At 46.7% G+C, this 48,374-nt stretch carries 43 protein-coding genes, 1 tRNA gene and 1 other RNA gene; 15 read left to right on the top strand and 30 right to left on the bottom strand.

Features of this window, described 5'->3' with window-relative positions; all coding sequences use genetic code 11:
* Positions 1-272: 272 nt before the first annotated feature.
* The 6 genes from PSI17_RS06950 to xerD all read right to left on the bottom strand — a co-directional run bounded on the left by PSI17_RS06950 (position 273) and on the right by xerD (position 6,727).
* Positions 273-346, bottom strand: a tRNA-Gly gene (locus PSI17_RS06950).
* Positions 347-516: 170 nt separating this feature from the next.
* The gene (gene lysS, locus PSI17_RS06955) at positions 517-2,031 is read right to left on the bottom strand and encodes a lysine--tRNA ligase (protein WP_273551280.1); all 1,515 of its coding nucleotides are present in this window, start codon (positions 2,029-2,031) and stop codon (positions 517-519) included.
* 9 nt (positions 2,032-2,040) lie between these two features.
* Positions 2,041-3,139, bottom strand: a protein-coding gene (prfB, locus tag PSI17_RS06960; protein ID WP_273551281.1) for a peptide chain release factor 2 whose coding sequence is annotated in 2 segments (ribosomal slippage) — positions 2,041-3,063 and positions 3,065-3,139 — 1,098 coding nt in all. Because the reading frame shifts where the segments join, the coding sequence is not laid out codon by codon here.
* A 158-nt stretch (positions 3,140-3,297) separates the two neighbouring features.
* Positions 3,298-5,031 carry a single-stranded-DNA-specific exonuclease RecJ gene (gene recJ / locus PSI17_RS06965; protein WP_273551282.1) on the bottom strand — a complete coding sequence of 578 codons (1,734 nt, stop codon included), beginning with the start codon at positions 5,029-5,031 and terminating at the stop codon, positions 3,298-3,300.
* 83 nt (positions 5,032-5,114) lie between these two features.
* The gene (dsbC, locus tag PSI17_RS06970; protein WP_273551283.1) at positions 5,115-5,816 is read right to left on the bottom strand and encodes a bifunctional protein-disulfide isomerase/oxidoreductase DsbC; all 702 of its coding nucleotides are present in this window, start codon (positions 5,814-5,816) and stop codon (positions 5,115-5,117) included.
* 32 nt (positions 5,817-5,848) lie between these two features.
* On the bottom strand, positions 5,849-6,727 hold the full coding sequence (xerD, locus tag PSI17_RS06975) for a site-specific tyrosine recombinase XerD (protein ID WP_443256012.1): 879 nt from the start codon (positions 6,725-6,727) through the stop codon (positions 5,849-5,851).
* A 178-nt stretch (positions 6,728-6,905) separates the two neighbouring features.
* Between xerD and fldB the strand changes: the two genes are divergently transcribed.
* Positions 6,906-7,424 (top strand): flavodoxin FldB, encoded by a 519-nt coding sequence (gene fldB / locus PSI17_RS06980; protein ID WP_273551321.1) that lies wholly within the window; start codon positions 6,906-6,908, stop codon positions 7,422-7,424.
* Between the two features lie 20 nt (positions 7,425-7,444).
* Here fldB and PSI17_RS06985 read toward each other — a convergent pair whose 3' ends face one another.
* Genes PSI17_RS06985 through PSI17_RS06995 form a run of 3 tightly spaced genes read right to left on the bottom strand, consistent with a single transcriptional unit; the run spans position 7,445 to position 8,304 of the window.
* Positions 7,445-7,885: a protein YgfX gene (locus PSI17_RS06985; protein WP_273551285.1), complete on the bottom strand. Its 441-nt coding sequence runs from the start codon at positions 7,883-7,885 to the stop codon at positions 7,445-7,447.
* The gene (sdhE, locus tag PSI17_RS06990; RefSeq protein WP_273551286.1) at positions 7,866-8,132 is read right to left on the bottom strand and encodes an FAD assembly factor SdhE; all 267 of its coding nucleotides are present in this window, start codon (positions 8,130-8,132) and stop codon (positions 7,866-7,868) included. The genes PSI17_RS06985 and sdhE overlap by 20 nt, the downstream gene beginning before the upstream one ends.
* 37 nt (positions 8,133-8,169) lie before the next feature.
* Positions 8,170-8,304, bottom strand: coding sequence for a hypothetical protein (locus PSI17_RS06995; RefSeq protein ID WP_273551287.1), 135 nt, complete (start codon positions 8,302-8,304; stop codon positions 8,170-8,172).
* A gap of 78 nt (positions 8,305-8,382) precedes the next feature.
* On the opposite strand from PSI17_RS06995, the gene ygfZ reads away from it, so the two are divergent.
* Both ygfZ and PSI17_RS07005 read left to right on the top strand, forming a co-directional pair.
* Complete coding sequence (ygfZ, locus tag PSI17_RS07000; protein ID WP_273551288.1) at positions 8,383-9,384, top strand: tRNA-modifying protein YgfZ; 1,002 nt, start codon at positions 8,383-8,385, stop codon at positions 9,382-9,384.
* A 16-nt stretch (positions 9,385-9,400) separates the two neighbouring features.
* Positions 9,401-10,006 (top strand): HD domain-containing protein, encoded by a 606-nt coding sequence (locus tag PSI17_RS07005; protein WP_273551289.1) that lies wholly within the window; start codon positions 9,401-9,403, stop codon positions 10,004-10,006.
* A gap of 11 nt (positions 10,007-10,017) precedes the next feature.
* Here PSI17_RS07005 and PSI17_RS07010 read toward each other — a convergent pair whose 3' ends face one another.
* Positions 10,018-10,581 carry a YagU family protein gene (locus PSI17_RS07010; RefSeq protein WP_273551290.1) on the bottom strand — a complete coding sequence of 188 codons (564 nt, stop codon included), beginning with the start codon at positions 10,579-10,581 and terminating at the stop codon, positions 10,018-10,020.
* A gap of 236 nt (positions 10,582-10,817) precedes the next feature.
* Between PSI17_RS07010 and yiaK the strand changes: the two genes are divergently transcribed.
* From yiaK to PSI17_RS07045, 7 genes are read left to right on the top strand one after another with little or no spacing between them, the layout of a single operon-like run.
* Positions 10,818-11,816, top strand: a complete 999-nt coding sequence (yiaK, locus tag PSI17_RS07015) for a 3-dehydro-L-gulonate 2-dehydrogenase (RefSeq protein ID WP_273551291.1) — start codon at positions 10,818-10,820, stop codon at positions 11,814-11,816.
* 42 nt (positions 11,817-11,858) lie between these two features.
* On the top strand, positions 11,859-13,385 hold the full coding sequence (locus PSI17_RS07020; protein WP_273551292.1) for an FGGY-family carbohydrate kinase: 1,527 nt from the start codon (positions 11,859-11,861) through the stop codon (positions 13,383-13,385).
* On the top strand, positions 13,382-14,032 hold the full coding sequence (gene ulaD / locus PSI17_RS07025) for a 3-keto-L-gulonate-6-phosphate decarboxylase UlaD (protein WP_273551293.1): 651 nt from the start codon (positions 13,382-13,384) through the stop codon (positions 14,030-14,032). The genes PSI17_RS07020 and ulaD overlap by 4 nt, the downstream gene beginning before the upstream one ends.
* A 4-nt stretch (positions 14,033-14,036) precedes the next feature.
* Entirely contained in the window at positions 14,037-14,897 is an 861-nt protein-coding gene (locus PSI17_RS07030; protein ID WP_273551294.1) for an L-ribulose-5-phosphate 3-epimerase, read from the top strand.
* Entirely contained in the window at positions 14,891-15,589 is a 699-nt protein-coding gene (gene araD / locus PSI17_RS07035) for an L-ribulose-5-phosphate 4-epimerase (protein WP_273551295.1), read from the top strand. Before PSI17_RS07030 ends, araD begins: the two co-directional genes overlap by 7 nt.
* Positions 15,590-15,592: 3 nt before the next feature.
* Complete coding sequence (locus tag PSI17_RS07040; RefSeq protein ID WP_273551296.1) at positions 15,593-16,990, top strand: glycoside-pentoside-hexuronide (GPH):cation symporter; 1,398 nt, start codon at positions 15,593-15,595, stop codon at positions 16,988-16,990.
* An 11-nt stretch (positions 16,991-17,001) separates the two neighbouring features.
* The gene (locus PSI17_RS07045; RefSeq protein ID WP_273551297.1) at positions 17,002-17,856 is read left to right on the top strand and encodes an SMP-30/gluconolactonase/LRE family protein; all 855 of its coding nucleotides are present in this window, start codon (positions 17,002-17,004) and stop codon (positions 17,854-17,856) included.
* A gap of 66 nt (positions 17,857-17,922) precedes the next feature.
* Here PSI17_RS07045 and gcvP read toward each other — a convergent pair whose 3' ends face one another.
* The 7 genes from gcvP to PSI17_RS07080 form a co-directional block, all read right to left on the bottom strand.
* Positions 17,923-20,799, bottom strand: coding sequence for an aminomethyl-transferring glycine dehydrogenase (gene gcvP, locus PSI17_RS07050; protein ID WP_273551298.1), 2,877 nt, complete (start codon positions 20,797-20,799; stop codon positions 17,923-17,925).
* An 85-nt stretch (positions 20,800-20,884) separates the two neighbouring features.
* Positions 20,885-21,277 (bottom strand): glycine cleavage system protein GcvH, encoded by a 393-nt coding sequence (gene gcvH, locus PSI17_RS07055; protein WP_273551299.1) that lies wholly within the window; start codon positions 21,275-21,277, stop codon positions 20,885-20,887.
* Positions 21,278-21,294: 17 nt separating this feature from the next.
* On the bottom strand, positions 21,295-22,395 hold the full coding sequence (gcvT, locus tag PSI17_RS07060) for a glycine cleavage system aminomethyltransferase GcvT (protein ID WP_273551300.1): 1,101 nt from the start codon (positions 22,393-22,395) through the stop codon (positions 21,295-21,297).
* A gap of 372 nt (positions 22,396-22,767) precedes the next feature.
* Complete coding sequence (gene ubiI, locus PSI17_RS07065; RefSeq protein ID WP_273551301.1) at positions 22,768-24,000, bottom strand: FAD-dependent 2-octaprenylphenol hydroxylase; 1,233 nt, start codon at positions 23,998-24,000, stop codon at positions 22,768-22,770.
* 13 nt (positions 24,001-24,013) lie between these two features.
* Positions 24,014-25,213: a 2-octaprenyl-6-methoxyphenyl hydroxylase gene (gene ubiH, locus PSI17_RS07070; protein ID WP_273551302.1), complete on the bottom strand. Its 1,200-nt coding sequence runs from the start codon at positions 25,211-25,213 to the stop codon at positions 24,014-24,016.
* A 39-nt stretch (positions 25,214-25,252) separates the two neighbouring features.
* Positions 25,253-26,569, bottom strand: coding sequence for a Xaa-Pro aminopeptidase (gene pepP / locus PSI17_RS07075; protein WP_273551303.1), 1,317 nt, complete (start codon positions 26,567-26,569; stop codon positions 25,253-25,255).
* A 47-nt stretch (positions 26,570-26,616) separates the two neighbouring features.
* Entirely contained in the window at positions 26,617-27,204 is a 588-nt protein-coding gene (locus PSI17_RS07080) for a YecA/YgfB family protein (RefSeq protein ID WP_273551304.1), read from the bottom strand.
* Between the two features lie 262 nt (positions 27,205-27,466).
* Between PSI17_RS07080 and zapA the strand changes: the two genes are divergently transcribed.
* From zapA to PSI17_RS07095, 3 genes are all read left to right on the top strand, one after another.
* A complete protein-coding gene (zapA, locus tag PSI17_RS07085; protein ID WP_273551305.1) occupies positions 27,467-27,772 on the top strand; it encodes a cell division protein ZapA in 306 nt (101 codons plus the stop codon).
* A 147-nt stretch (positions 27,773-27,919) separates the two neighbouring features.
* A non-coding RNA gene (ssrS, locus tag PSI17_RS07090) (6S RNA) lies at positions 27,920-28,103 on the top strand.
* Positions 28,104-28,155: 52 nt separating this feature from the next.
* Positions 28,156-28,752, top strand: a complete 597-nt coding sequence (locus PSI17_RS07095; RefSeq protein ID WP_273551306.1) for a 5-formyltetrahydrofolate cyclo-ligase — start codon at positions 28,156-28,158, stop codon at positions 28,750-28,752.
* A gap of 58 nt (positions 28,753-28,810) precedes the next feature.
* Here PSI17_RS07095 and serA read toward each other — a convergent pair whose 3' ends face one another.
* Both serA and rpiA read right to left on the bottom strand, forming a co-directional pair.
* Entirely contained in the window at positions 28,811-30,052 is a 1,242-nt protein-coding gene (serA, locus tag PSI17_RS07100; protein ID WP_273551307.1) for a phosphoglycerate dehydrogenase, read from the bottom strand.
* Between the two features lie 271 nt (positions 30,053-30,323).
* A complete protein-coding gene (rpiA, locus tag PSI17_RS07105; protein ID WP_273551308.1) occupies positions 30,324-30,983 on the bottom strand; it encodes a ribose-5-phosphate isomerase RpiA in 660 nt (219 codons plus the stop codon).
* A 235-nt stretch (positions 30,984-31,218) separates the two neighbouring features.
* Between rpiA and PSI17_RS07110 the strand changes: the two genes are divergently transcribed.
* Positions 31,219-32,115 (top strand): LysR family transcriptional regulator ArgP, encoded by an 897-nt coding sequence (locus tag PSI17_RS07110; RefSeq protein ID WP_273551309.1) that lies wholly within the window; start codon positions 31,219-31,221, stop codon positions 32,113-32,115.
* 6 nt (positions 32,116-32,121) lie between these two features.
* Here the strand turns inward: PSI17_RS07110 and PSI17_RS07115 are convergent, their stop codons facing one another.
* The 5 genes from PSI17_RS07115 to acnB form a co-directional block, all read right to left on the bottom strand.
* The gene (locus tag PSI17_RS07115; RefSeq protein ID WP_273551310.1) at positions 32,122-32,856 is read right to left on the bottom strand and encodes an oxidative stress defense protein; all 735 of its coding nucleotides are present in this window, start codon (positions 32,854-32,856) and stop codon (positions 32,122-32,124) included.
* A 109-nt stretch (positions 32,857-32,965) separates the two neighbouring features.
* Positions 32,966-33,589, bottom strand: coding sequence for an arginine exporter ArgO (gene argO / locus PSI17_RS07120; RefSeq protein WP_273551311.1), 624 nt, complete (start codon positions 33,587-33,589; stop codon positions 32,966-32,968).
* A gap of 203 nt (positions 33,590-33,792) precedes the next feature.
* Complete coding sequence (gene mscS / locus PSI17_RS07125; RefSeq protein WP_273551312.1) at positions 33,793-34,665, bottom strand: small-conductance mechanosensitive channel MscS; 873 nt, start codon at positions 34,663-34,665, stop codon at positions 33,793-33,795.
* Positions 34,666-34,740: 75 nt separating this feature from the next.
* Positions 34,741-35,112, bottom strand: coding sequence for a YacL family protein (locus PSI17_RS07130; RefSeq protein ID WP_273551313.1), 372 nt, complete (start codon positions 35,110-35,112; stop codon positions 34,741-34,743).
* Positions 35,113-35,356: 244 nt separating this feature from the next.
* Positions 35,357-37,954: a bifunctional aconitate hydratase 2/2-methylisocitrate dehydratase gene (gene acnB / locus PSI17_RS07135; RefSeq protein ID WP_273551314.1), complete on the bottom strand. Its 2,598-nt coding sequence runs from the start codon at positions 37,952-37,954 to the stop codon at positions 35,357-35,359.
* 337 nt (positions 37,955-38,291) lie between these two features.
* Here acnB and PSI17_RS07140 point away from each other — a divergent pair, with 337 nt between their 5' ends.
* Positions 38,292-38,933: a GNAT family N-acetyltransferase gene (locus PSI17_RS07140; protein WP_273551315.1), complete on the top strand. Its 642-nt coding sequence runs from the start codon at positions 38,292-38,294 to the stop codon at positions 38,931-38,933.
* A 99-nt stretch (positions 38,934-39,032) separates the two neighbouring features.
* Here the strand turns inward: PSI17_RS07140 and lpdA are convergent, their stop codons facing one another.
* From lpdA to ampD, 6 genes are all read right to left on the bottom strand, one after another.
* Entirely contained in the window at positions 39,033-40,460 is a 1,428-nt protein-coding gene (lpdA, locus tag PSI17_RS07145; protein ID WP_273551316.1) for a dihydrolipoyl dehydrogenase, read from the bottom strand.
* Positions 40,461-40,663: 203 nt separating this feature from the next.
* Entirely contained in the window at positions 40,664-42,238 is a 1,575-nt protein-coding gene (aceF, locus tag PSI17_RS07150) for a pyruvate dehydrogenase complex dihydrolipoyllysine-residue acetyltransferase (RefSeq protein WP_273551317.1), read from the bottom strand.
* A 13-nt stretch (positions 42,239-42,251) separates the two neighbouring features.
* Positions 42,252-44,915 carry a pyruvate dehydrogenase (acetyl-transferring), homodimeric type gene (gene aceE / locus PSI17_RS07155; RefSeq protein ID WP_273551318.1) on the bottom strand — a complete coding sequence of 888 codons (2,664 nt, stop codon included), beginning with the start codon at positions 44,913-44,915 and terminating at the stop codon, positions 42,252-42,254.
* Between the two features lie 241 nt (positions 44,916-45,156).
* A complete protein-coding gene (pdhR, locus tag PSI17_RS07160; RefSeq protein ID WP_273551319.1) occupies positions 45,157-45,921 on the bottom strand; it encodes a pyruvate dehydrogenase complex transcriptional repressor PdhR in 765 nt (254 codons plus the stop codon).
* 1,036 nt (positions 45,922-46,957) lie between these two features.
* A complete protein-coding gene (gene ampE, locus PSI17_RS07165; protein ID WP_273551320.1) occupies positions 46,958-47,812 on the bottom strand; it encodes a beta-lactamase regulator AmpE in 855 nt (284 codons plus the stop codon).
* Positions 47,809-48,360 (bottom strand): 1,6-anhydro-N-acetylmuramyl-L-alanine amidase AmpD, encoded by a 552-nt coding sequence (gene ampD / locus PSI17_RS07170; RefSeq protein WP_273551322.1) that lies wholly within the window; start codon positions 48,358-48,360, stop codon positions 47,809-47,811. Before ampD ends, ampE begins: the two co-directional genes overlap by 4 nt.
* Positions 48,361-48,374: the final 14 nt, after the last annotated feature.

Here is a 48,374-nt window from a genome sequence, read left to right on the forward strand (position 1 = left end):
TCAATTAACAAAGATAACCCGTTGCCATCCGCCAACGTATAGGCTTTTTCCTTTGCTTTAGCTCGCTTGATCACTAAGTCTGTCAGCTTCATAACCCACCAATATTGATTCAGCTATAGAAGAAAATGCATAGGGAATTCTATACAAAAAACTATACAACAAATTGCATAGATTTAGAAAGACGACACCAGACTTAGAGATAATGAAATACTGATAACTATTTTATTTAACTGGATTTAGTGGACTTTTATTGACTTCAAGAGAGGTTAATCTGGAGCGAGTGAAGGGAATCGAACCCTCGTATAGAGCTTGGGAAGCTCTCGTTCTGCCATTGAACTACACTCGCATCAACGAAGTGATGCTGTCAAATATATACCTGTTACTGAATCTCATCAAGTAGTATATCGTCAGCATTTGTCTATATTTCAATCTGTTGTTTAAGTCTTTTTAATGAATATAAAAAAACGTCCTGTCCGGTTAACCGGGCAGGACGTTTCAGGGGTTAATCAAAAATGATTATTTATGCGGACGCATCGCCGGGAACAGGATAACGTCACGGATGGTATGGCTGTCAGTGAATAACATCACCATACGGTCGATACCAATCCCTAAACCTGCTGTTGGCGGCAAGCCGTGCTCCAACGCAGTGATGTAATCTTCATCGTAGAACATCGCTTCATCATCGCCTTGATCTTTCTGGCGAACCTGCTCGGCAAAACGCTCAGCCTGATCTTCCGCGTCGTTCAGCTCCGAGAAGCCGTTACCAATTTCACGACCGCCGATAAAGAATTCAAAACGATCGGTAATGAATGGATTATCATCGTTACGGCGTGCCAGCGGAGAAACTTCTGCCGGATATTCCGTAATAAATGTCGGTTGAATCAGGTGGCTTTCTGCGGTTTCTTCAAAGATTTCACACTGGACGCGACCCAAACCCCAGCCTTTTTCAACATCAATGCCCAAGGTTTTCGCGATAGCAACCGCTTTATCCATATCATCCAGATCGGCCATGTTGGTTTCCGGACGGTATTTGCAGATCGCTTCTTTCATGGTCAGCTTGGCAAAAGGTTTACCAAAATCGAACGCTTGTTCGCCATATTTCACCAAGGTTGTACCCAAGACTTCTTGTGTCAAAGTACGGAACAAATCTTCGATCAGTACGATCAGATCTTGGTAATCCGCATAAGCCATGTAGAGTTCCATCATGGTGAACTCTGGGTTGTGGCGCGGAGATACACCTTCGTTACGGAAGTTGCGGTTGATTTCGAAAACACGCTCAAAACCACCGACGACCAAACGCTTCAGGTACAGTTCCGGCGCAATACGCAGGTACATGTCGATATCCAGCGCATTATGGTGCGTGATAAATGGACGCGCACTTGCACCACCGGGGATCGCCTGCATCATTGGCGTTTCGACTTCCATGAAGTCTTTTTTAATCATGAAGCTGCGTAATGCCGACATCACACGGGAACGGATCTGGAATGCCTTGCGTGATTCATCATTCGAGATCAGATCCAGATAACGCTGACGATAGCGAGTCTCCTGATCCGCCAAACCGTGGAATTTATCCGGCAGTGGACGCAATGCTTTGGTCAGCAGATGCAGTTCAGTACAGTGGATGGAGAGTTCACCCGTTTGAGTTTTAAACAGATTACCGCGTGCGCCTAAAATGTCACCCAAATCCCATTTCTTGAACTGAGTGTTATAAATGCCTTCCGGCAGGTCGTCACGGGAAACGTAGATCTGAATGCGGCCACCCATGTCTTGCAAGGTTGCAAAAGATGCCTTACCCATGATGCGGCGTGTCATCATGCGACCGGCAACACTTACTTCGATGTCCAGCGCTTCCAGTTCTTCCTTAGTCTTGTCATCGTATTTTGCGTGCAGATCTTCGGAAATGTTTTCGCGACGGAAATCATTGGGGAAAGCAATGCCGTTGCTGCGCAGGGCAGACAGTTTTTCACGGCGGGTTTTCAGTTCGTTATTTAAATCAGGAGCCTGTTCAGCCCCTTGCTGTTGTTGCGACATTTTAGTTCCTCATAGGCCAGCTTTCAGGCTTGCTTCAATGAATTTGTCCAAATCCCCATCCAGCACAGATTGGGTATTGCGGGTTTCTACACCGGTACGCAAATCCTTAATGCGGGAATCATCCAAAACGTAAGAACGGATCTGACTGCCCCAACCGATGTCTGATTTGTTCTCTTCCATTGCTTGCTTATCAGCATTCTTCTTCTGCATTTCCAGTTCGTACAGTTTTGCTTTCAACTGCTTCATCGCCTGGTCTTTGTTTTTATGCTGAGAACGGTCTGTCTGACATTGGGTGACAACTCCCGTCGGTACGTGGGTAATACGCACTGCCGATTCGGTTTTGTTAACGTGCTGACCACCCGCACCAGAGGCACGGTATACATCAATGCGTAAATCAGCCGGGTTGATTTCGATATCAATATCATCATCCACTTCTGGATAGATAAAGGCCGAGCTGAATGATGTATGACGGCGACCACCTGAATCAAAAGGGCTTTTACGGACTAAGCGATGGACGCCCGTTTCGGTACGCAACCAACCGTAAGCATATTCACCAATGATTTTGATAGTGGCAGATTTCAAACCGGCAACTTCACCATCCGACTCTTCAATGATTTCAGTCTTAAAGCCCCTGGATTCAGCCCAACGCAGGTACATGCGCATCAGCATGCTGGCCCAATCCTGTGCCTCAGTCCCCCCCGATCCCGCCTGAAGATCCAGATAACAGTTTGCGCTGTCATATTCGCCAGAGAACATGCGACGGAATTCAAGTTGGCCGAGTTTTTCTTCTAACTGTTCCAATTCAGCGACGGCTTCATTGAAGGTTTCTTCGTCATCAGCTTCAACGGCCAATTCCAGCAGGCCGTTCACATCTTCCAATCCCTGAGAGAGCTGCTCAATGGTTTCTACGATGATTTCAAGTGATGAACGCTCTTTACCCAACGCCTGCGCCCGTTCCGGTTCATTCCAGACATCAGGCTGTTCGAGTTCAGCATTGACTTCTTCTAAGCGTTCTTTCTTGGCATCATAGTCAAAGATACCCCCTCAGAACGGCTGTCCGTTCAGACAGGTCCTGAATGTGATTTTTTACCGGATTAATTTCAAACATATTTTGTGTCTTATACGTTGTGTATTATGAATAAACGATGGTCGCATGGATATTTTCGAACCGTGCATTGTAACGGATCTGGCAAAGGGTTTACACCCTTCGTCTTTTAAATTACGGCCTTGCTGTTAGCTGAGTGTAAACCTTCAATTTGAGTGCATTCAATACGGCCAAATATGCTGGATCAAAAGCTGGAGATCACGATTACCACGAAATTCGTTTATATCCAGCTTATAGGCCAATTCTACCGTTTTGATACTGTTATCCGGCCAGCGGCTGACATCAATGTTAAATGCGATGCCATCTAATATCGGCCCGCCATTTAATGGCTCAAGCATGACTTTCAGGTGCTTTTCACCCACGATGCGCTGTTGCAATAGCTTGAATTTGCCGTCAAAAACCGGCTCCGCAAATGCCTGCCCCCACGGGCCGCCATCACGCAGAATTTCCGCTACTTCCAGTGATAATTCGCCCAATGCTAATTCACCGTCGCTCCAAACGACGCCTTCAAGTTGGGCAATATCCATCCAGTCAGCGACCAGCTCGGAAAAATAGCGCTGAAAGAGGTCAAATTTGTCTTGTTCAAGCGACAATCCCGCTGCCATCGCATGCCCGCCAAACTTCAACATCAGCCCCGGATGCAGGGTATCAAGGCGCTCAAGGGCATCGCGCATATGCAGGCCATTGACGGAACGCCCTGAACCTTTCAACGTCCCCTCCCCCGCCGGAGCAAAAGCAATGACCGGACGGTGAAAACGTTCTTTAATGCGTGAAGCCAAAATCCCCACAACCCCCTGATGCCATTCAGGATGGTAAATGGCCAGCCCGTAAGGGAGCTGAGTATGGGTTCGCTCAATGTTATCGCAAATCTGCAAGGCTTCTTGCTGCATGCCCTGTTCGATTTCCCGGCGAGTTTGGTTCAGGCCATCCAACTCACAAGCGATTTGACGAGCCTGTATCATGTCATCGGCCAATAATAACGCCACCCCAACCGACATATCATCCAGACGGCCAGCGGCATTTAATCGTGGCCCCAATGCAAACCCCAAATCACTGGCAGCCAATTTTGTCGGTTCCCGCTTGGACACTTCGAGCAAAGCGCGTATTCCCGCACAGCAACGTCCTGCCCGAATGCGGTTTAGTCCTTGATAGACCAGAATACGGTTGTTGGTATCGAGGGGAACCACATCTGCCACGGTTCCCAGTGCCACTAAGTCCAGCAGTTCCGCCAGATTCGGTAATGGAATGCCTTGTTGGTCAAACCATGCCAATTGACGCAATTCTGCCCTGAGTGCGGACATCAGGTAAAAGGCGACACCCACCCCAGCCAATGCCTTAGAAGGAAAGGCGCAGTCAACTAAATTGGGATTGATAATGGCGTCCGCGGCTGGCAGTGTTTCAGCCGGTAAATGGTGATCCGTGACGATCACCTTGATACCGTGTTGATGGGCGGCGGCCACACCATCATGGGATGAGATCCCATTATCCACGGTGATAATCAGATCCGCGCCTTTTTTGACAATTTCATCCACCACCTGAACGCTCAATCCATAACCATCTTCAAAACGGTTTGGAACAAGGTAATCAAGGTTGCGATATCCCATCGCACGCAAGGCGCGAATGCTCAATGCGGTACTGGTTGCGCCATCCGCATCGAAATCGCCGACAATCACGATGCGCCAATGTTCCTGTAATGCCGTGACCAGCAAGGCAATGGCTTGCTCAATTCCATTGAGGGATTGGTAATTAAGCAACCCCTTTGCACCCCGTTCCAGCTCATCAGCTTGACGGATACCGCGCATGGCGTATAAGCGGCGCAATAATGGATGGATATTGTTGGGAAGATGGCCAGAATCCGCCGCCGGCCGGCGGCGGAGTTGTATTTCTCTATTCACAGTTTCTTATTCACTGGTTTTTTTATTAACTGATTTTTATTTACTCACTGTATGCACTTAATGGAATACATTAGCGATTTCGATTATTCGCCATGTTGTTCCAACGTAGCCAGTAAATCCTTCGGTGACAAGTAACCACCCAGCACGCTGCCGTCTTTCAGAACAATCGCCGGGGTGCCTTGAACACCAAACTGCAAGCCCAGATTGTATTGTTTCGCAATATCCGTCTTACACGCTTTGATTGGAGAGACTTTTTCACCTTTGAAAACAGCGTTCAGTGATTTATTCGGTGTCGCACTGCACCAAATGGACTGCATATCTTTGGCGGATTGGTGTTGCAAGCCATGACGAGGAAACGCCAGATAACGAACCGTGATCCCCAGATCGTTGTATTCCTGCATACTCTCATGCAATTTGCGGCAATAACCACAGGTAATATCCGTAAACACCGTCACAACGTGTTTTTCTTTTGGCGCTTTGTAAGTAATCATTTGATTTTTCAAAGCCTCCAGTTTTTTAACCAGCACCTGATTGCTGACATTTTTCGGCACGTTGCCGCTAATATCATAAAGTGGTCCCTGTAACAGATATTTACCATCATCAGACAGGTAAACAACACCATGTTCGGTTAAAACCGCATTCACACCAGACAGTTGTGATGGCGTGATACTTTCTGCCTTAAGTCCCATTTTAGACAGCGAGTTATTGATGGCACTCTCATCAGCAAAGGCATTGCTGATAACAGTACTCAACAGTAATGAAAGGCAAAACGCAATCTTGTTCATTATTCGTTCCTTATTTTCATCTGACCCGGTCGCTAGCCACGGGGATGATGTTGTTGATGCAGCACTTTGAGGCGTTCGGTTGCTACATGAGTGTAAATCTGCGTTGTGGAGAGATCACTATGGCCCAGCAACATCTGCACAACACGTAAGTCCGCGCCATGATTAAGTAAATGTGTTGCAAAAGCATGACGTAAAACATGGGGTGACAAGCGCTCAGCATCAATGCCTGCCAACACGGCATAGTGCTTGATCCGATGCCAGAACGTCTGGCGTGTCATCTGTTTTCCCCGCTTGCTGGGGAAAAATACATCAGATACAGCACCATTCAATAACCACGGACGCCCATGTTCCAGATATTTCTCCAGCCAATAAACGGCTTCTTCTCCCAAAGGAACCAATCTTTCCTTATTGCCCTTACCCACTATTCTGACCACGCCCTGACGTAAGCTCACATCGGATAAGGTCAGGCCAACCAGTTCTGAAACCCGCAATCCACAAGCATACAGCACTTCTAGCATGGCCTTATCCCGCAGTTCAATGGGTTGGTCAACCAAAGGCACGTTGAGCAAATCTTCAACTTTCTGTTCGCTTAAATCCTTGGGTAAACGTTTGGGCAGTTTAGGTGCAGATAATAGTGCGGTTGGATCATCTTCCCGCATTCTTTCACGATATAGGTACTGAAACAACCGCCGCATTGCACTCAGCAGCCGGGCTGAACTACTGGCTTTATAACCGCCATCGACTCGTTCAGCCAAAAATGCTTGTAACTCTATCGACGGTACTGAAAGTAAATCATGACCATGATGCACCAGCCAATTGTTCAAGGCTTGTAAATCCAGCCGATAAGAAGCCAAGGTATTCTCGGCCAGATTTTTTTCCAGCCAGATGGTATCGAGAAATTGCTCTATCAGGGGATTAGCGGGTGAATGCGGTTCCGATAAATGGTTATCTGATAGGTTGTGTTTTCTTGGCACAAGCCCTCCTTATCTGTCTGCTTATCTGCGCCTTCCGATCGGCTATTATGCCTGAAAAAGAAATTATTCTGTTACAATACCGCCCCTGATATTCGAAATTCCCTGATAACTAATGATGAAAATTGGTCTTTTTTACGGTTCCAGCACATGCTATACAGAAATGGTAGCAGAAAAAATACGCGATATACTCGGTGAAGATCTGATCGACCTGCATGATGTCAAGGATTGCGATCCTCGCTTGATGGAAGAATATTCTGTCCTGATCCTCGGTATCCCTACTTGGGATTTTGGGGAATTACAGGAAGATTGGCTGGCGATTTGGGATCAGCTTCCCTCGTTAGATCTGGCAGGAAAAATCGTTGCCATGTATGGCATGGGTGATCAAATCGATTATAGCGAGTGGTTTCTGGACGCATTAGGCATGCTGTATCACCATCTGCGGCCGACAGGTGCACAGTTTATCGGGTTCTGGCCAACAGACGGTTATGAATTTACCAGCCCGAAACCTTTAGCCGAAGACGGCAAACATTTTGTCGGGCTGGCGCTGGATGATGTCAACCAATTCGAGCAAACAGATGAACGTTTGAGCGAATGGTGTATGCAGATATTAGCTGAAATGGAAGCCCTGTTTTAACCGCTGTTTTCGCTGTGATGTTATCTGTTGTTTTTATTGCCAGAATATTGGCGCATCAGTTGATTTAAATGGCGCCACGCTGTGGGCGACATACTGTCTGATGCTATCCATAGTCGGATTGGCGGTTGGTCGCGCCGACTAAAGGCATGGAGCATGACAACCATTCCACAACGATGGAACCACGGTGGTTGGGCAATGCTCCACGCGGCGTTTTGCCAGTGTACTTTGTTGCCTTTGAACAGCACCAATCTTCCCTGACACTGCCGGATATTTTTCTGGCTCCATGCCCAACTGCTGCTGATGATGGCAAACAAGAGAAACCAAAAAAATGGCAACCACAAACAGGCACTGTTAATCGGCCAGGGTGCCAACAAAGCAGCCATTGCGGCACCGCCATGTACGCCCGTGGAAAACAGGCGAGTATGGCGAGATCCCCTTAATTTATTGCTCCACAGGACCACGGGCTTGGTTTCTGCTTTGGATCAATTTCACCATATGGTAAAGCTCCTCATCTTCAGGCCGTCCATGATTCATGAGCCAATTGAAAAGGTCAGGGTCCGGGCACTCCAGCAAGCGAACGAAAATCCGTTTGTCATCATCACCCAATGAATCATATTCATATTCAAAAAATGGCATGATAGAAATATCCAGTTCACGCATTCCACGACGACATGCCCAGTGAATACGTGCTTTATGACCAATATCCATGTTTAAAAAGCCTCTTTATCATTTTTATTCGTGCCAGTTAGGCGGCAACAAGATTATCAACGATTCTGGCCTGTTTTTCATCCTCTGCACAGGGAGAATCACACGTTATATCGACAAGATGCGAAGCGTATCGCAACAGATTAGTCGTGCGTTCATTATCCAGCAATAGCACGAAGAACTCCTTTGCATTAAGCGACTTCTCTTTTACCATTAGCGTTACTTCTTAGATAGCTGACTGGCAGGAGTTGTTATGGCTTACCAAATCCCGTTTTCTGCACAATATCCATCCCCTTCTGCAACACTCCCACTGACTTTAATCTCCCTTGATGATTGGGGAATAGTGACAGTGATTGGCGCTGATGCGGAAAAATACCTGCAAGGTCAGATGACGGCTGATCTTACCTCCTTGAATGATAACCAGCATGTGTTAACTGCCCATTGTGATGCCAAAGGCAAGATGTGGAGCAACTTACGGCTGTTTCAGCGTGGAGAAGGTTTTGCCTATATTGAACGCCGTTCACTATTGGAAACGCAGCTAACCGAATTGAAAAAGTATGCCGTGTTTTCCAAAGTGACATTTGCCAAAGACGAAGAAAATATCTTGCTCGGTGTCGCCGGTACAGGCAGCCGAGAAGCGCTGGCAACACGCTTCCCAACCTTGCCCGACACCGAATCCCCGGTTATCCAGCACGAAACCACCACCCTTCTCCACTTAGCGCTTCCCACTGAACGTTTCCTGTTAGTCACGGACAAAACCACGGCCACTGACTTAGCTGAAACGTTAGTCGAAGAGTTTCAATCGCAGTTGAATGATAGCCAGCAATGGCTGGCGCTGGAGCTTGAAGCGGGGTTTCCGGTGATTGATGCCACCAGCAGTACACAATTTATTCCGCAGGCAACCAACCTTCAGGCCATCGAAAACAGTATCAGCTTTAAGAAAGGTTGTTATACCGGGCAGGAGATGGTGGCCCGCGCCAAGTATCGTGGTGCAAATAAGCGAGCCATGTACTGGCTGGCGGGTAATGCTGCTTCCCTGCCTGCCGCTGGCGATGATTTGGAGTGGCAATTAGGCGATAAATGGCGGCGGACAGGTTCAGTGTTGGCGGCGGTCAAACTGGTTGATGGTTCAATCTGGGTACAAGTTGTGATGAATAATGATATGGAAGCCGGGAGTGTATTCCGTATCCGTGACGATGAAGGCAGCGTTCTGACTATTCAAACATTGCCTTATTCACTAAACGAAGAAAAATAATTATTGGAGTTTATGTATGTCGTTAGCTGTACCTCCTGTTGATTTCGGCCCTTTTACCGATGTCATTGCGTTTATTATGGAGCTGGATAAATTAAAATATGTCCATCGCAAAACGAAGTTATTGAACAATGCGCGCCATGAAAACTCCGCTGAACATAGCTGGCATTTTGCGATTGCCGTGCTTGGCTTTGCGCCTTATGCCGGGGATGTGAACATTAGCCGCGTCGTACAGATGGCGTTGATTCATGACATTGTTGAGATCGATGCGGGTGATGTTATCGTTTTCGATTTGGCTGCCCGTGAAGCCATTCACGAACAAGAGGTTAAAGCGGCTGGCCGTATTTTTGGCTTACTGCCGGAAACACAGGGAGAATACTTTCTGCAACTTTGGCACGAATACGAAGACGCCATCACACCGGAAGCACGTTTTGCGAAAACACTTGATCGAATTATGCCGGTCTTCATGAACCTGCATAATCACGGGCAAAGCTGGGTTGAGAATAACATTCGCTTTGAGCAAGTTTATAATCTGCTCCAATTTGTTGCTGAAAGTTACCCTGAACTGTGGCAGTACCTGCTGCCACAGTTAGAAGCAGCAAAAGAAAAAGGCTGGTTAAGCTAATTCCCCCGCCTTTATCTTCTAAATAAGCTGTCAGGCGTTGTTTCTGACAGCTTGATTTCCTCATTTCTCGTCATTCGGTGACGGATATCATGCCTGAAAACTTCAATGGTCCATATCCAGAGAACACTTCCGACGATTTCAGAGAATATCTCATCAAAAGACAACGCCCAGAGAGGAGACGCCCAGCCATTGATGGGTAAGATGATGCCGTGGCAAACGATGACCACGATCAAAGCGAAAACAGCACCATGCCACAGTTTTACAATCGGAAAAATTTCTGCCAGGAGGGAGTAGAAAATGGCCAGTATGATCGAAAAAAGATGATGAACGCCGGCCACGCCCCAATTGATGAGGTGGCCTGAGTAATGATAGATCATGTCGTTGACTTGACCTCCCCAAGCCTGAAGCATCTCGGCAGGAGGAATGGCACTACCGGCTATTCTGGGCGGCAGGAGGTTTTCACTTCCCCATTTAACCAAACTGGCAATATTTCCACCCAGAAAACCGCCCCAGAAAGCGGTGCCATAATGTCGGGTATTTTTTTTATTAATGGGTAAAATTGAAGATATATTCATCCCGATCACCTCATAATATCGCGAGTGGTTATCTTATTTTCATTAAGATAAATTAACATTTTTAAACCATTTCTAATGTCCCCTCTCTCTTTCACCTTATATACGTATTCTGAGATGAATTGTTTAAGTTCAAATACATACAATTAAATAAATACAATATTGTATCAACCGAAACTATCGCATCGTGTTATTTCAGGTTCTCGTCATCGGTCAAAACTTAAAGTAAGGAAGAAGACGTGCAAGTCACTTTCGAGCAATTAAAAGAACAATTTACCCAAGTCCTGTTAGCGCGGGGCGTTCAGGCTGAAACCGCAAACGCCTGCGCAGAAATGTTTGCCAGCACCACGGAATTTGGCGTGTATTCGCACGGCGTTAACCGTTTCCCCCGATTTATTCAGCAGCTTGATGCAGGGCATATTATTCCCGATGCCAAACCCGTGAAAGTTGCGTCTTTGGGAGCGATTGAACAGTGGGATGCACAACAAGCCATCGGTAATCTGACGGCTAGGCAGATGATGAACAGAGCCACAGAATTGGCGGCAGAATATGGCATTGGTTTGGTCGCATTACGTAATGCTAACCATTGGATGAGAGGGGGAAGCTATGGCTGGCAGGCTGCGGAGAAAGGATTTATCGGGATCTGTTGGACGAATTCCATTGCTGCCGTGCCGCCTTGGGGGGCAAAAGAGTGCCGTATTGGTACAAATCCATTAATCATGGCCGTACCGGGTAATCCCATCACTTTGCTTGATATGTCAATGTCGATGTTTTCTTACGGGAAATTAGAAGTCAATCGATTAGCCCGGCAACAACTCCCTGTCGAGGGGGGCTATGATGATGATGGCAAGTTAACCAGAGATCCCGCAACCATCGAGAGAAACCGCCGGATTTTACCCATGGGATACTGGAAAGGTTCCGGCTTGTCCATCGTGTTGGATCTCATCGCAACCTTGCTTTCAAACGGTTCATCGGTCGCGGAAATTACACAAAATCATGGTGATGAATATGGCGTTTCACAGGTATTTATCGCCATTGAAGTGGATAAGTTGATTGATGGCCCTTCGCGGGAAGAAAAGCTGAAAACCGTCATGGATTTTATTACCTCAGCAGAACGCGCAGATCCCGATACCGCCATTCGGTTACCGGGTCATGAATTGCTGCGCAGGCAAGCAGAAAACCGGCGAAATGGCATGACCATTGACGATCGGGTATGGGAGAAAATTAAAACACTCTGAGAGAAATATCCACGATGGTAGAAAGCATTAAGGTTGCATCCTATGAGCAAACATAACCGTAGTTTCTGTCTGGGCATTGATTGTGGCGGCACTTATCTTAAAGCGGGTTTATATGATGAACGCGGACAAGAGTACAGTATCGAGCGCACGCCCCTGAGAACCATCACGCCTCAGCCGGGATATGCAGAAAGGGATCTCAACGAGTTGTGGCATACGTTAATTGCGACGGTCAGTCATTTATTGAAAAACAGTGGCACCCAAGGTCAGCAGATTAAAGGCGTGGGGATTTCGGCTCAAGGCAAGGGTTTGTTTCTTCTAGATAAAAATAACGCACCGCTGGGTAACGGGTTCCTTTCCTCCGATCGGCGGGCGACAGAAATAGTGAGCCAATGGCAGCAACAAGGGATGTTGGAAAAGTTATATCCCCATACGCGCCAGACGCTTTGGACAGGCCATCCCGTCTCTCTGTTGCGCTGGATCAAAGATAACCAGCCTGAACGCTATGACCGCATTGATGCCCTGATGATGGCGCACGATTATCTCCGCTGGTGCCTTACGGGCGAAAAGGGCTGTGAAGAGAGCAATATCTCTGAATCTAACCTCTATAACATGAATACGGGAGCTTATGATCCTACCCTTTCCACCCTGTTGAATATTAGTGAAATTGACAGCGTTCTTCCCCGCATCGTAGGTTCAACTGAGATTTGTGGAGAAATTACCCCACAAGCCGCCGAATTAACAGGATTGGTTGCAGGCACGCCCGTGGTCGGGGGGCTGTTTGATGTGGTTTCTACCGCACTTTGCGCGGGCCTGCAAGACGAATATACCTTGAATGCCGTGATGGGAACTTGGTCAGTCACCAGTGGTATCACTGATCAACTGCGTACACATGAGCCACACCCTTATATTTATGGACGTTATGCCAATACGGGGCAGTATATTGTTCATGAGGCCAGTCCCACGTCGTCAGGTAATCTCGAATGGTTTTCCACCCTCTGGGGAAAAATGCCGTTTGAAGAAATGAATGCTGCCGTGAACCATCTTCCCAAAGCGTCCAGCGAACTTTTTTTTCTTCCCTTTCTTTATGGCAGCAATGCCGGGCTGGACATGACGGCTGGATTTTATGGTTTACAATCCAGCCATCATCGCGGTCATTTGCTGCAAGCTGTCTATGAAGGCGTTATTTTCAGTCACATGACCCACCTGAAACGCATGTTAGCGCGTTTCACCAAAACTCAAACGATACGGGTCATGGGCAGACCGGCTCACTCCAAAGTCTGGATGCAGATGTTTGCCGATACCAGCAATCTGCCCGTGGAGCTGCCTCAGGTGAAAGAAACCGGTTGTCTGGGCGCCGCATTGGCCGCTTTCGTTGGCACAGGTCACTACAAAGATTTTACGGAAGCCCAACAAAATTTAGATTACCCCCTCTATACCCTTGAGCCGGATCGAGATTCACATCCAGCCTACCTTAATAAAAAAATTAAATATCAGCTACTGATTGAATCACTTCACAACTTTCATTCCCAATGCAAATCACGGGATACACGGGAGGAAAGAGGAATATGAACCGCCCATTACTGCAACTGGCATTGGATCATACCCGTCTGGACTCGGCGTTACGGGATGCTCAGTTATTACGCGACGAGGTTGATATTGTTGAAGCGGGGACGATCCTGTGTCTTTGTGCAGGAAATAACGCCATCCGTCAACTGCGTCGCCATTGTCCGGGCAAAATTATTGTTGCAGATTGGAAAGTCGCTGATGCAGGTGAAATTCTGGCAGCACTGGCTTTTGATGCCGGTGCAGACTGGATGACGGTGATTTGTGCTGCGCCGCTGGCAACCATAGCAAAAGCCCATCATTTGGCAAGCCAGAGAAATGCCGGCATCCAAATTGAATTGTTTGGCAATTGGACATTCTCTGATGCAAAAAATTGGCATTCTGTTGGTGTTCGCCAAGTGACCTATCATCGCGGACGTGATGCACAAGCCAGTGGGCAAATATGGGGTGAAAAAGATATCTCCTGCCTGAAAAAACTCTCCGATATAGGATTCGCGATTTCCATTACCGGTGGCATTGTGCCGGCCGATCTTCCCCAATTTAAAGACATTTCTGTACAGGCTTTTATTGTCGGTCGGGCGTTATCTGGCGCAACCCAACCCAGGCAAGCGGCTCAAGCGTTTCATACTCAACTTACTGAAATCTGGGGGTAGCCTAATGCGTATCCATCCTATGGGTATCTATGAAAAAGCATTGCCAAAAAATCTGACATGGGCAGAACGCTTATGTTTGGCAAAAAGCTGCGGTTTCGATTTTGTTGAAATGTCGGTGGATGAAACAGATGAACGTTTGTCACGATTGGACTGGGATATAAAAACACGCCTTGAACTGGTCAGGAATACGTTGGAAACCGGCATTGGCATTCCTTCCATGTGCTTATCTGCGCATCGGCGTTATCCCTTTGGCAGCCATGATGAAACAGTACGGCAAAGAGCGTATGACATTATGTCAAAGGCTATTCATCTCGCCCGGGATCTTGGGATCAGAACCATCCAACTGGCCGGTTATGACGTTTATTACGAAAAACATGACCAAGCAACGGAACAGCGTTTTGCCGAAGGGATGGCGTGGGCCGTTCAGCAGGCTGCCGGAGCACAGGTCATGTTGGCAATGGAAATTATGGATACTGATTTCATGAACTCCATCACCAAATGGAAAGCGTGGGATGAAATGCTGGCTTCGCCCTGGTTTAGTGTTTATCCCGATATGGGTAATTTAAGTGCCTGGGGAAATGATGTCTCAGCAGAACTCAAGCTTGGCATCAACCGCATCTCGGCCATTCATCTCAAAGATACTTATCCGGTCACCCCCACCCACGCCGGGCAATTCCGTGATGTTCCGTTCGGGCAGGGATGTGTCGATTTTGTCGGCCTATTCAGGACACTTCATGAATTGAACTACCGAGGGACATTCTTGATAGAAATGTGGACAGAAAAAGCCGAAGAACCGGTCTTTGAAATTATACTGGCGCGTCGCTGGATCGAAGCACGTATGCAGGAAGGAGGTTTTGCATGTTAGAACAACTGAAAGCCGATGTGCTGGCTGCAAATCTGGCACTGCCAAAACATCATTTAGTGACATTCACATGGGGAAATGTCAGCGCGATTGATAAATCACGCGGTTTAATGGTGATTAAACCCTCCGGTGTCGAATATGATGACATGCAAATCGATGACATGGTCGTGGTTGATATCGCGAGCGGGATGATTGTGGAAGGAAGTAAAAAACCGTCGTCTGATACGCCAACCCACCTCGTATTGTATCGTCATTTCCGGGAGATCGGGGGGATTGTGCATACCCATTCCCGCCATGCCACTATTTGGGCACAGGCCGGGCGATTTTTGCCGCCTCATGGCACAACACATGCCGATCATTTTTACGGGGCGGTGCCTTGTACCCGATTAATGACCAAACAGGAAATCAATGATGATTACGAATTGCAAACCGGGAACCTCATCGTTCAAACCTTTGCAGAACAACAACTCGACCCCATGAAGATCCCCGCCGTTTTAGTTCATTCCCACGGGCCTTTCACATGGGGAACCAATGCAGCGGACGCGGTACACAATGCAGTGGCACTTGAAGAGTGCGCTTATATGAGTTTGTTCTCCCAACAATTAAATGCTGAAATCACCTTCATCCAACAGGCGTTATTGGATAAACATTATTTACGCAAACATGGCGCTAATGCCTATTATGGTCAGAAATAACCCATGAAAGAAAAAATTTCTATTCTGGAAAAGGTGGGATATGGGTTTGGCGATGCCGGTTGTAATATTGTTGGCGGTGCTGTTTTCCTATTTTTGAATTTTTATTATACCGATATCTATGGCCTCAATGCGACCACCGTTGCGGCTATTTGGCTGGGTGTCAGGGTTATTGAAGCAATATCAGATCCTTTTATTGGTTATATTGCTGACAGGACACATACACGGTGGGGGAAATTCAGGCCCTATATTCTTTTTTTTGCCTTTCCCTATGCTTTATTTTCAGTATTAATGTTTACTGTGCCAAACCTGAATTATACAGGTAAAGCCATTTACGCATTCATCACTTATCTGATGATGTCAGTCACTTATTCATTGGTTAATATCCCCTATTGTTCATTAGGGAGTGTGATTAGCAGCAATAATAGTGAACGCGTTTCCTGTCAAAGTTTCCGGTTTATGGGGGTCGGCATTGCGACGCTGATTCTGACATTATCATTATTACCTTTGGTTAACTTCTTCGGTCATGGCGATAAAGCCAAAGGTTACCATGACGCCATTATTCTGCTGACCTCTGTCGGATTGGTGATGTTTATACTCTGTTTCTCTTTGGTTCGTGAGCGTATACGCCCTGTCACGCCGACAAAAGATTCAATCGTCAAAGATTACCGTGACATCCTGAAAAATGATCAATGGCTTCGTTTATTACTGGTCACCTTTCTCAATGTGTTACCCGGTTTTATCAGAATGGCATCCATCATGTATTTTCTGACATGGGTGATCCATGCCAGTGAAATATTCACCACCCTCTTTTTAAGTGTTGGCGTTATGGGTATGACATTGGGTAGTGCCTTAGCCAAACCACTGAGTGATTATTTTTGTAAATTGAAAATATTTTATTGGGTGAGTTTATTCATGACCGGTCTTTCCTTGCTGATCTATTTTATCCCGGCAGACAGGCATTATTTGATGTTATTTGGATACTTTATTTTAAATGTTGTCCATCAGATTGCCCAGCCAATTAATTGGTCAATCATGGCTGATATTGATGACTATGGTGAATATAAATCAGGCAAGCGTTTAACGGGTATTAATTTTTCCTGTAATTTGCTCGCGCTTAAATTAGGGCTGGCGCTTTCTGGTTCATTAGTCAGTGGTGTATTGGCGTTTGTTGGTTATGATGCACATCAACCATCACAGAATGCTCATGCTCAATTATCAATGGTTATGCTGTTTACTGTTATCCCGGCATTAGGTTATTTGTTAACGGCAATTTCAGTGAAATTACTGAAAGTCGATCGCCGTGCAATGAAAGAGATTTCGTATAGATTAACAAAAAGAAGGGTAAGCTCGGCACAAGTGAGAAATGTAGAACCGGAAAATAATATCATTCCCAGAAAATAATAGGTGTAACGATGAATATACATTTAGAAAAACTTTGTTCTCCGGCTATTTGGGCAGAAGGCCCGGTTTGGCTGCCAAATGAAAATGCAGTGATTTTCAGTGATGTTAAAGGAAATAGGATGTTCCGCTGGTCAGAGGATGAGGGTGTCAGCCTATGGCGGGCATATTCTCATTATGCGAATGGGAATGCGTTAGATAATGAAGGGAGGCTGATTAGCTGTGAACATGGGCGGCGAGGTATTTCCCGGACAGAAAAAAACGGTCACGTCACGATGCTGGTTGATAGAATCGACGGTAAAAGATTCAATTCACCGAATGATGTTGTGGTACGCTCTGACGGGACAATTTGGTTTACTGATCCCCCTTATGGGATCATCAGCGATGAAGAGGGATATAAATCAGAAAGTCAGGTCATTGGTTGCTATGTCTATTGCTACGATCCCAGTGATGACACGATTTCTATCGCCACCATTGATGTCCAACGCCCGAATGGGCTTGCGTTCTCTCCCGATGAAAAATGGCTCTATGTCGCCGACATGTCTATTCTCGATTTCCCTTCGCATGGAAGACACGAGCTTCTCATCTATCCCGTGCAGGGCAAAACTTTAGGGCGTGGTAAACGTTTCGCTACAGTCTCTCCCGGGTTCCCGGACGGATTCTGTATTGATCAATCCCACCATGTTTATTGTAGTTGTGCCGATGGCGTTTTAATTTTTGACCGAGATGGCACAGAAATACATAAAATCCCGCTGCCTGAATGTGTATCCAATTGTACGTTAGGCGGAATTAACGGTGATCAATTGTATATTACGGCAACAACATCGTTATATCGGGCTTCTGTCACCGAGTTTGTGTTGATCAGGTAAAAAAGCAGCATTAGAAACATTTTCTAACGCTGCTGCTTTCGTTGGGTTTCGTTAATTGGCTTATGATTAACGATAATCTCCAATCGGTGCACAAGAGCAATGTAAATTGCGGTCACCGTAAACATCATCAAGGCGTTTCACTGTCGGCCAGTATTTATTGGCTTTGGTTTCCACCGTCGGGAAAACGGCAATTTCACGGCTGTATGCGTGATCCCAGTCAGAAACCAATTCAACCTGAACGTGCGGCGCATTAACCAGTGGGTTATCTTCCAAAGGCCATTCTCCGTTTGCCACTTGGCGGATTTCTTGCCGAATCGCCAGCATGGCGTCAATAAAGCGATCAATTTCAACTTTACTTTCTGATTCCGTTGGCTCAACCATCAAGGTGCCCGCGACCGGGAATGACATGGTTGGCGCATGGAAACCATAGTCAATCAGACGCTTGGCGATATCCATCTCACTGATGCCGAATTCTTCTTTCAAGGGGCGGATATCCAGAATACATTCGTGGGCAACGTACCCATCTCGTCCGGTATAGAGGATTTCATAAGCCCCTTTCAGGCGGGCGGCAATGTAGTTTGCATTCAGGATCGCCACCTGACTGGCTTGTTTCAGCCCTTTTGCCCCCATCATGCGAATATACATCCAGCTAATCGGCAGAATGGATGCACTGCCAAATGGCGCGGCGGATACAGCACCTAATGTCGTGACACCATCCATTTCAACCACGGAATGACCGGGCAAAAAGGGTGCAAGATGTTTTTTCACGCCAATCGGCCCCATGCCCGGGCCGCCGCCGCCATGTGGAATACAGAAGGTTTTGTGCAGGTTCAGGTGCGAAACATCTGCACCAATAAAGCCCGGCGTGGTGATACCCACTTGAGCGTTCATGTTGGCACCATCAAGGTAAACCTGACCACCATGTTGATGAATGACTTCACAAATTTCACGGATGGTTTCTTCATACACTCCGTGAGTGGATGGGTAAGTCACCATGATGCAAGCCAGATCGTCACGGTGTTGTTCCGCTTTTTCACGCAAATCTGCCAGATCGATGTTGCCTTCTTTGTCACAGTTGACGACAACAACGGTCATCCCCGCCATATGGGCAGAAGCCGGATTAGTGCCGTGGGCAGAACTTGGGATCAGGCAAACATGGCGATGTTGTTCACCACGGCTGGCATAATAGCGACGAATGGCCAACAGCCCCGCATACTCCCCTTGTGCACCGGAGTTTGGCTGCATACAAACAGCATCATATCCCGTCAAGAGCACCAACCAATGGGAAAGCTGGCTGATCAGTTGGTGATAACCCTGCGCTTGTTCTGGCGGGCAGAAAGGGTGCATATCGGTAAATTCAGGCCAGGTAATCGGCATGATTTCCGCTGCGGCATTCAGTTTCATGGTACATGAACCCAGCGGGATCATGGCTTGGTTCAGCGCCAGATCTTTACGCTCCAGACTGTGCATATAACGCATCATGTCGGTTTCGCTGTGGTAACGGCGGAAGTTTTCATGGGCCAACATTTCGTCATTACGCAGCATGGAGGCTGGAATAGATTGGCTGCCTGTCGCGGCTTCACGATCCAAGGCAGCAACATCCAGTATTGCCTCCGAACCCGTGATCACTTGGAACAGCGTGATCAAATCATCCCGGCTGGTCTTTTCGCTCAATGACACGCCAACCGCACCAAGAATATCGGTACGCAGGTTAATTTGCGCTTTCGCCGCTCTTGCCAGCACCTGCGCTTTATCTGACACTTCGATGGCCAGCGTATCAAACCAGGTTTGATGACGCAGTGTGATGCCCGCTTGTTGCAGGCCGGCAGCCAGAATATCGGTCAGTCGGTGGATACGGTTAGCAATGCGCTGCAAGCCTTCTGCACCATGATAAACGGCGTACATGCCGGCGATATTCGCCAGCAAGACTTGAGAAGTACAGATATTGGAGTTCGCTTTTTCACGGCGAATATGTTGCTCGCGGGTTTGCATCGCCATGCGCAATGCCCTGTTACCCGCTGCATCTCGGGAAACCCCGATAATACGCCCCGGCATGGAACGCTTGAATTCATCCCGGCAAGCAAAGAAGGCCGCATGGGGGCCGCCATAGCCCATCGGCACACCGAAACGCTGGGCGGAACCAAATACAATGTCAGCCCCTTGTTGACCCGGCGCGGTCAGGATGACCAGTGCCATCAAATCCGCGGCAACACTGACAATGATCTTACGCGCTTTCAGTGTTGCAATCAGGTCGCGGTAATCGTGGACTTCCCCCGTGGTACCGACTTGTTGCAGCAGGACACCAAAGATACCTTCCAGTTCCAGTACTTTTTCTGCTTTATCAACAATGACGTCAAATCCAAAAGTTTCGGCGCGGGTACGCACAACATCCAAAGTCTGTGGATGAATATCATCGGCCACAAAGAAACGTTCAGCCCTTTTCAGTTTGCTGATCCGTTTTGCCATTGCCATGGCTTCTGCGGCTGCCGTTGCTTCATCCAATAGTGAAGCAGAGGCAAGTTCCAATCCCGTCAGGTCAATGGTGACTTGCTGGAAGTTCAGTAAAGCCTCTAACCGGCCTTGGGATACTTCGGGTTGATAAGGGGTATATGCGGTATACCAGCCGGGATTTTCCAGCAAATTACGCAAAATGACGGGGGGAAGTATTGACGGTGAATACCCCATACCGATATACGATTGATAGCGCTGGTTCCGGCTCGCCATCGCTTTCAATTCAGCCAATGCCTGTTGTTCAGTCGCACTTTCACCAATCGCAGGAGGCTCTGATAATGCGATATCACGAGGAACGATTTTATTGGTCAGCTCATCAAGAGAATGTGTACCGACTATTGCCAGCATCTCTGTTTGCTGTTTGGCAGAAGAACCAATGTGACGGCGAATGAATTCACCTTGATTTTCAAGTTGGGTTAGTGTCTGGGTCATTGATGATAATTTCCTGAAACTCGCTATGCCTTTTATGCAAAAAAATGCCCCATTCACAAAGTGATATGGGGCGATTCAAAAGTCATTACTCGTCTTCTTCCAAGAGTGACTGATAGCTTTCGGCATCAAGCAAATGAGTCAGTTCACTCTCATCAGTGATTTTAATCCGGAACAGCCAACCTTCGTTATAGGGCTCACTGTTCACTAATTCGGGAGCGCTTTCCAGCTCAGGGTTGACCGCGATAACGTGACCACTCAATGGGGCGTAAATATCCGAAGCAGCTTTCACTGACTCTACAACGGCACAATCATCACCACTATTGACTTCTGTGCCTATTTCAGGCAAATCAACAAATACCATATCGCCCAATAAGTTCTGGGCATGTTCGGTGATCCCTACGGTGTATTCACCATTGCCTTCCGAACGAACCCACTCATGTGATTCTGTGTATTTTAATTCTGTTGGTACATGACTCATCGTTGTCTTCTCCTTTTTTATTTATCGACAAGTGGTTTACCCATCCGCACAAAGCCCGGTTTAACAACCTGAACGGGCATTTCGCGATTGCGGATCTGGACAACCGCCTGCTCACCAATCCCTTGCGGAACACGCGCAAGGGCTATGCTAAATCCTAAAGTCGGGGAGAATGTTCCACTGGTAATCACGCCAGAACGCATTTCGCCGGCACCATCCGTAAAGCTGACCGTTAAACCACCACGCAATACGCCTTTTTCACGCATCACCAAGCCAACCAATTGTTCAGCTCCGGTTTCGCGTTGTCTCTCCAGTGCCTCACGGCCAATAAACTGGCGATCTTCCGGTTTCCAGGCAACGGTCCATCCCATGTTGGCGGCCAGCGGTGAAATGGTTTCATCCATTTCTTGCCCATAAAGGTTCATGCCCGCTTCAAGACGCAATGTGTCACGCGCCCCTAATCCAGCGGGTTTTACGCCTGCTGCCAGCAACTGTTGCCAGAAATCTGCCGCTTGTTCTTTGGGCAAGGCAATTTCATAACCCGCTTCACCGGTATAACCTGTTGTTGCAATAAACACATTTCCCGACTGAACGCCAAAGAAAGGTTTCATTCCCATGATTGCGTGCTTCTGCTCATCACTGAGCAGTGATTGGACTTTGGCTTGCGCGGTTGGCCCCTGAACAGCAATCAGCGCCAAATCATCACGCACCGTGATCTCAACGTCATATTTCTCAGCATGTTGGTTAATCCATGCCAAGTCTTTCTCACGGGTTGCTGAGTTAACCACCATGCGATAAAAGTGATCAGTGAAGAAATAGACAATCAGGTCATCAATGACACCACCAGAAGCCGTTAACATTCCGGTATACAGCGCCTTGCCTTGTTCGGTGAGTTTGGCAATGTCATTAGCCAGAAGGTAACGGAGAAAATCACGGCAACCTGTCCCGTGTAAATCCACAATCGTCATATGGGAAACGTCGAACATACCGGCATCAGTACGCACGGTATGATGCTCGTCGAGTTGTGAACCATAGTGCAGCGGCATCATCCAGCCATGAAAATCTACCATGCGTGCCCCGCATGCCAGATGTTGATCATATAGTGGGGTGTGTTTTGACATTATTTCCCTCTTTACGTTCTTGACATGAAAACATTCGTGACCTGAAAAAATACGGCGTATTAACCGGCAGATGTTGGATCATGAAGCAAAGAAGCGGTTAATCACGCAAACGATACCTTAGGTATCAGAAGTTATCACTGAAACAGGAAATGAACCATAAAATAAATTAGCTGCATTACCTTGGTAACCCGAAAAGGTGCTCACCGACATGCAGAATTTTTGTCTGATTTATGGCAACCAGCACGCTAATTATTTTTAATAAATGACAAAAAACACTCTTTTTGGATTAAAAAAAGACGAAAGTGTGAAGCAAATCGTCTTAACACACTTTCGTCTGACATGAGAAAAACTAATTCTAAATAACAGGCTGAATTAGATTTTTTCAAGCGAAGCAGTTTGAGAAACCAACCAATCAGGGAGGTCATTAAGTCCCATCGCATGGCGGAGCAATTGCGGTTTCATTCCCGGCAAGTGATCAGCCAGTGTTAATCCAATACCCCGCAATAACTTTTTAGCCCGGTTATTGCCATCAAATAGCTGACGGAAACCCTGCATGCCTGCGAGCATGATCGCAGCACTGTGTTTGCGGCGACGTTCATAACGTCCCAGATAGAGATACTGACCGATATCTTTGCCTTGCTGGTTTAATCGACTCAATTCACCTATCAGTTCTGCCACATCCATCAAACCGAGATTAACCCCCTGACCCGCCAGCGGATGGATAGTGTGTGCCGCATCACCCAATAGTGCCAATCGATGGGCGGCAAAGTTGCGGGCATAACGTCCTGTCAGTGGAATGGTTTGCCGATCACTGATGAGTTCACATTGACCAAGGCGCATATTGAATGTCGCACTCAATTGTCGATTAAACAGCGCCGGTGCCATAGCTTTGCACTGTTGCGCAGATTCAGCCGGCAGTGACCAGACGATCGAACATGAGTGAGCATCCGGCAGTGGCAGGAAAGCCAGTATGCCATCAGCATGGAATACCTGACGCGCAACACCTTCATGAGACTCTTCAGTACGAATGGTGGCGACCAACGCAGAGTGTTCATAATCCCAGAAAGTCAACGGAATATCGGCATGTTGACGCAACCAAGAGTGAGCACCGTCTGCACCCACCACAAGGCGAGATGTGAGCATGGTTCCATCAGATAAGGTAATGAAGGCTTCGTTTTCTCCCCAAGCCACATTTTTGAGCACGGATGGCGTAAAAATCGTCACATCCGGCAGATTTTCCGCACGTCGCCAGAGCGCTTGTCGGATCACCTTGTTTTCGATGATATGACCCAGATGTGCCAGACCATTTTCCGCCGCACTGAACTGAATACGCCCGAAATTATCCTGATCCCAAACCTCCATGCCCTGATAGGCGCAGGCTCGCATCGCGAGAATATCCTGCCAGACACCAAGGTGGGTGAGTAACCGCTCACTGGCAGCATTGATGGCTGAAACCCGCAACGCATATTCATCATTGGCATCAAATGACTTGGTCGGTGGATGCTCTTCTACCATCGCGATGCGCAGACCGCTACCTTGCAAACCACAGGCCAGCGCAAGGCCAACCATCCCGCCCCCTGCGATCACCACATCAAATGATTGCATTTTTTCTTTCCTCTTAATCTGCCAAATCTGCCAACGGTGACTGCGCAACCCAACCTAATGTCTGACGGGCAAACCGATCCCGCAGCGGGGATAATTTTTCCATGGTCATCAAGCCCAAATTACGCCCCATTTTTAACGGTAAGTAGTCATTGGCGAATAACCTGACCAGCCCATCCGTGATCCCAATGGTGGCTTCACGATCTGCCTGACGCTGTTGCTGATATTGTGCCAGCACGCGATAAGCACCAATGTCCTGACCTGAAACAGCCGCGGCTGCAATAACCTGCGCCAACGCCATGACATCACGCATCCCTAAGTTAAAACCCTGCCCGGCAATCGGATGCAGGGTTTGGGAGGCATTACCGACCAAAGCCAGACGATGGCTAATTTGCCTGTCGGCTGTCGATAAAGCCAATGGGTAACTATGCCGTTGACCACTTTCCTGCATTTTCCCCAGACGCCAGCCAAATGCGGTTTGCAGGTGTTGAAGGAATTCACTCTGGCTCCACCCATTAATTTCTGACTGTTTTTCCAGTGGATGACACCACACCAGTGAACTGCGCCCTTCCGACATGGGCAATAGCGCCAATGGGCCATGTTTGGTAAAACGCTCAAATGCCCTGCCTTGAGGATGTTCGGAAGTCAGTACATTGGCAATAATGGCGGTCTGCGCATAAGAGTGTTGCTGGAATGGGATGTTGCACGCTTGGGCTATCGCCGAGTGGCTGCCATCCGCCGCGACCAACAGTTCCCCGGTCAGTTTTTCGCCATTATCCAGCAAAACTTCCACCGAATTTTCCAAACGCGCAACGGAACTCACTCTGGCCGGGCAATAAAGTTTAATATTTGGCGACTGTTTCAATAAATCAAAAAGATGAATCCCGGCATCATGCAACTCAATCACATTGCCCAATGCCGGAATAGCATAATCATCGGCGCGGATGTTGACGAAACCGCTGTTACCACGGTCGCTGACATGGACGTGAGTGATTGGGGTCACACAATGTTGCAGAGCAGGCCAAATACCGATCTGATTCAGGCGTTGGCATGTACCATAAGCCAAGGCAATCGCCCTTGCATCAAAACCAGAGTGTTCCTTGGCCGGTTCTGCCACTTCAATCAAGGAGACTTGCAATTGCCCCCGACTCAGCGAAGCAATAGCCAGAGCCAATGTCGCCCCTGTCATTCCTCCGCCCACAATAATCACGTTCATTATCACTTCCTGATTACTTTTGTCCTTAACCCTGTGTCCTTAACCCTGTTTTGCCTGTGCCATCTGAGCTTCGATCTCATCCGGATCTTTGACGACAAATTCAGTCAGGTTTTCATTTCCGGTTTCCGTTATCACAATGTCATCTTCAATACGGATACCGATACCACGGTATTCCGGCGGGACATCGGCATCGTAGGCAATGTAAAGCCCCGGTTCGACAGTCAGCACCATGCCGGGTTCCAGAATACGATCGCGATCAACACCGTAATGACCGACATCATGTACATCCAGCCCCAACCAGTGGCTCAAACCATGCATGAAAAATTGACGATAAGCATTGGTTTCGATCAATTGTTCGACTTCACCGTGCATAATTCCCAATTTTACCAATCCCGTCACCATGACACGCACAACGTGTCCCGTGACCTCACTGATGCTGGTGCCGGGCCTGTACAATTCAATGGAAAGGTTGTTGGCGTCCAGAACAATGTCATAGATTTCACGCTGAGGGCGTGTAAACTTGCCATTGACCGGAAACGTCCGGGTAATATCGCCGGCATAACCCTCATATTCACACCCCGCATCGATCAACACCAAATCGCCATCTCTCATGCGACACTCATTTTCAGTGTAATGCAGGATACAGGCGTTTTCTCCCGCCCCGACAATGGTGTTATAAGCCGGGTAACGCGCTCCCTGACGAGTGAATTCATGATGAATTTCGGCTTCAAGCTGATATTCAAACATATCAGGATGACAAGCCTGCATGGCTCTGGTATGCGCCTCGGCACTAATTTCTCCGGCTTTGCGGATGATGTCTAATTCAGTTTCTGATTTAAACAGGCGCATTTCATGCAGCCACGGCCGCCAGTCTGCCATGACCGTTGGCGCACGGAGGTTACGACGGCTGTTTTTGCGCAATTTGTCCAAGGCACTAAAGACGATGTTATCCGCGTATTCAAATTCGCCTTGAGCGTGATAAACCACTTCCAAGCCATTCAATAACAAATAGAGTTGTTCATCGAGATCATCAAATGGCAAGGCCCGATCCACCCCCAATTTTTCCAGCGCAGCTTCTTGCCCAAGACGGCGACCAAACCAAATTTCCGCACTCAAATCGCGAACACGATTAAACAACACGCTATGATTGTGGGTTTCATCGCTTTTGATCAGTATCAGAACCGCTTCCGGCTCACTGAACCCGGTCAGGTACAGAAAGTCACTGTGCTGACGGTAAGGATACTCACTATCTGAATTACGTGTCGCAGGCAAAGCTGAAAAAATAATGGCCGCACTGGCCGGAGCCATTTTTGACAATAATGCCTGACGACGGGATAAATATTCTTGTTTGGTCATACCCTCTCCTGCAATTCCATTATTATTAGTTGGGTGAATATCGCCAATCAGTGCAATGTTGGTTTTTCACTTTTTGCACTGTCTGCGGTTTTCGGTGTCGCTAACGCGATATAGCAGAGTTGAACCGCAACACGGACATATTCCAAAACTTCTTCAAGGGCTTGGGAGAGTTCTTCCTGATCTTCGCTTTCATCATAGCCCAACATGCCGATGTCACGTAAATCGGTGATAATTTCTTTAATTTCTGGCTGTTCTGTCAATTTGGGATTGGCTACGCCCAACCCAAGCAGAAAGTGGTTTACCCATCCCGACAACGCATCTGCGCAGGCAAAAACCCCGGCTTCTTCATCAGGGAGCAACAGATTAAACGTGAAAGTATTATCATCCAGCAATTCAAACGTCGTTTCGTACAATTCCCTGAGCGGCAGAGCCAAAACCTGAGAAAATGCCAGGCCATCATTAGCAAGATCATGCACCAACGTCTGCCAACGACTATCATGATGACTGCCATGGTTGCCGCTACAGAGTAATCCACTGATTAAGCCGTGCATTTCTGCTGCTGTCAGTGCAACGGACTGTTGATGCAAAATTTCATCAAATGATTGATAATTAGGTAATGAGTTTTGTATAGACATGTATATTGATCATCGTTGGCGATATAAGTTCATGCTATGCTACCATCAAGGGGAGTCGCTATACCAGACAGCACACCGATATAAGGAGGAGGGCTTTTGGTATTGTACGGTAATGATTGGTGTCGGCCTTGTTTTATACCATAATTTACTTTATGCCCAATCGATTTCAAATTGCAACACAACTAACCAAGCCGCAATTTGAAAGATAAGGGATATATATCAACATCAAGGTATCAGCACAGTAATAAATCAGGAAGGTGTCATGTCTGCACAACCAGTAGATATTCAGATTTTTGGGCGGTCATTACGTGTCAATTGTCCACCAGAGCAGGTTGAAGCTTTGCAAGCTGCTGCTGAGGAACTTGATCAGCGTTTGAATAACCTCAAAGAACGCACCAGAGTCACTAACACTGAGCAGCTGGTTTTTATTGTGGCACTGAATGTCTGTCACGAGTTGGCACAGGAAAAGATGAAAACCCGTGATTATGCTTACAATATGGAACAAAAAATAAAAATGCTCCAGCAGACCATCGAAAAGGCACTGTTAGAGCAAGGTAAAATCACCTGATACTCTACCCGTCAACATAATCTTGTTGATAAATCAGGCAGTAGTCACTATAGATTAATATAAGCAGTTGCTTTCTTCATTTAGTTCCATACAATAGGCTTCATAGCATTGCTTAGAGCCTATTTAGAGGGTTTAAGCAGCAAAAAATTTTCTCTGAGGTGTTCGTCAGCAGGTCAGTCCCCTGAGCCGATATTTCATATCCATAGAATGTGGTGCTCCGTTTCTTGTGAGCAAGCTTGGCCAGACCAAGAAGCCTAATAGCAACGACTCTACGTTCACCTTGAACCAAGGGTTCAAGGGTTACCACCTGCAACGGCATCTTGGAGAACCCCCTTTTTTATCTGTTTTGTATCCTTTTCTGCATTCATTAACAGGCAGGTATCATGCAATCAGATTGTTTCCTTTCTCTCCGCCAAGCCATTAGAAAAAAAAATCGCCAACGACGTCAAAACCTGCCCCCCGAACAACAACGGCAATTTGCCCAGCAAGCCGTTAAACAGGTCATGGTTCACCCTAAAATCCAGCAAGCTGACAACATTGCCCTCTATCTCTCTTTTGATGGGGAATTAGACACTCGTCCGCTAATTCAACAGCTTTGGCAGCAAAATAAACGGGTCTACCTGCCAATATTGCACCCTTTCAGCCGGAATCACCTGCTGTTTCTCCGTTATCACGCCGACACCCCCCTTATTCGTAACCGCTTCAATATAGAAGAACCTCAGTTGGATGTCCGGCAGGTTTTACCGATCGCTGAACTTGATGTCATGTTTATTCCACTGGTTGCTTTCGACTGCACAGGCCAGCGTTTGGGGATGGGAGGCGGTTTCTACGACAGAACTCTCGCAAAATGGCAGCAACAGAATTTTTACCCGATTGGATTGGCTCATCATTTTCAGTTAGTTGAGAAATTACCCAATGCGAGTTGGGATATCCCACTGCCGGAGATCATTACACCAGAAAAAGTCTGGCGATGGATATAAGCCGCTGAATGGATAACCGGGGCCATTTGTCTTTCAATAGCCCCAGGTTTGTTAAATCTTAGTAAAGCAGGCGAGAACGGATCGTGCCCGGCAGGGCTTTCAGTTTCTGCAAGACCAATTCAGCTTGGGCTGAATTTTGCGTCGTAATATCAATCACCACATAACCAATATCGCTGTCAGTCCGCAAATACTGCGCATCAATATTGATCGCTTGTTCTGTGAACACTTGGTTAATGCTGGTTAAGATACCTGGCCGATTTTCATGGATATGCAGTAATCGGTTCGTATCTTTGGCATGAAGAGGGAGCGAGACTTCCGGGAAATTGACCGCTGATAATGTAGAGCCATTGTCAGAATATTTGACCAGTTTACCTGCCACTTCATAACCGATATTTTGCTGGGCTTCTTGTGTCGAACCGCCAATATGAGGGGTCAACAGTACGTTATCAAACTTACTTAATGGAGAGATAAAAGGATCATTGTTGGTTGCGGGTTCATGAGGAAAAACGTCAATCGCTGCGCCAGAAAGGTGCCCTGCTTCCAGTGCTTCGCTAAGTGCCGGCAGATCGATGACAGTACCCCGTGATGCGTTAATCAAAATGGAGCCTGGCTTCATCAACTCTAATTCTGCCACACCAATCATATTTTTCGTTGCAGCCGTTTCAGGAACATGCAGACTGATGACATCACTCATGTTCAACAATTCAGATAAATGATGGACTTGCTGTGCGTTACCCAATGGCAATTTATTTTCAATATCATAGAAATAGACATTCAGGCCAATATTTTCAGCCAAAATGCCAAGTTGTGTGCCAATATGCCCGTAACCGATGATGCCTAATTTTTTCCCACGCGCTTCATAGCAACCTTTTGCCTGTTTATCCCATATCCCATTGTGTGCTTTTGCATTCGCCTCAGGAATACGACGCAACAGCAACAACAGCTCACCCAATACCATTTCAGCGACTGAACGCGTATTGGAAAAAGGCGCATTAAATACCGGGATACCACGCTTTGCAGCGGCCTTCAGGTCAACTTGGTTCGTCCCAATGCAGAAACACCCGACTGCAACTAGCTTTTCCGCTGCGGCGAAAATTTCTTCGGTCAACTGGGTACGGGAACGAATTCCGACAAATCGGGCATCACGAATCGCTTCTTTCAACGCTTCAGGCTCTAATGCCCCTTTGTGATACTCAATATTGCTGTACCCTGCCGCTTTTAAACTGTCTACGGTGTTTTGATGAACGCCTTCCAGTAGCAGAAATTTAATTTTGTCCTTTTCTAAAGATACTTTAACCATTTGCCTGCCCTACTCATTGTTAACTTTCATAACGCCTATTGATTTCACCAAAATAACAAAAAAAACGATAACAGCAATACAATCGATTGCTTATATTACCGAATAAGCAACAGTAAATAAGTTGTTATGCAAAGTAAAATAATTCGTTATGGGGTAGTGGCAGAGTTTTGAGGCTTTTTGGGACGAAAACGTGATATATCTCACTAAATTTTCTTATTTGAACAAATACAAAAATATTTTGAGGGCAGGTTATTCTGCCCTCAATAAGTGATTATTCCGTGAGCGCCTTAACGCCATCCGCTGTACCGACCAGTACCACGTTTGCGCCTCGATTAGCAAAGAGGCCCACGGTGACCACGCCAATGATTCCATTGATTTTATTTTCTAACTCAACGGGATTAACAATAGAGAGGTTGTGAACATCCAGAATATGATTGCCATTATCGGTCACTACGTTTTCACGATAAACCGGTGTTCCTCCCAATTTCACCAGTTCACGCGCCACATAAGCGCGTGCCATTGGGATAACTTCAACGGGCAGGGGGAATTTGCCTAACACATCGACTTGCTTAGACGAGTCAATAATGCAGATAAATGTCTTCGCAACCGCGGCAATGATTTTTTCTCTGGTCAATGCTGCGCCGCCGCCTTTGATCATCTGCATCTGACCATTAATTTCATCAGCACCATCAACATAAATATCCAGGGTGTCCACTTCATTGCAATTAAGCACAGGAATGCCGAGACTTTTCAGTTTCTCAGTCGATGCTTCTGAACTCGATACCGCACCGTCAATTTTATCTTTGATAGTGCCTAACGCATCAATAAAATGCGCTGCTGTAGAACCTGTGCCAACACCGACAATGGTGCCGGGTTTAACGTATTCCAATGCCGCCCAACCTACTGCTTTTTTCAGTTCGTCCTGAGTCATATCGATCACAGCCTATAATCAGTTACAAGGAAAAATCTGACGGCTAGTATAAACAATATTGGCTCACCGCATGAAAAAATATGGCATAGTTCTGGAGGCATGGTTCTGGAGGCATAATTCAGGAAGTATCGTGCTAATGATATCATGCTGGAGATAGAGTACTGGTTAAGCCACATAATGGCTTTGATATTGGGCGATAACACCAGAACAGCAAACACGGAGAATCTTATTTTCAATGAAACGTCCTGATTACCGATCACTGCAAGCATTAGATGCCGTGATCAAAGAACGTGGCTTCGAGCGAGCAGCGCAAAAACTTTGTATCACCCAATCAGCGGTATCACAGAGGATCAAGCAATTGGAAAATATGTTTGGCCAGCCGCTATTGGTACGCACTGTCCCTCCCCACCCTACCGAACAAGGGCAAAAGCTGCTTGCGCTATTACATCAGGTTGAACTGCTGGAAGCGCAATGGCTTGGCGATGAAAATGGCGATCAGATCCCGTTATTGCTTTCTCTTGCGGTTAATGCAGACAGCTTGGCGACATGGCTTTTACCGGCTCTCTACCCTGTTTTGTCCGATTTGCCTATTCGACTCAATATTCAAGTGGAAGATGAAACCCGAACCCAAGAACGTTTGCGGCGGGGTGAAGTTGTCGGCGCGATCAGTATTCAGCCGCTGCCGCTGCCAAGCTGTTTGGTTGATAAATTAGGTGCCCTGGATTATCTGTTTGTTGCCTCTCCTGCGTTTGCAAACCGTTTTTTCCCGGATGGCGTGACACGTTCAGCATTGCTGAAAGCCCCTGCTGTTGCATTCGACCACTTAGATGATATGCATCAGGCATTCTTACAACAGAATTTTGATTTATCGCCGGGAAGTGTGCCCTGCCATATCGTGAATTCTTCCGAGGCATTTGTCCAACTGGCAAAACAAGGTTCAACCTGCTGTATGATCCCACACCTGCAAATCGACAAGGAACTGAGAGCCGGTGAGTTAGTCGATCTCACGCCAGGATTGTACCAACGCCGTATGCTTTATTGGCACCGCTTTGCCCCTGAAAGCGGGGCCATGAGAAAGGTTACTGACGCCCTGCTAAAACTGGGGCGCCAGATGTTACGTCAGGAAGAATGAAATTCATTAACGCTGTAATTCAAAAACGGCATCAACGTGATCAGAAAACTCAATACTCTGTGGTTCGTAAGTTTCACTGGCTGAGTCAGAAGCGGCAGATGACAACAGGGCTGTCTGGTATTTCAGACGGCTCATGGGTTCAGGCACAGCGTCAGGCGCCCGATAATTAATGCTATATACCGGGCCTAACTTACCGTTGAACCCTTTTGCCAATACCGTTGCCTGTTGAATGGCATTCTCGATGGCTTTTTGTCTGGCTGCATCACGATAGCGTTGCGGATTATTGACGCTAAACTGAACCGAATTAATTTCATTCAATCCAGCGTTCAGGGCACCATCCAGTAAAGTATTCAACTGTTCCAGCTTGTGAACTTTCACTTCAACTGAACGTGACGCCCGATAACCCGTAATACTTGATTTCCCCGTCTTTTGCTCATATTGATATTCTGGTTGAGTGCGCAAGTTGGCAGCATCAATATCTTTCTTGTCGATACCACTGCTTTTCAGAAAATCAAAATATTTCGCAACCCGCTGATCGACTTTTTTCTTGGCTTCTGCCGCACTCTTTTGAGTTTCACTCACATGGATTATCAATGTCGCCATATCGGGTGCCGCTTTAACGACCGCATTGCCAGAAGTAGAAATATGTGGAATAGATAGCACGTCAGCAGCGGAAGCCGTCATGCAAGAGAGGCTTCCCAGAGCCATTATCGCGGCCAATACCAGTGATTTACGTTTCACAAAACCTCCTCAAATACAGCAAAATTAGGTTAGTAAGGTGCTTTCAGAAACATTAGCACAATCTATCGTTACAGACGATCTATAGAAGGGAAGTATTGAGGTATTGTCATCAATAAAAAATCGGTATCCCTTGCTTGATCAGGCTCCAAGCGATATACCACATCACACAGGCAACAAAAATATTGATGATGCGTTGCGCTCTGGGCTGATTAAGTACAGGCGCAAACCACGCAGACAACAATGACAATGCAAAAAACCAACTGATCGATGCCATGACTGCGCCAAGGGTAAACCACGGCCTAAGCTCAGCAGACAATTGTCCGCCTATGCTTCCCAATACGACAAAGGTATCCAAATAAACATGGGGATTCAGCCATGTCACGGCGAAGAGTGTGACTATCACCCGCCAACGGCCCTGAACCCTTTTTTCAGGCCGGGAAAGTTCGACTTCTGCCGAGAGTGCTGTGCGCAAAGCCCCCCATCCATACCATAGTAAAAATGCAGCACCTCCCCATGTCACGGCTTGCAATAACAGTGCCGATTGTCCCAGCAAGGCACTTCCACCGAATATTCCCGCAATAATGAACAGCGCATCGCTGATGGAGCATAATGTTGCGCTCATTAAATGGAACTGTTTCCGGCTCCCTTGCTGCATGACAAATACATTTTGTGGCCCAAGCGGAAGGATCATCGCCGCACTGAGGAAAAAACCCTGAATTAATGTTGAAAACATGCAGAGATCCCTGATGATTATTCAATGAGTTACGATATCAATACATATTAAGCAAGATTGAGCATGAGTAAAAATGAATCATTCTAATACATCATTAGGAATGGTAATGCTGAGGGACAGTGATCGTGGTTTTATGCAAACTGGCAGTCAAAGCAGCCCAATGTGGTGTGAGAAATAGCCATTCTCACACCGGGATATTTTAATTATTCATCCGCCTTTTTCTGTAAGGCCGTATTTTGTTGATGCAAATAAACATCCATTTGTGGGAATGGAATGCCGATATTGTGCTTATCCAAAGTACGCTTAAAGTTTTCCATCAAGTCCCAATAGACATTCCAGGCGTCACCATTGGTTGTCCATACACGCACAATAAAATTCAGTGATGAAGGCGCCATTTCATGTAAGCGGATCGTGATGCCTTTTTCATGTTGAATGCGTTTATCTTCTTTAATCACATCACCCAACACCCTTTTCACTTCATCAATATCTGCGTCATACGCAACGCCCACCATAATTTGGGTACGGCGGTTCGGTTCACGGCTGGTATTGATAATATTGTCTGCAATGATCTTACCGTTGGGGATCACGATGATGCGATCATCTGCGGTGCGCAATGTGGTTGAGAAAATCTGTACCTGCATGACCGTGCCTTCCACCGCACCAATACTGACATATTCGCCAGTCCGGAGTGGACGAAAAATCACCAATAAAACACCGGCAGCAAAATTAGACAGTGAGCCTTGCAATGCCAAGCCTACCGCCAAACCTGCGGCACCGATGACGGCAATCACAGAGGCCGTCTGAATGCCCAATTTCCCAAGCACGGCGATAATCGTAAACGCGATGATAGCGTAACGAATAATTGCGGATAAAAAATCAGAAATGGTCGTGTCAATACCACGCAGTGACATCACACGCTTAGCAGCTTTATTCACCAATTTAGCAATGAATAAGCCAACGATAAGGATCAAAATGGCAGATACCATGTTTACCGCATACTGGATCAGTAGATCCTGATTATGGGTAAACCAGCTTGCCGCTTTATCAATCTCATGTGACAGATTGATCTGTTCCATACAAAGTCCACCGTGATTGTTGGGTGATAGAATATAGATTATGGCAGAAAGCCTTTATTGATTGAAAGCTCATACTTATGTTTTGTTTTTTTGCAAAATAAACCCTCTGTAATCAGCCAGCATATCGATAAAATCGTCTGTCCCACAAAAAGCCAAACTCTCGTTATCGTAGTAACTCATTCCTTCTTCTATAACCTCTGTGTCAAATTGCAGTTGATTAGCCCTGATCATGATCTCACCTTCACTCATCAATAGCGTATATTCATGACCAGCCAACTGCCATTGACGTTCACTCCCTTTAATTTCTTGCAAAGCTGCGGTGATTTTATCCAATACACGCAAATCGCCTTTTACTTCTTCATTCAACCAATGGCCGACAGCTTCATGATCCATTGAGAAGGATGATGTTACCTGACCGGTAAGATCCTGCATAAATTCATATTCCATCACGCACCTCCACTATTTTTTACTTGTGACAATTTGCTTGTGACAATTTACTTGTGACAAATTGATATCAAACGAATATGGATGGATTTTAAACATTTCTAAGCATTTCACATCTGAAGCAGTCCACAAACTGATACAAAATACGGTGAAATTGTCATAAAACATTGCCATAAAACATTGTCATAAAACACCAGACACAAAAATGGGGAGGCATTTGCCTCCCCATTTATTGCAATATACTTTTTTATACTGCGGTTTGGAAGATCACATCATCCGCTTTTTCTGTGTATTGATTCAATTGATCAAAATTGAGGTAGCGATAAGTGTCTGCGGCGGTTTCATCCACTTTATCCATGAACTGCAAATACTCTTCTGGCGATGGCAAACGCCCCAGCAGTGAAGCCACAGCAGCCAGCTCGGCAGAAGCAAGGTAAACATTTGCCCCCGTACCCAAGCGGTTAGGGAAGTTACGGGTAGAAGTTGATACCACTGTTGCACCATCCGCCACACGCGCCTGATTCCCCATGCACAATGAGCAACCCGGGATCTCAATGCGCGCCCCACTCTTACCAAAGACGCTGTAATAACCTTCTTCCGTTAATTGGGCAGCATCCATCTTCGTCGGAGGCGCAATCCACAACCGCGTTGGTATCTGGCCTTTGTGCTGATCCAGCAACTTACCCGCTGCCCGGAAATGACCAATATTCGTCATGCAAGAACCAATGAAAACTTCGTCAATTTTGCTGTTGGCAACGTCAGATAGCAGGCGTGCATCATCGGGGTCATTCGGCGCACACAAAATAGGCTCTTTAATCCCTGCCAGATCAATTTCAATCACGGCTGCATATTCAGCATCGGCATCCGCTTCCAACAATTGCGGATCTTTCAGCCAGTTTTCCATGCCCATAATACGGCGTTCCAATGTCCGGCGATCACCATAGCCTTCCGCAATCATCCATTTCAGCAATATGATGTTCGATTGCAGGTATTCAATGATGGGGTCTTTATCCAGTTTAATGGTACATCCTGCCGCAGAACGTTCCGCAGACGCATCCGCCAACTCAAATGCCTGTTCGACTTTGAGTTCCGGTAACCCTTCAATCTCAAGAATACGGCCAGAGAAGATGTTTTTCTTGCCTTTCTTCTCGACGGTCAGCAAACCTTGTTGAATCGCATAATAAGGAATAGCGTGAACCAGATCACGCAAGGTGATCCCGGGCTGCATTTTTCCTTTAAAGCGAACCAATACGGATTCTGGCATATCCAACGGCATGACACCCGTTGCCGCCGCAAATGCCACCAGCCCGGAACCCGCCGGGAAAGAAATGCCAATCGGGAAACGAGTATGGGAATCTCCGCCTGTGCCCACAGTATCCGGCAACAACATGCGGTTTAACCATGAATGGATAATGCCATCTCCCGGACGCAGTGATACACCGCCACGGTTCATAATGAAATCGGGCAGAGTATGGTGGGTGGTCACATCCACCGGTTTTGGATAGGCAGCAGTATGGCAGAATGATTGCATGACCAGATCCGCAGAAAAGCCCAGACAGGCTAAATCTTTCAATTCATCCCGTGTCATTGGGCCGGTGGTGTCCTGAGAGCCCACAGATGTCATCTTAGGCTCACAATACTCCCCGGGACGGATCCCCGCTGTACCACAAGCACGGCCAACCATTTTCTGTGCCAATGAGAAGCCGCGATCGCTTTTCGCAACGGCTTTCGCCTGACGGAAGACATCACTGTGTGGCAAACTCAATGATTCACGTGCCTTGCCAGTCAAACCGCGACCGACAATCAACGGAATACGGCCACCGGCACGCACTTCATCAAGCAGGACATCGGTTTTCAGTGCAAAAGTCGCCAGCAATTCATTGGTTTCATGCTGGCGGATTTCCCCCTTATAGGGATAGATATCAACCACATCCCCCATATTCAGCTTAGAAACGTCTACCTCGATTGGCAATGCACCGGCATCTTCCATGGTATTAAAGAAAATGGGGGCGATTTTTCCGCCCAATACCACACCTGCACCACGTTTATTGGGTACAAACGGGATATCTTCTCCCATGAACCACAATACGGAGTTCGTTGCCGATTTACGGGAGGAACCCGTCCCCACAACATCACCAACGTAGGCCAACGGGTAACCTTTCTTGCTCAGGGCTTCGATTTGCTTAATCGGGCCTACGGCACCCGCTTGATCAGGCTCAATACCTTCACGGGCATTTTTGAGCATTGCCAAGGCATGTAGGGGAATATCAGGGCGTGACCACGCATCAGGCGCAGGGGAAAGATCATCGGTATTGGTTTCACCCGTGACCTTAAAGACGGTAATGGTGATTTTTTCCGCTAATTCTGGGCGCCCAAGGAACCATTCTGCATCAGCCCATGACTGAATAATCTGTTTGGCATGAACATTACCCGCTTTTGCTTTTTCTTCTACATCATAAAAACTGTCGAACATCAGCAAAGTATGAGAAAGTGCTTTCGCCGCAATCGGGGCCAACTTTTCATCATCCAGGGCATCAATTAAGGCGTGGATATTATACCCACCCTGCATGGTTCCCAATAGTTCAATGGCTTTTTCCTGTGTCACCAAAGGAGAAGCGGTTTCCCCTTTAGCAACGGCAGCAAGGAAACCCGCTTTAACATAAGCAGCTTCATCTACACCAGGGGGAACACGATTGGTCAGTAGATCTATCAGGAAATTTTCTTCACCTTTAGGTGGGTTCTTCAGTAATTCGACCAGCGCTGCTACTTGAGCTGCGTCTAACGGCTTAGGGACGATGCCTTGAGCTGCACGCTCGGCTACGTGCTTGCGGTATTCTTCTAGCACGACTTTCTCCTCGCTCTCATTGTCATTTTATATACCCGGCTGTCAGCACCCGGTAATAATCACCTAAAACAATCATCATGGGTGCCAGGTCAGAGGATTTTGCTCGCATAACATCAGGATTATGCCCAGCTTCGGGCATTTAGCATACCAAAATTTGAATAGCATGTTAATTCATTCACATAAAATCAACATTAAACCATGATAAAATTCTGGATAAATGAGCTTGAAGAGTGTAATAAAGTTTTAAATGCTATTTGTTGCTATTTCAACCTGAAAATACCTTAATTTCTACCCACTGCAAAAAGCGGATACCAACCTCGTTTAAAAGGATATCATCATGCCTAATCGAGAAATAGAAAGAGATAACTCTACAACAAGCACAAATTATCATCCTCCAGTGATTAAGGAAGTGGATCAAAATGCTATGCTATTTGCAATTAGCACACTCCAGCAAAATGAATCCCGTTACTGGTATGAACCTATAAGAGAAACTCTATTGGGAGGTGGACATCATAGTACATTTAGCAAAACCTGTGGCTCCATAAGAAACACCTTTAATTCTGAATATGTGACCGGAGGTTTAGATAACTACCGCCATTTTGTTTGTTCAGTGGCAGGTACAACGGTTGGAATTATCATATTAAGGCTTGCTAAATCTAATGAACCTGATGATGTTGATCAAATAGCATACATAATAACCTATCCTAACGGTTATGGTTACGGTGGCCTGCTTATTCAACATGTGGTTGATATATCCTGCGCCTTAGGCCACCAAGGTATATTAGAAGTTAAGGCAGAACGGGATGCCGAAATTTTTTACCAAAAATTAGGCTTTGTAACTATTGGTAACTTTTTTGATTTGAAAAATATGAGGCTAACCCCAACTCATAGCAATACATGGCATCAAATCAATGGGAAATATCAACTTAAAAGAACCCCTCGGCCAAGTAATTCAAATTGGCAATGTCATATACTGTAGATTTAATGGAGTTTTTTATGGGGAAGCTTGAAATAATCCGTTGCATGTAAAACGGCTTCCATAATAGAAGCCGTTTTCACCACTGCAAAATCTAAAGCATTATTTCTTTTTCTTTGCCTTAGGATTTGGCAAGTCAGTAATACTGCCTTCGTAAATTTCCGCAGCCATACCGATTGATTCGTACAGCGTTGGGTGAGCATGGATAGTCAGGGCAAGATCTTCTGCATCACAGCCCATTTCGATAGCCAGACCGATTTCACCCAGCAGTTCGCCGCCGTTAGTCCCAACAACAGCACCACCGATAATACGGTTCGTTTCTTTATCGAAAATCAGCTTGGTCATGCCATCTGAACAATCAGAGGCAATTGCACGACCGGATGCTGCCCATGGGAACGTCGCAGTCTCAAAGCTGATGCCTTTTTCTTTCGCTTCTTTCTCTGTCAAACCAACCCATGCCACTTCTGGCTCAGTGTAAGCAATCGATGGAATCACTTTTGGATCGAAGTAATGTTTCTTACCAGAAATCACTTCTGCCGCAACGTGACCTTCGTGGACACCTTTGTGTGCCAGCATTGGCTGACCAACGATATCACCGATAGCAAAGATGTGAGGCACGTTAGTACGCATTTGTTTATCCACGTGGATAAAGCCACGCTCATCAACTTCAACGCCCGCTTTGCCCGCATCCAGAGATTTACCATTGGGTACACGGCCGATAGCAACCAGAACGGCATCATAGCGCTGTGGCTCTGCCGGTGCTTTCTTGCCTTCCATTGTTACGTAGATGCCATCTTCTTTAGCTTCTACGGCGGTCACTTTGGTTTCCAGCATCAGGTTGAACTTCTTGCTGATACGCTTAGTGAACACTTTAACAATGTCTTTGTCCGCAGCAGGAATAACCTGATCGAACATTTCTACCACGTCGATCTGAGAACCCAGCGCGTGGTAAACCGTCCCCATTTCCAAACCGATAATACCGCCACCCATGACCAACAAGCGTCCCGGAACGGTTTTCAGCTCCAGCGCATCGGTAGAATCCCATACGCGAGGATCATTATGTGGAATGAATGGCAACTGAATTGGGCGTGAACCCGCTGCGATAATGGCATTATCAAAATTAATCGTTGTTGCGCCGTTCTCGCCTTCTACTACCAGAGTGTTAGCGCCTGTAAATTTACCAACACCATTAACAACGTTAACTTTACGGCCCTTAGCCATGCCGCCCAGACCGCCTGTTAACTGAGAAATAACTTTTTCTTTCCAGAGACGGATCTTATCGATATCAGTTTGTGGCTCACCAAACACGATACCGTGCTGTGCCAGCGCTTTTGCTTCTTCAATCACTTTTGCTACATGAAGCAGCGCCTTGGATGGGATACAACCCACATTAAGACACACACCACCCAAAGTCGAGTAGCGTTCAACCAGAACAGTATCCAAACCTAAGTCTGCACAACGGAAAGCAGCAGAATACCCCGCAGGGCCTGCTCCAAGCACCACTACCTGAGCTTTAATTTCAGTACTCATCATGACCTCTTAATTGTTTGTCCGGCGAGTCAGACGAAAAAAAAACATACTCCCCCGGGACGTACACACCGCGAGCAGTTTACAGAATTGTAAATAACCTGAAAAGTGCGTTAACGTGACAGAAATCCCAACCTGTCAGATGCAAGGCGAAAATATCTGTCACGCTAGTCATCATCAGGCCGGTATATTTACCGGCCTGTGCATTACATCACCAAACGGCGGATGTCGCTCATCAATTGATTAATATAAGTGATGAAGCGTGCACCATCTGCCCCGTCGATCACACGGTGGTCGAAAGACAGAGACATCGGCAGAATCAGGCGCGGAACGAATTCCTTACCATTCCAGACTGGCTTCATGGAAGAGCGGGACAGCCCCATGATTGCCACTTCTGGCGCATTTACAATTGGTGCAAAGCCGGTAGTCCCGATACCACCGAGGCTTGAGATGGTGAAGCAGCCACCCTGCATGTCGGAAGCTGTCAGCTTACCGGCACGGGCTTTCTTGGAAACTTCCGCCAATTCTCTGGACAGTTCCATGATGCCTTTCTTGTTGACATCCTTGAATACAGGAACAACCAGACCGTTAGGTGTATCAACCGCGATACCGATGTTGATATACTTTTTCAGGATCAGCTTCTGGCCATCTTCAGAAATGGAGCTGTTAAAGCGAGGCATCGCTTCCAGTGCTTTCGCGGCTGCTTTCAAGACGAATACCAGCGGAGTGATCTTCACGCCAAGCTGTTTCTTCTCAGCTTCTTTGTTCTGCTGTTTACGGAACTCTTCCACTTCAGTGATATCCGCTTCATCGAACAGGTTAACGTGAGGGATCATGACCCAGTTGCGGCTGAGGTTAGCACCAGAAATTTTCTGGATACGGCTCATCTCAACTTCTTCGATTTCACCAAACTTGCTGAAATCAACTTTTGGCCAAGGCAGCATACCCGGCAGACCGCCGCCCGCAGCCGCAGGAGCTGCTTCCGCACGTTTAATCGCATCTTTCACGTAAGCCTGAACGTCTTCACGCAGGATGCGACCCTTACGGCCAGTCCCTTTTACTTTAGCCAGATTGATGCCAAATTCACGTGCCAGACGACGGATGACCGGCGTGGCATGAACATAAGCGTCATTTTCGGCAAATTCATTTTTGCCTTCTGCTGGCTTGTTTGCTACCGGCGCTGATGCTGCTTTCGCAGGTTCAGCCGCAGGCGCTGAAGCCGCTGCTGGAGCCGCCGCAGGTGCTGCACCCGCAACTTCGAATACCATGATCAGAGAGCCGGTTTTCACTTTATCGCCAGTCGCGATCTTGATCTCTTTCACTGTACCCGCGAATGGCGCAGGAACTTCCATCGAAGCCTTGTCACCTTCAACCGTGATCAGTGACTGCTCTTCTGTGACCGTATCACCCACTTTTACCATGATTTCGGTCACTTCAACTTCATCACCACCGATATCCGGTACGTTGACTTCTTTACTTTCCACTGCGGCTGGTGCCGCTACCGGAGCTGCCGCTGCCTGCTGCGCAGGCGCAGCTTCGGCTGCACCGTTTGCGGATTCAAAAATCATAATCAGTTTGCCAGTTTCAACTTTATCGCCAACTGCAACTTTGATTTCTTTCACGACACCCGCCTGTGGCGATGGGACTTCCATCGAAGCCTTGTCACCTTCAACGGTGATCAGTGACTGTTCTGCTTCTACTGTGTCGCCGACTTTCACCAGAATCTCGGTCACTTCAACTTCATCTGCACCAATATCAGGCACATTAATTTCGATAGACATTAATCTTTACCTCTTATGCCAGACGTGGGTTAACTTTTTCTGGGTTGATGTTGTATTTCTTGATCGCTTCTTCAACGACTTTCACATCAACTTCGCCACGTTTAGCCAGTTCACCCAGAGCCGCAACAACCACATAAGAAGCATCAACTTCAAAGTGATGACGCAGGTTCTCACGGCTGTCAGAACGACCGAAACCGTCAGTACCCAGTACACGGAACTCGCTTGCAGGAACAAAGTTACGCACCTGCTCTGCAAACAGCTTCATGTAGTCAGTAGAAGCAACTGCTGGCGCTTCGTTCATGATCTGAGCAACATAAGGAACACGCGGTTCTTCTGATGGATGCAGCATATTCCAACGCTCACAATCCTGGCCATCACGAGCCAGTTCAGTGAAGGAAGTCACACTGTACACATCGGAACCGACGCCGTATTCAGCAGACAGGATCTGCGCTGCTTCACGAACATGGCGCAGGATAGAACCTGAACCCAGCAACTGAACTTTACCTTTCGCGCCTTCCAGGCTTTCCAGCTTGTAGATACCCTTACGGATGCCTTCTTCAGCACCTTCCGGCATGGCTGGCATGTGGTAGTTTTCGTTCAGTGTGGTGATGTAGTAGTAGATATTCTCTTGTTTCTCACCATACATACGCTCCAAGCCATCATGCATGATAACAGCAACTTCATAAGCGAATGCAGGATCATAAGAGATACAGTTAGGAATGGTCAGGGACTGAATATGGCTGTGGCCATCTTCGTGCTGCAAACCTTCGCCGTTCAGCGTTGTACGACCAGAAGTACCACCCACCAAGAAGCCACGGGCTTGTTGGTCACCCGCCGCCCAGCACAGATCACCGATACGCTGGAATCCGAACATGGAGTAGTAGATATAGAACGGGATCATTGGCAGGTTGTTGGTGCTGTAAGACGTTGCCGCCGCCAGCCAAGATGAAGCCGCACCCAGTTCATTGATACCTTCTTGCAGGATCTGGCCTTTTGCATCTTCTTTATAGTATGCAACCTGCTCACGGTCTTGCGGAGTATACTGCTGGCCATTCGGGCTGTAGATACCGATTTGACGGAACAGACCTTCCATACCGAAGGTACGTGCTTCGTCAGCAATGATTGGCACCAAGCGATCTTTGATCGACTTGTTTTTCAGCATGACGTTCAGCGCACGAACGAAAGCAATAGTTGTAGAAATTTCTTTGGATTGTTCTTCCAGCAGAGAGCTGAATTCTCCCAGCGCTGGGATTTCCAGTTTCTCGTCGAAGTTAACGCGACGGCTTGGCAGGTAGCCACCCAGTGCATTACGGCGCTCATGCAGGTATTTAGCTTCTTCCGAGTCTTTATCGAAAGTCACGTAAGGCAGGCTGTTGATCTGCTCGTCAGATACAGGCACATTGAAACGATCACGGAAGTGGCGAACGCCTTCCATGTTCATTTTCTTGACCTGATGGGCAATGTTTTTACCTTCAGCGGTATCACCCATGCCGTAACCTTTGATGGTCTGAGCCAGGATTACCGTTGGTTTACCCGTGGTATTTTGTGCTTTATTCAGTGCAGCATAAACTTTCTTCGGATCGTGGCCACCACGGTTCAGTGCCCAAATTTCGTCATCAGTCATGTCCTTGACCAATGCAGCCGTTTCAGGGTAACGGCCGAAGAAGTGTTCACGGACATAAGCGCCATCTTTGGACTTGAATGTCTGGTAGTCGCCATCCAGGGTTTCGTTCATCAATTGAACCAGTTTACCGCTGGTGTCTTTACGCAGCAGTGCGTCCCAACGCTCACCCCACAGGACTTTCAGTACCTGCCAACCAGCACCGGCGAAGATGCCTTCCAGTTCGTTAACAATTTTGCCGTTACCGGTTACTGGGCCATCCAGACGCTGCAAGTTACAGTTGATGATGAATACCAAGTTATCCAGTTTTTCACGCGTTGCGATAGTGATCGCACCTTTGGATTCTGGTTCATCCATTTCGCCGTCGCCCAAGAAAGCGTAAACGGTTTGTTTAGAGGTATCTTTCAGGCCACGATGTTCCAGATATTTCAGGAATTTAGCCTGATAAATCGCGGAGATTGGACCCAGACCCATTGAAACAGTTGGGAACTGCCAGAAGTCAGGCATCAGTTTTGGATGCGGGTAAGAAGACAGGCCATTACCACCGATTTCCTGACGGAAGTTGTTCATCTGCCCTTCAGTCAGACGACCTTCAAGGAATGCACGTGCGTAAACGCCCGGAGAAATGTGGCCCTGGAAATACACCAGATCACCGCCATCATTTTCATTACGAGCACGGAAGAAGTGGTTAAAACAAACTTCATAAACAGTCGCAGAAGACTGGAATGAAGCCATGTGACCACCCAGTTCCAGATCTTTTTTGGATGCACGCAGAACGGTCATCACGGCATTCCAGCGGATAGCAGAGCGGATACGACGCTCTAAATCCATGTTGCCAGGGTAAGCAGGCTCATCCTCAACAGGAATAGTGTTGATGTAATCGCGGCTTGCAGCACCTGCAACAACGCTAACACCGCCTTTACGAGCTTCATTCAATACCTGATCAACTAGGAACTGAGCACGCTCAACACCTTCTTCACGGATGACCGATTCGATCGCCTGTAACCAATCGCGAGTTTCGATCGGATCCACGTCATTTTTCAAAATATCTGACATGGTGTATTCCTTATCTGTTATCTATTTCTAATGGTTATTGGAGCCTATCTTCTGGTCATACCTTTTGACGAAACTGCCCGTTATGACCGGAAGATAGGCCCTGCTGTATATTGCCGCTAAAACTCTTGGATAAAGAGTCGACGAACTGTACAAACGCAGCAGTCAAGATCTGTACAGTCAAGTTTAGAACCTACCCCATTCGGGAATTTGATTTGTCTATGACGTCCCTAGGGACAGGCTCTTATTCCTGATGTTGCTGGAGCCGCCTCAATGAACGCTCACGCCGAGTATGTTCACGAGTCAGATCCAATAAAACTTCTTCAATAAAGGCCAAATGGCGATGCGAAGCCTCACGGGCTTTTTCTGGTTCTCTCGCCATGATAGAGCGAAAAATCTCAGCCCTGTGGTCACTGACAGCCGCCAGCATTTCTTTACGGGTATAGATGACGTCAAAATTGCGCCTGATATTTTGTTCTAACATTGGGATCATGCAGCGCAATAAATGCAGCAATACCACATTATGGGCAGCTTCCGTGACAACAAGCTGATATTGCAGGACAGCATCAGATTCCGCATTCACATCGCCGCTTTGCTGTGCGACTTGAATGGCAAGATGGCTTTGTTCAATGCGCTTGAAATCCTCATCGGTTCCCCTAAGGGCGGCATAATAAGCAGCAATCCCCTCTAACGCATGGCGTGCTTCAAGGAGATCGAACTGGGATTCTTGATTCTCTGCAATAAGTTGGGCAAGCGGGTCGCTGAAACTCTGCCACAGATTGTTCTGTACGAAAGTTCCTCCCCCTTGACGACGGAAAAGAAAGCCTTTGGCTTCCAATTTTTGAATAGCTTCGCGCAATGAAGGACGGGATACTTCAAACTGTTTTGCCAGCTCACGCTCAGGCAGCAGTTTTTCTCCCGGGCGCAGCGAGCCTTCGAGGATGAGCTGTTCAAGACGCTGCTCAATCACATCTGATAACTTTGGTTGGCGAATCTTGCTATAGGCCATATCTGCTGTAAGCCATTCAATGAGTCAATGTTGCTTCGGACTATGTTTACTCAACTATGTCCTATTCAACTAAGCCCTACTCAACTAAGCGTTAGTGACTAAACCTGAGTAACTAAACTCTGGCTAACGGGTCAAAGTCAATTGGTAATACCAATTTAGAATACAGGGTCTTAAAGTAACAAAGTATTCACTAGCTGTCTATAAAGACCTTGAGCTAAATCATAAAAATCTGCAAATTTTAACAAAATATTTTAAATTTTATTAGAAAATTATAACCAAAGAGTACTTTTTAGGCAGGCAATCTGATGGCCTTTAACGTTCATATAACGCATAGATGAGAAAAATCAATCATTAGCCATTTTTAAAATATATACCTTATAAACGTCAAGTTGCAGCTTTCAAGACGAAAGCAGCTTATTATCTCCCGCAGCATAGAGAAATAATAAATATATCTTGATAGCACGACGAGTATAGCAATCAATAAATCAAATATTATTTAATTAAATCTATACAAACATATACTCATAATTAACGCCATAAAAAATTCCCAATAACAACATTTCATTGCCATAACCGGGAATTAGCCACGAATAAATCTGACTTTATCATTGTTAATGACGAGTAATAACGTCAACCACAAACAATATACAGTATAACTTTTAAGTGTAATATAAAGATGGGAAGCATAGCACTTATCATCTTGTGCATCATCATTTTTCATTATTTTATCCTCAAATGATAACTCCCTTATCTTTAAATTAGTACATTCCCACAGAATATAAAAATATCTCCTAAAATAAAAAATCGCCCGTGATAATTTAATAAGAATTATTTAATATTGATGCCACAAATAACAAATATGCTCGTCGTACCTCAAGTTACATTTATTATCTCTCCGCGACGCGGGGAGATAATAAGCTGTTTTCGTCTTGCGAGTTGTATCACTGCAAAGGGAACCCATTCCTGATTTAAAAGATAGGGGGTAGATGATTGCTAACACCAGCCCCCTGTCCTTCCACTGTTAAATCAATCATTGTTAAACTAATGCACCATAAATTGTTAACAATGCAACAATAATCACAATAGTAAAAGTCGCCTTTTTTGCCAATGTTACCGCAGCAACAGGCGTTTCTACCGGATTAAGATGAGGTTCTTTACTTAATGCGAATTGTGCCAATTGACTGACTACCTTGTATTGCGATGACCGAAAATCAGTGAGTGATGCAATCCAAGCGGGTAAAGCTTTCTCGCCATGCCCTAATAAAGCGTAGGTAACCCCCGCCAAACGTGCCGGGAGCCAGTCCAGCCAATGCAATATGCCGTCAACACCCGATTGCGCTCTCTGCACTGCGGTGGCATGCTGTGCCAACCAACCTTGATAAGCCCGAAGGCAGCCATATCCCATCAAAATAGCCGGACCAAATTCACCCAACACAGCCAACCAAAAAATAGGGGCAAGATAATAACGAAAATTTGTCCAGATCAATGAATTCTGTATCTCGCGCAACCGTTCATCTTTTGTAGTCTCAGGCAACGTTTCTTGAATCATCGTCAAACGAGCAAGATATTTATTCTGCTGTTCAAGATCATTTTGGCGCACAGCCTGGAGATATCCACGGTAATCATGACGCAGCCTACCTGCGCCAATACATAACAAGCTGATGATAATACCCAGCACAATGGCGGGAATACCAAAAGCAACAGAGCTGAAAATATCAATCAGTTTCCACGTCAACAAGGCGACCAGAAAGGTCATGCCCAGACTACCCCATAGTGAATGTGATCTGAGCCGGGCAAAAAATGGCGCTAAATAGCGTTCCAGTTGCCAGTGATCTCCTAGCTTAAAAACACGTTCCCATGCCAGTATTAATAATAGAATAAAGAGAGTCATCCAACTCGCTCCTTCAATAATTGACGGTAATGTTCCCAGTAAAAATAAGGCCCGGGATCCGTTTTCCTCCCCGGTGCGATATCACTGTGTCCGGTAATATTGTCACGAATATCAGGATATTGGCTAATCAGCAGCTCAGTAACTTCGGCTAACTTAGTATACTGAATTTCAGTAAATTCCTCATAATCTGTACCTTCCAGTTCAATGCCTATCGAAAAATCATTGCAGGTATCACGGTCACAGTAGCAGGAAACGCCGGCATGCCAAGCTCTTTTATTGAAAGGAACATATTGCACAATCTCTCCATCACGCCGGATTAAACAGTGGGCAGAAACACGCAAGTGTTTGATCTCACCAAAAAAAGAGTCTTCTTTAGGGTCTAGTGTTCCCATAAATAGTTGATCAATATAAGGACCGCCAAATTTACCGGGAGGTAAGCTGATATTATGAATGACCAGTAATGATGGCTTCTCACCCTCTGGGCGCAGATCACAATGTGGAGAAATAACCTTTCTCATCCCCTCAATCCACCCTTCATGCAGCTTCATTCTTTTACTCCCCC

The organism is Xenorhabdus sp. IM139775 (assembly GCF_028598745.1).
GTDB lineage: Bacteria > Pseudomonadota > Gammaproteobacteria > Enterobacterales > Enterobacteriaceae > Xenorhabdus.

Bases quoted from the DNA above. Each gene is read 5' to 3' on its own strand.
- lysS (WP_273551280.1), bottom strand. From the start codon at position 2,031: ATGTCGCAACAACAGCAAGGGGCTGAACAGGCTCCTGATTTAAATAAC.
- dsbC (WP_273551283.1), bottom strand. From the start codon at position 5,816: ATGAACAAGATTGCGTTTTGCCTTTCATTACTGTTGAGTACTGTTATC.
- fldB (WP_273551321.1), top strand. From the start codon at position 6,906: ATGAAAATTGGTCTTTTTTACGGTTCCAGCACATGCTATACAGAAATG.
- sdhE (WP_273551286.1), bottom strand. From the start codon at position 8,132: ATGGATATTGGTCATAAAGCACGTATTCACTGGGCATGTCGTCGTGGA.
- ygfZ (WP_273551288.1), top strand. From the start codon at position 8,383: ATGGCTTACCAAATCCCGTTTTCTGCACAATATCCATCCCCTTCTGCA.
- PSI17_RS07005 (WP_273551289.1), top strand. From the start codon at position 9,401: ATGTCGTTAGCTGTACCTCCTGTTGATTTCGGCCCTTTTACCGATGTC.
- PSI17_RS07010 (WP_273551290.1), bottom strand. From the start codon at position 10,581: ATGAATATATCTTCAATTTTACCCATTAATAAAAAAAATACCCGACAT.
- PSI17_RS07020 (WP_273551292.1), top strand. From the start codon at position 11,859: ATGAGCAAACATAACCGTAGTTTCTGTCTGGGCATTGATTGTGGCGGC.
- ulaD (WP_273551293.1), top strand. From the start codon at position 13,382: ATGAACCGCCCATTACTGCAACTGGCATTGGATCATACCCGTCTGGAC.
- PSI17_RS07030 (WP_273551294.1), top strand. From the start codon at position 14,037: ATGCGTATCCATCCTATGGGTATCTATGAAAAAGCATTGCCAAAAAAT.
- araD (WP_273551295.1), top strand. From the start codon at position 14,891: ATGTTAGAACAACTGAAAGCCGATGTGCTGGCTGCAAATCTGGCACTG.
- PSI17_RS07040 (WP_273551296.1), top strand. From the start codon at position 15,593: ATGAAAGAAAAAATTTCTATTCTGGAAAAGGTGGGATATGGGTTTGGC.
- PSI17_RS07045 (WP_273551297.1), top strand. From the start codon at position 17,002: ATGAATATACATTTAGAAAAACTTTGTTCTCCGGCTATTTGGGCAGAA.
- gcvP (WP_273551298.1), bottom strand. From the start codon at position 20,799: ATGACCCAGACACTAACCCAACTTGAAAATCAAGGTGAATTCATTCGC.
- gcvH (WP_273551299.1), bottom strand. From the start codon at position 21,277: ATGAGTCATGTACCAACAGAATTAAAATACACAGAATCACATGAGTGG.
- gcvT (WP_273551300.1), bottom strand. From the start codon at position 22,395: ATGTCAAAACACACCCCACTATATGATCAACATCTGGCATGCGGGGCA.
- ubiI (WP_273551301.1), bottom strand. From the start codon at position 24,000: ATGCAATCATTTGATGTGGTGATCGCAGGGGGCGGGATGGTTGGCCTT.
- ubiH (WP_273551302.1), bottom strand. From the start codon at position 25,213: ATGAACGTGATTATTGTGGGCGGAGGAATGACAGGGGCGACATTGGCT.
- pepP (WP_273551303.1), bottom strand. From the start codon at position 26,569: ATGACCAAACAAGAATATTTATCCCGTCGTCAGGCATTATTGTCAAAA.
- PSI17_RS07080 (WP_273551304.1), bottom strand. From the start codon at position 27,204: ATGTCTATACAAAACTCATTACCTAATTATCAATCATTTGATGAAATT.
- zapA (WP_273551305.1), top strand. From the start codon at position 27,467: ATGTCTGCACAACCAGTAGATATTCAGATTTTTGGGCGGTCATTACGT.
- PSI17_RS07095 (WP_273551306.1), top strand. From the start codon at position 28,156: ATGCAATCAGATTGTTTCCTTTCTCTCCGCCAAGCCATTAGAAAAAAA.
- serA (WP_273551307.1), bottom strand. From the start codon at position 30,052: ATGGTTAAAGTATCTTTAGAAAAGGACAAAATTAAATTTCTGCTACTG.
- rpiA (WP_273551308.1), bottom strand. From the start codon at position 30,983: ATGACTCAGGACGAACTGAAAAAAGCAGTAGGTTGGGCGGCATTGGAA.
- PSI17_RS07110 (WP_273551309.1), top strand. From the start codon at position 31,219: ATGAAACGTCCTGATTACCGATCACTGCAAGCATTAGATGCCGTGATC.
- argO (WP_273551311.1), bottom strand. From the start codon at position 33,589: ATGTTTTCAACATTAATTCAGGGTTTTTTCCTCAGTGCGGCGATGATC.
- mscS (WP_273551312.1), bottom strand. From the start codon at position 34,665: ATGGAACAGATCAATCTGTCACATGAGATTGATAAAGCGGCAAGCTGG.
- PSI17_RS07130 (WP_273551313.1), bottom strand. From the start codon at position 35,112: ATGGAATATGAATTTATGCAGGATCTTACCGGTCAGGTAACATCATCC.
- PSI17_RS07140 (WP_273551315.1), top strand. From the start codon at position 38,292: ATGCCTAATCGAGAAATAGAAAGAGATAACTCTACAACAAGCACAAAT.
- lpdA (WP_273551316.1), bottom strand. From the start codon at position 40,460: ATGAGTACTGAAATTAAAGCTCAGGTAGTGGTGCTTGGAGCAGGCCCT.
- aceF (WP_273551317.1), bottom strand. From the start codon at position 42,238: ATGTCTATCGAAATTAATGTGCCTGATATTGGTGCAGATGAAGTTGAA.
- aceE (WP_273551318.1), bottom strand. From the start codon at position 44,915: ATGTCAGATATTTTGAAAAATGACGTGGATCCGATCGAAACTCGCGAT.
- pdhR (WP_273551319.1), bottom strand. From the start codon at position 45,921: ATGGCCTATAGCAAGATTCGCCAACCAAAGTTATCAGATGTGATTGAG.
- ampE (WP_273551320.1), bottom strand. From the start codon at position 47,812: ATGACTCTCTTTATTCTATTATTAATACTGGCATGGGAACGTGTTTTT.
- ampD (WP_273551322.1), bottom strand. From the start codon at position 48,360: ATGAAGCTGCATGAAGGGTGGATTGAGGGGATGAGAAAGGTTATTTCT.